At 35.2% G+C, this 57,671-nt stretch carries 47 protein-coding genes (1 of these 47 running past the window's edge); 27 read left to right on the forward strand and 20 right to left on the reverse strand.

Features of this window, described 5'->3' with window-relative positions; genetic code table 11:
* From WH188_RS24935 to WH188_RS24950, 4 genes are all read left to right on the forward strand, one after another.
* Window positions 1–244 (forward strand): DUF2089 family protein (locus WH188_RS24935; RefSeq protein ID WP_339424795.1); only part of this gene is annotated, 244 nt, incomplete at its 5' end.
* Between the two features lies 1 nt (window position 245).
* Window positions 246–737 (forward strand): hypothetical protein, encoded by a 492-nt coding sequence (locus WH188_RS24940; protein ID WP_168127887.1) that lies wholly within the window; start codon window positions 246–248, stop codon window positions 735–737.
* Between the two features lie 568 nt (window positions 738–1,305).
* Window positions 1,306–2,667 carry an alpha/beta hydrolase family protein gene (locus WH188_RS24945; RefSeq protein ID WP_168127886.1) on the forward strand — a complete coding sequence of 454 codons (1,362 nt, stop codon included), beginning with the start codon at window positions 1,306–1,308 and terminating at the stop codon, window positions 2,665–2,667.
* A 239-nt stretch (window positions 2,668–2,906) separates the two neighbouring features.
* Entirely contained in the window at window positions 2,907–5,114 is a 2,208-nt protein-coding gene (locus WH188_RS24950; RefSeq protein WP_168127885.1) for a glycoside hydrolase family 2 protein, read from the forward strand.
* 73 nt (window positions 5,115–5,187) lie between these two features.
* Here WH188_RS24950 and WH188_RS24955 read toward each other — a convergent pair whose 3' ends face one another.
* The 3 genes from WH188_RS24955 to WH188_RS24965 all read right to left on the reverse strand — a co-directional run bounded on the left by WH188_RS24955 (window position 5,188) and on the right by WH188_RS24965 (window position 7,232).
* A complete protein-coding gene (locus tag WH188_RS24955) occupies window positions 5,188–5,895 on the reverse strand; it encodes an SDR family NAD(P)-dependent oxidoreductase (protein WP_021191904.1) in 708 nt (235 codons plus the stop codon).
* Between the two features lie 10 nt (window positions 5,896–5,905).
* A complete protein-coding gene (locus tag WH188_RS24960; RefSeq protein WP_168127884.1) occupies window positions 5,906–6,817 on the reverse strand; it encodes a lysylphosphatidylglycerol synthase transmembrane domain-containing protein in 912 nt (303 codons plus the stop codon).
* Between the two features lie 82 nt (window positions 6,818–6,899).
* Window positions 6,900–7,232 carry a hypothetical protein gene (locus tag WH188_RS24965; protein WP_084825409.1) on the reverse strand — a complete coding sequence of 111 codons (333 nt, stop codon included), beginning with the start codon at window positions 7,230–7,232 and terminating at the stop codon, window positions 6,900–6,902.
* 56 nt (window positions 7,233–7,288) lie between these two features.
* On the opposite strand from WH188_RS24965, the gene WH188_RS24970 reads away from it, so the two are divergent.
* From WH188_RS24970 to WH188_RS24980, 3 genes are all read left to right on the forward strand, one after another.
* Window positions 7,289–7,840, forward strand: a complete 552-nt coding sequence (locus WH188_RS24970; RefSeq protein ID WP_168127883.1) for a lipocalin family protein — start codon at window positions 7,289–7,291, stop codon at window positions 7,838–7,840.
* A gap of 98 nt (window positions 7,841–7,938) precedes the next feature.
* Window positions 7,939–8,424 (forward strand): hypothetical protein, encoded by a 486-nt coding sequence (locus WH188_RS24975; RefSeq protein WP_168127882.1) that lies wholly within the window; start codon window positions 7,939–7,941, stop codon window positions 8,422–8,424.
* A gap of 163 nt (window positions 8,425–8,587) precedes the next feature.
* Window positions 8,588–9,514 (forward strand): hypothetical protein, encoded by a 927-nt coding sequence (locus WH188_RS24980; RefSeq protein ID WP_168127881.1) that lies wholly within the window; start codon window positions 8,588–8,590, stop codon window positions 9,512–9,514.
* A gap of 129 nt (window positions 9,515–9,643) precedes the next feature.
* Here WH188_RS24980 and WH188_RS24985 read toward each other — a convergent pair whose 3' ends face one another.
* From WH188_RS24985 to WH188_RS25005, 5 genes are all read right to left on the reverse strand, one after another.
* A complete protein-coding gene (locus WH188_RS24985) occupies window positions 9,644–13,387 on the reverse strand; it encodes a HAMP domain-containing sensor histidine kinase (protein WP_317166842.1) in 3,744 nt (1,247 codons plus the stop codon).
* 93 nt (window positions 13,388–13,480) lie between these two features.
* Window positions 13,481–14,254 carry a succinate dehydrogenase/fumarate reductase iron-sulfur subunit gene (locus tag WH188_RS24990; RefSeq protein WP_339424796.1) on the reverse strand — a complete coding sequence of 258 codons (774 nt, stop codon included), beginning with the start codon at window positions 14,252–14,254 and terminating at the stop codon, window positions 13,481–13,483.
* Window positions 14,255–14,305: 51 nt separating this feature from the next.
* Complete coding sequence (locus WH188_RS24995) at window positions 14,306–16,240, reverse strand: fumarate reductase/succinate dehydrogenase flavoprotein subunit (RefSeq protein WP_168127880.1); 1,935 nt, start codon at window positions 16,238–16,240, stop codon at window positions 14,306–14,308.
* Window positions 16,241–16,293: 53 nt separating this feature from the next.
* On the reverse strand, window positions 16,294–17,064 hold the full coding sequence (locus tag WH188_RS25000; protein WP_021191914.1) for a succinate dehydrogenase cytochrome b subunit: 771 nt from the start codon (window positions 17,062–17,064) through the stop codon (window positions 16,294–16,296).
* A 161-nt stretch (window positions 17,065–17,225) separates the two neighbouring features.
* On the reverse strand, window positions 17,226–17,819 hold the full coding sequence (locus WH188_RS25005) for a porin family protein (RefSeq protein WP_132843600.1): 594 nt from the start codon (window positions 17,817–17,819) through the stop codon (window positions 17,226–17,228).
* Between the two features lie 83 nt (window positions 17,820–17,902).
* Here WH188_RS25005 and WH188_RS25010 point away from each other — a divergent pair, with 83 nt between their 5' ends.
* From WH188_RS25010 to pruA, 6 genes are all read left to right on the forward strand, one after another.
* Window positions 17,903–18,118, forward strand: a complete 216-nt coding sequence (locus WH188_RS25010) for a hypothetical protein (RefSeq protein WP_168127879.1) — start codon at window positions 17,903–17,905, stop codon at window positions 18,116–18,118.
* Window positions 18,118–18,456, forward strand: coding sequence for a tRNA-binding protein (locus WH188_RS25015; protein WP_168127878.1), 339 nt, complete (start codon window positions 18,118–18,120; stop codon window positions 18,454–18,456). Before WH188_RS25010 ends, WH188_RS25015 begins: the two co-directional genes overlap by 1 nt.
* Before the next feature lies 1 nt (window position 18,457).
* Window positions 18,458–18,925 (forward strand): nucleoside deaminase, encoded by a 468-nt coding sequence (locus WH188_RS25020; protein ID WP_168127877.1) that lies wholly within the window; start codon window positions 18,458–18,460, stop codon window positions 18,923–18,925.
* Window positions 18,926–19,025: 100 nt separating this feature from the next.
* Complete coding sequence (locus WH188_RS25025; protein ID WP_339424797.1) at window positions 19,026–19,634, forward strand: superoxide dismutase; 609 nt, start codon at window positions 19,026–19,028, stop codon at window positions 19,632–19,634.
* A 76-nt stretch (window positions 19,635–19,710) separates the two neighbouring features.
* A complete protein-coding gene (gene msrA / locus WH188_RS25030; RefSeq protein ID WP_237682848.1) occupies window positions 19,711–20,370 on the forward strand; it encodes a peptide-methionine (S)-S-oxide reductase MsrA in 660 nt (219 codons plus the stop codon).
* 96 nt (window positions 20,371–20,466) lie between these two features.
* Window positions 20,467–22,104 (forward strand): L-glutamate gamma-semialdehyde dehydrogenase, encoded by a 1,638-nt coding sequence (gene pruA, locus WH188_RS25035; protein ID WP_168127875.1) that lies wholly within the window; start codon window positions 20,467–20,469, stop codon window positions 22,102–22,104.
* Between the two features lie 76 nt (window positions 22,105–22,180).
* Here the strand turns inward: pruA and WH188_RS25040 are convergent, their stop codons facing one another.
* The 6 genes from WH188_RS25040 to WH188_RS25065 all read right to left on the reverse strand — a co-directional run bounded on the left by WH188_RS25040 (window position 22,181) and on the right by WH188_RS25065 (window position 27,932).
* On the reverse strand, window positions 22,181–23,365 hold the full coding sequence (locus tag WH188_RS25040; RefSeq protein WP_168127874.1) for a metallophosphoesterase family protein: 1,185 nt from the start codon (window positions 23,363–23,365) through the stop codon (window positions 22,181–22,183).
* 6 nt (window positions 23,366–23,371) lie between these two features.
* The gene (locus WH188_RS25045; protein ID WP_168127873.1) at window positions 23,372–24,145 is read right to left on the reverse strand and encodes an endonuclease/exonuclease/phosphatase family protein; all 774 of its coding nucleotides are present in this window, start codon (window positions 24,143–24,145) and stop codon (window positions 23,372–23,374) included.
* Window positions 24,146–24,221: 76 nt separating this feature from the next.
* A complete protein-coding gene (gene recA / locus WH188_RS25050; RefSeq protein WP_021191922.1) occupies window positions 24,222–25,241 on the reverse strand; it encodes a recombinase RecA in 1,020 nt (339 codons plus the stop codon).
* An 82-nt stretch (window positions 25,242–25,323) separates the two neighbouring features.
* Entirely contained in the window at window positions 25,324–25,992 is a 669-nt protein-coding gene (nth, locus tag WH188_RS25055) for an endonuclease III (protein ID WP_168127872.1), read from the reverse strand.
* A 53-nt stretch (window positions 25,993–26,045) separates the two neighbouring features.
* Window positions 26,046–26,228, reverse strand: a complete 183-nt coding sequence (locus WH188_RS25060; RefSeq protein WP_132771512.1) for a hypothetical protein — start codon at window positions 26,226–26,228, stop codon at window positions 26,046–26,048.
* 72 nt (window positions 26,229–26,300) lie between these two features.
* A complete protein-coding gene (locus WH188_RS25065) occupies window positions 26,301–27,932 on the reverse strand; it encodes a S8 family serine peptidase (RefSeq protein ID WP_168127871.1) in 1,632 nt (543 codons plus the stop codon).
* Window positions 27,933–28,096: 164 nt separating this feature from the next.
* On the opposite strand from WH188_RS25065, the gene WH188_RS25070 reads away from it, so the two are divergent.
* Window positions 28,097–30,229 (forward strand): S9 family peptidase, encoded by a 2,133-nt coding sequence (locus WH188_RS25070; RefSeq protein ID WP_168127870.1) that lies wholly within the window; start codon window positions 28,097–28,099, stop codon window positions 30,227–30,229.
* A 36-nt stretch (window positions 30,230–30,265) separates the two neighbouring features.
* Here WH188_RS25070 and WH188_RS25075 read toward each other — a convergent pair whose 3' ends face one another.
* Window positions 30,266–30,457, reverse strand: a complete 192-nt coding sequence (locus tag WH188_RS25075; protein WP_021191926.1) for a hypothetical protein — start codon at window positions 30,455–30,457, stop codon at window positions 30,266–30,268.
* Between the two features lie 663 nt (window positions 30,458–31,120).
* Here WH188_RS25075 and WH188_RS25080 point away from each other — a divergent pair.
* The 3 genes from WH188_RS25080 (at window position 31,121) to argC (ending at window position 34,287) form a co-directional block, all read left to right on the forward strand.
* Complete coding sequence (locus tag WH188_RS25080) at window positions 31,121–31,837, forward strand: N-acetyltransferase (RefSeq protein ID WP_021191927.1); 717 nt, start codon at window positions 31,121–31,123, stop codon at window positions 31,835–31,837.
* Between the two features lie 60 nt (window positions 31,838–31,897).
* Entirely contained in the window at window positions 31,898–33,082 is a 1,185-nt protein-coding gene (argG, locus tag WH188_RS25085; RefSeq protein WP_168127869.1) for an argininosuccinate synthase, read from the forward strand.
* Window positions 33,083–33,273: 191 nt separating this feature from the next.
* The gene (gene argC / locus WH188_RS25090; protein WP_021191929.1) at window positions 33,274–34,287 is read left to right on the forward strand and encodes an N-acetyl-gamma-glutamyl-phosphate reductase; all 1,014 of its coding nucleotides are present in this window, start codon (window positions 33,274–33,276) and stop codon (window positions 34,285–34,287) included.
* A gap of 70 nt (window positions 34,288–34,357) precedes the next feature.
* On the opposite strand, the gene WH188_RS25095 is transcribed toward argC, so the two are convergent.
* The 5 genes from WH188_RS25095 to hemA all read right to left on the reverse strand — a co-directional run bounded on the left by WH188_RS25095 (window position 34,358) and on the right by hemA (window position 40,733).
* Complete coding sequence (locus WH188_RS25095) at window positions 34,358–35,179, reverse strand: hypothetical protein (protein WP_168127868.1); 822 nt, start codon at window positions 35,177–35,179, stop codon at window positions 34,358–34,360.
* Window positions 35,180–35,239: 60 nt separating this feature from the next.
* A complete protein-coding gene (hemL, locus tag WH188_RS25100; protein WP_168127867.1) occupies window positions 35,240–36,571 on the reverse strand; it encodes a glutamate-1-semialdehyde 2,1-aminomutase in 1,332 nt (443 codons plus the stop codon).
* Window positions 36,572–36,746: 175 nt separating this feature from the next.
* The gene (gene hemB / locus WH188_RS25105) at window positions 36,747–37,718 is read right to left on the reverse strand and encodes a porphobilinogen synthase (RefSeq protein ID WP_132771504.1); all 972 of its coding nucleotides are present in this window, start codon (window positions 37,716–37,718) and stop codon (window positions 36,747–36,749) included.
* A gap of 50 nt (window positions 37,719–37,768) precedes the next feature.
* Entirely contained in the window at window positions 37,769–39,361 is a 1,593-nt protein-coding gene (hemC, locus tag WH188_RS25110; RefSeq protein WP_132771503.1) for a hydroxymethylbilane synthase, read from the reverse strand.
* Between the two features lie 130 nt (window positions 39,362–39,491).
* The gene (hemA, locus tag WH188_RS25115; RefSeq protein ID WP_168127865.1) at window positions 39,492–40,733 is read right to left on the reverse strand and encodes a glutamyl-tRNA reductase; all 1,242 of its coding nucleotides are present in this window, start codon (window positions 40,731–40,733) and stop codon (window positions 39,492–39,494) included.
* Between the two features lie 1,114 nt (window positions 40,734–41,847).
* Between hemA and WH188_RS25120 the strand changes: the two genes are divergently transcribed.
* The 10 genes in view from WH188_RS25120 to WH188_RS25165 are tightly spaced (at most 35 nt apart) and all read left to right on the forward strand, a layout consistent with a single transcriptional unit that may run on beyond the window.
* Window positions 41,848–44,814, forward strand: a complete 2,967-nt coding sequence (locus WH188_RS25120; protein WP_168127864.1) for a SusC/RagA family TonB-linked outer membrane protein — start codon at window positions 41,848–41,850, stop codon at window positions 44,812–44,814.
* Between the two features lie 12 nt (window positions 44,815–44,826).
* The gene (locus WH188_RS25125; RefSeq protein WP_168127863.1) at window positions 44,827–46,428 is read left to right on the forward strand and encodes a RagB/SusD family nutrient uptake outer membrane protein; all 1,602 of its coding nucleotides are present in this window, start codon (window positions 44,827–44,829) and stop codon (window positions 46,426–46,428) included.
* A 20-nt stretch (window positions 46,429–46,448) separates the two neighbouring features.
* Window positions 46,449–47,138 (forward strand): fasciclin domain-containing protein, encoded by a 690-nt coding sequence (locus tag WH188_RS25130; protein WP_168127862.1) that lies wholly within the window; start codon window positions 46,449–46,451, stop codon window positions 47,136–47,138.
* Window positions 47,138–48,160, forward strand: a complete 1,023-nt coding sequence (locus WH188_RS25135; RefSeq protein WP_132843624.1) for a DUF5007 domain-containing protein — start codon at window positions 47,138–47,140, stop codon at window positions 48,158–48,160. Before WH188_RS25130 ends, WH188_RS25135 begins: the two co-directional genes overlap by 1 nt.
* A gap of 35 nt (window positions 48,161–48,195) precedes the next feature.
* The gene (locus WH188_RS25140) at window positions 48,196–51,369 is read left to right on the forward strand and encodes a SusC/RagA family TonB-linked outer membrane protein (RefSeq protein WP_165902452.1); all 3,174 of its coding nucleotides are present in this window, start codon (window positions 48,196–48,198) and stop codon (window positions 51,367–51,369) included.
* 11 nt (window positions 51,370–51,380) lie between these two features.
* Window positions 51,381–52,889, forward strand: a complete 1,509-nt coding sequence (locus WH188_RS25145; protein ID WP_168127861.1) for a RagB/SusD family nutrient uptake outer membrane protein — start codon at window positions 51,381–51,383, stop codon at window positions 52,887–52,889.
* 32 nt (window positions 52,890–52,921) lie between these two features.
* Complete coding sequence (locus tag WH188_RS25150) at window positions 52,922–53,608, forward strand: fasciclin domain-containing protein (protein WP_168127860.1); 687 nt, start codon at window positions 52,922–52,924, stop codon at window positions 53,606–53,608.
* Window positions 53,609–53,641: 33 nt separating this feature from the next.
* The gene (locus WH188_RS25155) at window positions 53,642–55,315 is read left to right on the forward strand and encodes a DUF5008 domain-containing protein (protein WP_168127859.1); all 1,674 of its coding nucleotides are present in this window, start codon (window positions 53,642–53,644) and stop codon (window positions 55,313–55,315) included.
* Window positions 55,316–55,333: 18 nt separating this feature from the next.
* Window positions 55,334–57,064, forward strand: a complete 1,731-nt coding sequence (locus WH188_RS25160; RefSeq protein WP_168127858.1) for a DUF4983 domain-containing protein — start codon at window positions 55,334–55,336, stop codon at window positions 57,062–57,064.
* Between the two features lie 3 nt (window positions 57,065–57,067).
* Window positions 57,068–57,671, forward strand: partial view of a M60 family metallopeptidase gene (locus WH188_RS25165; RefSeq protein WP_339424798.1) — the 5' portion only. It continues 1,328 nt past the right edge of the window; the window shows 604 of its 1,932 coding nt (coding positions 1–604); the start codon lies at window positions 57,068–57,070; its stop codon lies off the right edge, out of view.

Below are 57,671 nucleotides of genomic sequence, written 5' to 3' on the forward strand. Positions count from 1 at the left end.
TGATACAAAATTAGATGTCAGTAAATTAACTTGTTCTTCATGCAATACTGAGGTTAGCGGTAAATTTATGTTGCCAATTTGGACGCAATTAACTCTTGAGGAACAGGATTTTGTACTTGAGTTTTTATTAAAATCAGGAAGTCTGAAAGAGATGGCAAATCAATTAGGCAAGAGTTATCCTACCGTAAGAAATAAGTTAGATGATCTTATTGATAAGTTGTTGGGTTTAAAAAATAATGATTAGTATGGTTTTTAAAGAGAAACAGTCTTTTTGGAGTTGGTGGATGGTGATTTTGATCGTCTTTTTATTATTATCGACTTTAAATTATGAATGGAATGATATAAAAGATGGTAATTTCAAAGAATTAAGTGTAAATCCTGGGTTTTGGATTATTGCTGCTATTATTATTATATTTTCGTTCATTAAATTAAAAACAACAATAAACTCTCAAGGAATTATGATTCACTTCTTTCCCTTTCTATTGAAAAGTAAATTTATTCCTTGGTCAGAAGTAGCACAGGTTTCTGTAAAGGATTATAATCCTATATACGACTATGGAGGTTGGGGGTATCGCATTGGAAGAAAAGGTAAAGCCTATAATACCAAAGGATCACATGGGTTGGAATTGATCTTTAAAAGCGGGTCTAGACTTTTGATAGGTACCCAAAAGAAATGCGAACTCAATACGATCATTTCTAAGGTTAATCAAGAAATTTTAAATAAGGACTATGAATAAAATACTTTTAAATCCATTTGATAATCTTTCGGAGACAAAACTCTTATCTATTGGTCTTATTTCGTTTATAATCGGTGCTTTTGTAGCTTGTTTTTAGGAGATTCCTTTCCTGGGATGATGAGTTTTAAATCCAACAAGGCTAGCTTTTTACAATTATTATATCACAATATCTTAACAACATCTTTATTATCAATCATTATATTTCTAGTTTGAAAAATATTGAATTCGAGTCTGAGATTTATAGATATGCTAATAACCGTATTGGTTGCAAGGTCTGTCATTTATTGTATGGCTTTATTAAATACAACTAAATGGCTAAACCCGATAGTAGATTTAATTTCCAGAATGTAGTAAATCCACTGGGTAACCAAAATGTTGATAAAGCAGATTGAATTATCCCTTTTTTGGTGTTATTCTCAGCCTTTGCTTGCTGATCTATTTCTTCTATTTACTTATTTAAAGGATTTCCTACTGTTATAAATAGAAAAAAATTATAATGGCTTGATTTTGGTACTTGTTGTAATGTTAATGGAAGCTTTATCTTCTTTATTCTCTTTTATTACATATAATGATTAAAAAAATAGTTGGTACATTTCTCCTGTTGTTTATAACAATAACTGCTTTTTCCCAAACTTTCGTAGGGGACTGGAAAGGTAATTTGCAAGTAGGACATTCCAGTTTGGTTTTTATAATTCATTTATCTCAGGAAAATGGTGTATGGAAGGCAACAGCGGATAGTCCAGATCAGGGAGCCTTTGGCATTCCCGCGAAGGCAAACGTTAATGGTAACGGAATCGAAGTACTGATTGAAGGAGGAATTAGTTATATCGGGAAAATGGAACGGGATGATTTAATAGGTGGTGAGTTTCAACAAGGGACATTTCGAGCCAAGTTAGATCTTATGAAAATAAAGGTAACCCCTAATAATATCAAGACAATAAGATCTCAACGTGTTTTTCCTCCTTATTCATACGATACAGTAGATGTCAATTTTAGAAATAAATATGATGATGTCCTATTAAGTGGCACCTTAACCACACCTAGACAAAAAGGTAAATTCCCTGCAGTAGTTTTAGTGACAGGAAGCGGTCCCCAGGATCGCAATGAAACATTAATGGGACATGAACCTTTTCGAATATTATCAGATTTTTTAACAAAAAATAATATTGTTGTTCTTCGCTACGACGATCGGGGGGTCGGACTTTCAAAAGGAAGTTTTATAAATGCCTCAATTGAGAATTTCAGTAAAGACGCAATGGCAGCAATAGATTTTCTAAAAGAAAGACCAAATGTAGATCCCGGCAAAATTGGTATTATCGGGCATAGTGAGGGTGGTTTAATCGCAGAATTGTTGGCTGGACAAAAATTTCCGGCGCTTTCTTTTATTGTTTCTTTGGCAGGTCCAGCCATTCCTATCGACTCTCTAATGGTATCACAGCTATATCGCATTGGTAAAGTAGCAGGCATGTCAGAACTAGCATTATCACATGCCAAAGAGATTAATAAAAGGAATTTTGAGGTTGTTAAAAGTAATAGGCCGCATATGGAGGCTATGGCAATGATTCTTGATAATATGAAAATAGATCCAGCAAAATTGAATTCATCGAGTAAATTGGAATTAGAGACACTCTTGTTGCCATCTTATAGATATTTCATGCGGATTGATCCCATTCCTTTTATTAAAAAAATTACAGTGCCGGTTTATGCCGCATTTGGGAGTTTAGATGTTCAGGTTCCTGCTGACCAAAATCTAAAAAGTTTAAAGAATAATCTACCATATAATCCAAAAACAGTTCTAAAGAAATATGAAGGATTGAATCACTTATTTCAAAAATCGACAACTGGGGCTGTTTCAGAGTATGAGCATATTAGTGAAACCATGAATAGTGAAGTCTTGAATGATGTAGTTAAATGGATAAAAAGCTTATAATAGTAACCTGTAGTTAGTATTATTTAAGTGACATCATCTCTATTTTAGTAAAAGTACGATAACGTTGTAAATTGGTTTTCTGTGATGCTACAGCATTTTTTTGCTCAATATTAACTTCTATGTAGTTTTCTAGTAAAGTCAATTCTTCTTTGTAATACAATTAGGTTTATATCTTTGTTTTACACTCCATCATCGTGTTTATGATGGATACTATTGAACAAAACCTTTATTTTATTATTATGAATTTCAAGGCAATCGTCACCTTATTTTTCTTAACAATTTTAACCTCAGTTTCCTTTTCTAGAGAAGTTATTTCTTTCAATCAAGATTGGGCTTTCAAAAAGGGCCCCTTTACTACAGATCTCTTACAGTATGGGAATGTTTTTTCTGGAACATGGCAATCTATAGCTGTTCCCCATACATGGAACTCAAAAGATATGCAAGTACGTAATGATCGATTTACATCTAATGAAAAATTTTATGTAGGAGATGCCTATTATCGTAAAACTTTTATTCCCGAATCTTCTTGGAATGGTAAGCGCATTTTTGTAAAATTTGAAGGTGTAAATACAAACACAGAAGTTTACATTAATAATTCACCGTTGCCTGCGAAGAAGGAAAAGGGAAATGTAGTTTATGATGCGTCAGCTATAAATGGTAATTATCAGATTGTGGGAAGACATCAAGGGGGCTATTCGGCATTCGTGTTGGAATTGACTAATATGTTGAAATTTGGAGTTGAAAATGAGATTCTTGTAAAAGTTAACAATGAAGCAACTCCACAAGTAATACCAGTCAATCATACGCTATTCCCTATGTATGGTGGTATTTATCGTCCGGTTGAACTTATTGTGACGGATAAGATTAATATTGCAGTATCCGATTATGCTTCTTCAGGAGTATATATAAGTCAAAAGGACGTTAATAAAAAAAGTGCATCAATAAATTTAAAAGTGAAACTTGAAAATAAAAATCATGACGCAAGAGATTTACAGGTGGTGTCAACGATTTTTGAACAAAACGGCGCTGTGAAAGCCAAGAATATAAAAAAATATCGTTTACTTCCGCAGGGTAGACAAGAAGTAATGCAAGACTTTAATTTAACAAATCCACATTTATGGCAAGGTCTGGAGGACCCATATCTATATAAAGTAGTTACACAGCTTGTTGATGGAAATACTGTACTAGATGAAGTGATTCAGCCTCTAGGTTTACGAAAATTTGAATTAAGAACAGGAGAGGGATTCTTTTTGAATGATATTAAGTATCCAATGTATGGAGTAACAAGACATCAGGATCGATGGGGAAAGGGCTCCGCTTTATCAAATGCTGATCATGATGAAGATTTGGCTATCATCAAGGAAATTGGAGCAACTACGATTCGATTAGCTCATTATCAACAATCTGCATACTTCTATGAAAAATGCGATAGTATTGGATTTATTGTTTGGGCAGAAATCCCATTTGTTAATCGTGTAACGACCTTAGAGGAAGCAAATGCAAAACAGCAATTGACAGAACTTATAAGACAAAACTATAATCATCCTTCTATTTATACATGGGGTCTCCATAATGAGGTTTATACGCCTAATGCGTACACAATCGAGTTAACGACAAAATTAAATGATTTAGCTAAGACCGAAGATCCATATCGCTATACGGTGCAAGTGAGCGGCTATAATGTCATCAACCATGCTGTAAATAATAATGCAGATATACAGGGAATCAATCATTATTTCGGATGGTATAATGGCGTTATTCGTGATGTTGATAAGTGGGCAGATCAAATCTCAAAAGATTTTAAAGATTATAAAATTATTTTTTCAGAGTATGGAGCCGAGGCTAATCCTAGTCATCAACAAGAGGTTGTTGGAGATGTAGGTAATCAATGGGTGAATCCAGCATTTTTTCCTGAAGAATTTTCAACAAAGTTCCATGAAATACATTGGGGAACGATAAAAAGACATCCGATCTTTTTGGCCTCTTATCTTTGGAATACATTTGACTTTGCTACTCCGATTACAGCACTCAATGTTGAACCAAGGAATTACAAAGGATTGGTTACGTTTGATAGAAAACTCAAGAAAGATCCTTTTTATTGGTATAAAGCTAACTGGAGTAAAGAACCTGTATTATATCTGACACAAAGACGTGTTATTGAGAGAGTAAACGAGATTACTCCGGTGACAGTTTATTCTAATTTAGGAACACCTACTTTGTTGGTCAATGGTGTTGAGGAAAAGAACTTTGTTATCGGAGAAACTGATGTCCATTATATTTTTCAAAATGTTAAATTGAAAGAAGGAGATAATATTATCCAGGTAAAAGCATCAAGTAAAGGTCAACAATTTGAAGATAAGATTACTTGGCATTACTTGAAAGATAACCCAAAGGCAATCAGTAAAGATGGACCGAAATCCAATAAAAATGAACATATTGGTTTATAAAAAAGCATCTTTGTGCAATGCCCCCGAAAAGTTTAACACTTTCTGGGGGCACGCTACTTTTGAGACTTTTTTATTAAGGAGTTGTTAATGCTACAGGTAGAATTTTACCATTATAATATTGATGTCCATTTTGGGCAAATTCTGCAATATATCTTCCCATCTCAAAAGCGAGTTTACCAGCTTCTATTCCTGGAAAAGCTGCTTCAAACATTTCAGTTTGTGCAGATCCAAGAGCAAGACAATTTACGCGGATACCTTTACCCTTAAATTCTTCAGCCAAGCACTCTGTTAATACTGCCAACGCTGCTTTACTAGAAGAATAAGCCGCTAAGCCACTAAACTTGGAAGAGCCTTGAAAACCGCCCATACTTCCTATATTGAGAATATGAGATCCTTCGGGCATTAAAGGGACGATATGTTGAATCATATTAGCATGTGCCAATACATTGGTTTGAAACATCGATGCAATTTCTTCCAATGAACTATCCATAAAAGGTTTATTGATAAGCACCCCTGCATTATTGATCAGGATATCTACCTGTTCAAATTTTGATTTGATAAATGGTAATAAGGTTTGATAATCATCATAAACAATATCAAACTGAGCTGGATATAAATTACCCCCGTCGAAATTCAAATCCTTAGCAATTTCGTGAAGGCGCTTTAGTTTATCTGCAGATCGAGCAAGTGCGATAACATTATTTTCTTTTTTTGCCGTGAGATCCAATACAGCTTCAAACCCAATTCCACTGCTTGCTCCTGTTATTATAATATTTGCCATGTTTATTTATTTAATCTTCCGTCTGAGATTCTTCTATTTCTTTAACAGATGGTAATTTTTCGGTCCCTAAAGCAGAGGGATGAAATATGTAGTACGAACCAGTAAAGGCCATGAATGCCGATATAATATAAAATAGTAGACTAATCAAGACAGCTAAATGTGAATCAAGGTGAAAAAAATTAGCTCCCCACATATAAACTAGCTCTCGCATACCCAATCCTCCAACGGAAAATGGAATTATTGCCACTAATGAAGAAGCGAGAAAGAGAAAGAGATAAGGAGAAAATTTTCCATCAAAGCCTAGGGCGTATAATATCATAATAGCAGCAATTACTTGCATTGACTGTACACCTATTGCTTTTAGATGTGTTTTGATGAAATTTGCCTTAAAATCATTGAAAAATTTGCCTACCAAAAAATAATAAAGCGTTGTACCCAAGATAAATCCTAAAATTGTTAAGTAATTAGGAATTCCAAGTTGAGGCATAAAAATGATTAATGCCGCAATTATTAAACATAACGCCCACAGACCACTTAATCGGTCAAAGAATAATGCTCCAAGTAACTTTCGACCTTTAATACTATACTTTTTTCGAAGAAAATATATTTTATATCCATCACCTCCAACACCTCCAGGCAAGAAAAGATTATAAAACAAGCCAAGTTGATAAAGTTTAAAATTATATCTCTCAGAAACATGAAGTCCGATTGCAGTTAAGAAGCTAAGTAAGCGAGATGATGATATTAGTATTGAGATGGCATATGCTAAAAATGCGAATAAAAGGAACAGCGGATTTGATTTTAATAGAGCATCTTTTAGATCTTGGATAGAAACCTTACTAAATACCCAATAAAGAGCAGCAACAGTAACAACTACTTTCAGTATATTCTTAACAATTTTCCAAATTAGTTTTTTATTCATTAGATATTTAAGTCTATGTTTTGACTTTATTCATTAATTCTCAAAGATATTAATTTGATTAATGATATTGTATTTATTTGGATTATGCTATTAGGGGATATATACGGGAGTATAATAGAATTAAGTAGATCAATAGGAAAATCGTGCATAATGAGAATTGCCAATTAATATCGACTCTTAAATATTTGTTTTTTAACATGACAATCAGTAAAACTACAAAAATGATAAAGAGCAATGCAGGAGCAACTACTGCCATTTCATTTGGAAATGCAACGTGTTTAGCATCTAAATTAGACTGGGTTCCCTTATTCGATAGTATAGGAACAGAAGCTAGTGCTAAAAGTAAAACGAAAAGACGCAATAGTGATTTTGCTACAATCTTACTAATGGTATGATTTTTGGATGTCTCAATCATGATTTGTTGTTATATTTACAGCAAAAATACAATAAGTAACTATAAAATTAATGAATATGAATCGAGTTCTTTTATCTATCACAACTCTCATGTTGAGTTTGTTTCTTTTTTCGGCTTGTAGCATGCAACCAAAAGGAACAGCATCTAGTTCTTCATCTACTGCGATGTCTACAGGGCCTAGTGCCTCTGACTGGAAAGGAGCTGTAAAAGGAACTTGGGTTTTAAACACTATTGATCGCGAGAATTTACCCGCATCTTATACCATTAAAAGTGTATTTGAAGAAGCACCTGCTGAATGCTTTATCGGAAGTACTTGGACATTGCCTGGTAATGGTAAAGGAAACATCTCATTTTCAGCAGACGGTAAATTATGTGCCCCTGGTGCTTCCAGAGATATTATATGGTCTATATTCAATCCAGGAAAGAATAACGGACAACCACAGTTTCAGTTTAAAAAGATTTATGCGGGCGATAAAGCTAAAAATGTTACTACAGGCTACCGTTTAGATTTATCATACTCAGACGCTAGTAAATTAGTTATGCGTATGCCGGTAACCATTACAAATGGCGAAGCATATTTAGTATTCACTTTTTCAAGAGTAAATTAAGATATCCTTTTTGAAGATAGATAAAGCTATAGGAAACTATAGCTTTACTTGTTTAAAATTTTTTATTTAACAAATTTTCTAATTTTAGAAACAGTACTTTGATCGAAAAAAATATTGTACAAAAAATTATAAGGGAGGTGGTTCTTATCGCTCTTGGTCTAGAAAATAGAATATATATCAAGGACTTATCTGCTCATTTATATTGGATGGAAAAATCTCAATTTAATTTTGGGGAGGAATATATAGCCAAAGATATTACCATACGTGATTTGATAAGAATGAGCTTTGCCGAATTGGGGGTAGAAATAGAATTCTGTGGAAGAGGAGAATTAGAGAAGGGTGTAATTATTGATATTGATGAGGAACGATTGGACCTGTTGAAGATAGACAAAGAATATATAAAATTTGGACAAACTGTCGTTAAAATTGAAGATCGATCCTCTGTTTCAATTGATGTGAATCGAACAATAGAAAAACATTTAGTACAGCAATATATTGGTCATTTCGAAACAGAGATTCATTTTGATAACCTTATTAAGGAAGTGATTATGAGTAATTTAATGATTGTGAAAAAACAGTCCTAATTAAGCTTTGAGACGCTTTAACCTTGAAATGTTCAAAAGCAGTCCTTAAGACTTAAGATATTATTTTTTTAATATTGTTAAAATTTAAATTTGGAATAATATTTGTTGTACACATGTATCTACTATGACTTAATAAGTCAAATATAAATGGAATTCAAGGGTAATGGAAACTGAATTAGTAAAAGGTAATAAGCAGGAAGAGATTAAGAAAAATACATCAAAAGTTTATTTTTTTATCATAGCAATCGCGGCGCTTGTTGTCACAAATGTTTATTTTTATGTTAAATTTAAGTCTTCAGGAGAGAAGGTGTATGCACTAACGGTTGAAAAAGAGAACCTTGAAGTGGAGATCGATCGTATTGAAGCAGAGCTCGATAAAATGAAAATTGAAAATATTCAATTATCTCCTCCTTTAATCGAGAAAGAACAAAATGCAAGAAAAAAAATCATAGATTTACGAACTAAATTAGCACAGAAACAATTGTCACAGAGTGATATTGATCATGCTCAGTCGACAATTACTTCGTTGAAAAGTGAAGTTGCATATTTTAGTTTGGATGTTAATAGACTTATTCAGGAAAATAAAATTCTAGCGGAGAAGAATAGCTTATTACAAAAAGAAGTCTCAGCTTCCTCCACTAAGATTAGTAATTTGGAAAGCTCAAATACAAATTTAGCTTCAAAGGTAAATGTCGCTGCAGCTATCAAAGTTTCTAATATTGCGGTTTATGGACTACAGGAAAAAAGAAACGATAAAGTTGAAGTAGAGGAAAGGGCAAAGAGAGTTGATAAATTAAGTATAAATTTTAATATTGCAGATAATACCCTTGCAAAAGTGGGGAAAAAGGATATTTTTGTACGTATTATTGATCCGCAAGGTAATCTTATTATCAATCAGGATGACAATACTTTTTATGCACATAGTGAAAAACTTCAATATACTTTTAAAAGCACAATAGAGTTTACCAATCATGGTGAAGAATATTCATTATATTGGAAAGATGATAAGAAGTTCACTAAGGGAGCTTATACTGTTCTTTTGTATGCCGACAATGCTATCATGGGAAGATCAACGGTTGTATTGAAATAGTACTATATACGTTATTTATTACGAGTCATACGGTAAAAAAATAAGGAGTTCAATTTGAACTCCTTATTTTTTTCCACGCATTTCGTATATTGGTCATCTAAATTCCGCCCTATGATGACGAATATTTTGCTATGAACCTCTGTATTTCGGTACAGTAATTTGAAATGTCGTTCCCTGATCCTCTATAGAATCGAATTTTACAGTTCCACCCATGGCTTCAATTGTTTTCTTAACAAAAACTAACCCAAGTCCCGTTCCGGAGCTTTTAGTCGTAAAGTTAATTTCAAAGATTTTTGCCCGCATTTCTTGTGGAATACCTAGTCCGTTATCCTTTATTTTAATAATGTATGTATCATGTTCTCCATTTGAAATGCTGATATCAATTTTTATTTTCCTTTTTCCAAAACCTGCTTCAATAGCATTTTTCAGTAAGTTATTAAACGTTCTTAATAATTGATCCCGGTCAGCTTCTACAAATATAGGAGCCTGATTTGTTTGATTCATTAATTGAATCTGAGCATGCGGATTTTGACTATATACTGCAATTGATTTATTAATTTTTTCCACCAAATTGACCTTTTCATATTTAGTATCTGGCAATTTTGCAAAGGCTGAGAATTCTTTAGCTATATGGGTTAAACTATTGATTTGTTCAATAAAAGATGCGGTGATACGTTTAAAACGCTCCTCAAATTTTGCATCGTTATCATAATAAGATTTTGTCAATTGTTGGATCCCAAGTTTCATTGGTGTCAGTGGATTTTTGATCTCATGAGCAACTTGCTGTGCCATTTCTCGCCAGGTAGACTCCCTTTCATTATCCTTTATTTTATTTGCATAGTCCTCAAGTTTTAATATCATTAAATTGTATTCTTTAATAAGACCCCCAATCTCATCATTGCGTTGCCAAAATAAAGGTTCATTTTGTTGTCCAAGATTTGTTTGGGCTATTTTTTTACTGATCAAATTTAAAGGTTCTGTGATTTTATTCGCAACAAAAGCAGCGTAAAAACCAAATCCAATTATTATTAGAGAATAGATATTAATTAATGTATTTAAAAGTAGATTTTTATTTAAGTTATCATCTTTCTGTGCATTAAAATTCGGTATACCCAGATACGCTATAGTAGCATAGTTTTCATCTCTAATAGTTGCATAACTGGATTCGTACTTAAAATCACCAACAACCTCCTCTTCAATAGTCTCTGATTTTTTAAGAAGGGAGAGTTTTCTAAATGCACTCGGGTTAATAAACGTTGATAAAATATTTAAATCATAAATCTTGGGTTGTGAACTGAATAATAGACGACCCGATTTTGAATAGAGTGAAAAATCTTTTGAAAGCGATTCTGATAATAATTTCAGATAATAGATCAGTCTTTCTTCTTTTTCTTCAGCAGTAGACGCTGTACTGACTATACTTTCAAGTCTTTTACTAATATCTGTTACAGTCTTTTCTCTTTCCAAAGTATTATTATACGAAAGTTGCATACTTATACTTACGAAAGATATAATTCCAGAGATCAAAATTGCCAGCACGATGGAAGATATAAACAATGTTTGTATTCTGGAACTGTATTGTATACTATTTACTAAAAAAAGGAAATGGTACTTTATGCTTCTGATTTTGAATGATTTATTCTTTAAAATTTTAAAGCCATATCTAACACTGGAAGAGATAGAAAAAAAGATAAAAATAACCAGAAATAAAAATGATGCGGTAGCTAAATATTCCCATGGTGTCTCTTTTGGATAACTAACTAAAAAAGTAGTATAGTTATTAGGCCTGTACATGATATGAAAATAATCATCCCTACTATCCAAATTAATATATTCTCCCAATTTCTTCGGATAACCATTGTCATGACTTGGGTAGTTATATTTTCCATATTGGGTCACTAAATTCCCATCTTTAAACAATGCGATGGAACTATTATTAAATGACTGTGCCTCCATTTTATTTAATCTGGAATCAACTAGTATGTCCGGATAAGGCAGGCTGTAATTGAATGATCTATTCTTTAGATTAAGGTATAGTGAGACAGTGTTTTGTTTATCAATTTGAATATTGATAATAGAAAAATACTCATGAGTTCCCAGTTCGCTGTTTAATCTGTAGAAATTATTACTAATCTTTAACGAGTTTTTAATAACTTTTTCTCTGTACTCATCTACTTTATTGTTTTTGTAAGGAGCAAGTTCCTTATTGTTATTGTAGTAAAATCCCAAAAATTCATATCTAGAAAGATACCCACTAAGATATTTTTTTTCAATGTATTCACTTATGGTTTGTGTACTGGTGTTTGGTAAACTTATTTTAAATAAATGTTTGAGTTGCTCGTCATTTAAAATATCTTTTTCAATTTCAGTATATAATGAAATAGCATTAATGTCATCTTCTGCTTCTAAATTGCTGATAAAAAGCTTCATGTTCTCCAGTTTTTTCATTTTGAAGAAATGTCCATGGTAAATGGAAAAGATTGTAGATAAAAGAATGATAACGATGATATGTGTAGCTAGTCTGAACTTCTTTTTTAGAAACGAATTGAATGATCTTATTAATATTATAAGTGCTAGTAGGATATTAACGAGCCCATTATTTTCACTTAATGAAGTCCCTATCAAAATAAATAAGATGAGACAACTCAAGTGTATATTAATTAATACCGTATCTGATATCTGTAATTTTTTTATATTAGAAATAACCAGATCGATATATAATATTAATGTGACGAGACTTACGCACATAATAAAAAGGTCGATCCATGTAAATATATTTAGCTCAACAAGTTTTGTGAAGTCTACCACAGTTGTAGTGGAGTGTGTAATGAGTGTACCTAAAGTTCTGTAAAGAATAGTAAAGAAGAAATAGACACTTAGGATGGAAAGAACTGCAAAGATTATTTTTGAGCCTTTCTTTTTCAGATACTTCTCAATTGAAAATGAGTCTTTGATATTATATAGAAATAATATGAAAAGAAATATGAAAAAGACTGTAATAAGTAGTCCCCAGATATTTGGAAAAAGGTAGTTATAGGCATAATTTTTAGGATTAAATATGCCCAAATTAGCATGGATATTCAACCAATTAGAATTAAGGTCTAGATAACGTAAAACAATTAATGCTGTAAGATAGAGTAAAATTCCAGGTATTATTTTTTCCTTATTTACGAGTAGTTTCGCGAGATTATGTATTAAAGTGATAAAACATGTTGCAGCGAGTATCCAGCAGAGTGTTTGAAGGATACTAAAAATATTTTGTACCTGACCAGATTTTAGTTTAATAGAAAATAAGTAAGTTTTGTCTTTGCTGTAAATATTTTTGATGCTTACATTATCATCATAATCAGCAATTTCGATGTTTGTACTCTTTGTTATTAAAGGCGAAAATGCTTTAGTGAAATATTCGTTATTAATGTTGAAATACTTTTTAACCATAACATAGGCTAAAACTGTCGTATTTCCGATCTCCTTTTTTTTAACAACAAATGAGCGATCATTAGTCGCGATATAGTTGACCGGATTTTTGAGTCCAGCATCAGTTAGGGGTACAAATAGGTTTGTACTCCAGAGTAGAAGTTCATGGTTTTTAAAAATAAAAAGTGCGATTCCCTCATCTTTATTATACTTTTCAAGTATATGATATGACTGCTCAGGATATTTTTCTGCATTTTTGAATGTTTTTAAAATAATTGGATCCGCAAATAATTCATCAATTACTTCTTCTTTTTCATGAATTTTAGATTCTAGATTGGCGGTTTCAAAATTTAAGATATCTTTACTAGTAATAGACTTTTGTAAAGTAATAGCAGTAACGATAAAGCTTAGCGTCAGCAGTATAAGTAAAATTCTTATTTTGGAGGATATCGGCACTATATTATCTATTTATTGAGATTGAATATATAAATATATAAAAAAAGTCCTTACAAAAAGATTGTAAGGACTTATCTATAAAGTGATATTCTTTTATCCGTGGATATCCTCTTCTCTAAAAAGCTTAGCACCTAGGTACTCGCGATTCATTCGAGCGATATTAGTCAATTTGATACCTTTAGGACATTCCGCTTCGCAAGCGCCAGTATTAGTACAGTTACCAAATCCTTCTGCATCCATTTGATCAACCATCGCCTGAACACGCTCATAACGTTCTGTTTGACCTTGAGGTAATAACGCGAATTGAGATATTTTAGCAGAAACAAAAAGCATTGCTGAAGCATTTTTACAAGCTGCAACACAAGCCCCACAACCGATACATGTCGCAGACTCGAAAGCCTCATCCGCAATACGTTTTGGAATCAAAATGTTATTTGCATCTTGTGCACCACCCGTATTTACGTTTGTATAACCACCCGCTTGTTGGATACGGTCAAATGATGTACGATCTACCGCTAAATCTTTTAAAACTGGAAAAGCAGCTGCTCTCCAAGGCTCAATAACAATTGTTTGTCCATCGTGGAATGAACGCATGTGTAATTGACAAGTAGTGATACCATATTTTGGTCCGTGTGGACGTCCGTTGATCACTAATGAACACATTCCGCAAATACCTTCGCGACAGTCATGATCAAAGTAAATAGGATCCTCTCCTTTGCGAGTCAATTCATCATTTACGATATCAAGCATTTCTAAGAATGACATATCATCGGCGATATCATTTGCTTGTACAGTTACGAATTGACCTTTAGATTTATCGTTTTTTTGACGCCAAACTTTTAGCGTTAAATTCATATGTGCACTCATAATAATAATATTGAGTCATCAATTGACTACTAATAAAGTAGTCAATTGATATTATTTATAACTTCTTTGTGTTAATTTAACGTTTTCGAAAACTAACTCTTCTTTATGAAGAACTTCTGGTTGATTTTCACCTTTGAATTCCCAAGCAGATACGTAAGTAAACTCTTCGTCAATACGTAAAGCTTCACCTTCTTCAGTTTGAGACTCTAAGCGGAAGTGACCACCACAAGATTCTCTGCGATTCAATGCATCATCAACCATTAATTCACCCAATTCGATGAAATCAGCAACACGGCCAGCTTTTTCAAGAGACATGTTTAACTCTTCATTTTCACCTAATACCTTGGCATTTGACCAGAATTCTTTTTTCAAGTTTTGGATCAATCCTTTAGCTTTAGTTAATCCTTCAGCTGTACGGGCCATACCACAGTATTCCCACATGATCAAACCTAACTCTTTATGAAGATCATCCACAGTTTTAGTACCATTCAACGCTAATAGCGCATTGATTCTAGTTTCAACCTCTTTACGAGTTTCTTCGAAAGCAGGATGATTTTTATCAATAGGGGCAAAAGAACCTAAGTTTGCTAAGTAATCTCCAACAGTATAAGGAATTACAAAGTAACCATCCGATAATCCTTGCATCAAAGCAGAAGCTCCTAAACGGTTTGCTCCGTGATCAGAGAAATTACATTCTCCTAACGCATATAATCCAGGGACAGTTGTCATTAAGTTATAATCAACCCATACACCACCCATAGTGTAGTGAACAGCAGGGTAGATACGCATAGGTTGTTTGTACGGGTTTTCGTCCGTAATCTGGTAATACATATCGAATAAGTTACCATATTTTTCACGTACAGTATCTTCTCCCAAACGACCGATTGCTTCTGCAAAATCTAAGAATACAGCAACACCTGTTTTACCAACACCACGGCCTTCATCCACTGCTTCTTTAGCATTACGAGAAGCCACATCACGAGGTACTAAGTTACCAAAAGATGGGTACTTACGCTCTAGGAAATAATCTCTATCTTCCTCTTTGATATCAACAGCTTTCAGTTCTCCTTTTTGAAGTTTTTGTGCCAATTCAACTGTTCTCGGAACCCATACACGACCATCATTACGCAATGATTCTGACATCAAAGTTAATTTTGATTGATGATCACCAGTAACAGGAATACAAGTTGGGTGAATTTGAGTATAACAAGGATTTGCAAATAAAGCACCACGTTTGTGAGCTCTCCAAGCAGCAGTTACATTACATCCCATTGCATTAGTCGAAAGGAAGAAAACGTTACCGTATCCACCAGTACACAATAATACAGCATGACCTTCATGTGATTCGATTTTACCCGTTACTAGGTCACGAGTGATGATACCGCGAGCTTGTCCATCAACTTTAACAAGGTCAAGCATTTCATGACGAGTGTATGATTTTACTTTACCTTTATGAATTTGACGGTTTAAAGCCGAGTATGCACCTAATAATAATTGTTGTCCTGTTTGACCACGCGCATAGAATGTACGTGATACCTGCGCACCACCGAATGAGCGGTTATCTAATAAACCACCATATTCGCGAGCAAAAGGAACACCTTGAGCCACACATTGATCGATGATGTTAGTCGATACTTCTGCTAAACGATAAACGTTTGCCTCACGAGCACGGTAATCACCACCTTTAATAGTATCATAAAATAAGCGGAAAACAGAGTCACCGTCATTTTGATAATCTTTTGCAGCATTAATACCACCTTGTGCCGCGATTGAGTGCGCACGACGAGGTGAATCTTGATAACAGAAAGTCTTTACATTGTAACCTAACTCTGCTAAAGAAGCAGCTGCAGAAGCTCCTGCCAATCCTGTCCCAACAACGATAATTGTAAATTTACGTTTGTTAGCAGGGTTAACCAGCTTCATTTCAAATTTATGTTTTGACCATTTTTGGGCCAATGGCCCCGCAGGTACTTTTGAATCTAACATATCTTATATTTTATTTATTAGATCGTGCCTTATAGCACCATCCTAAAATATTGTTAACGGAAATAGAAATATAATGGCATCGCTGCAAAAAGAATTGGAATAACTACTCCAAATACCCATACTCCAATAAATTGAACCAATCCAATGTATCTTTTGTGATTGAATCCAACTGTTTGGAAAGCAGATTGAAAACCGTGAATCAAGTGGAATGCTAAAGCAGCCATTGCAATTACGTATAATGCTACTAAAGCAACGTTTTTAAATGCAAAGTCTACCTGCTTATACAAGTCACGTGCTTTTACGATTTCAACGCCATTTTCAACAACGACTGAGTAATCATGAAAATCTGACGCTTGGATCTCTTGATGAGTCGTTACACCATTCGACAGATCGGTACGATATTCGATATAAGGTGTTTGATCATTATGGTATTTCCACCAAAAGTTTGACATGTGCGTCGCCAAGAATACTAAGATAACAGTACCTAAAATACCCATATTACGTGAGTTCCATTTGCTGTTTGCGCTTCCATCATAAGATGCATATCCAATAGGACGAGCAGCCTTATTTTTTAATGAAATCACGATTGCATAGATCACGTGAATAATCACCGAAGCATACAATAAATAAGACACAACCTTGATAGGTGTAAAATGCGTCATGAAATAGGCGTACTTGTTGAACGCTAAACCCGCGTCATCTTTAAATAACTGCAAGTTTCCAATCAAGTGAACAATTAGGAACGTACATAAGAAAAGTCCCGTTAAGCTCATGATTAGCTTCTTCCCGATTGAAGAACTTAAAACTGGCTTTGATTTACTCATTATTCTTTGTAATTTAATTTAATTAGGCAAATTTACTATTTGATATTAAATATGATACAATTTTGACAAGAAAAAGAAGTAATTTAGAACTATTCTAAACCGCTATTGAAAAAGGCTCGCTATTTTTGATAACGAGCCTTTTATAATTTGATTGAAAAGTACTATAAACTAAATAAACGATAGCCTAATCCTATACTCCACATGTTAATTTTTGGATTTGCTTGGCTACTGTTGTTGATTTTGCTTAGTCCCATTTCATAACGTAGATCAACACGAAGACTTGAAACATCAGCACCGACACCAAATGCCCAAGATGTACCATTCTTTTTGTAGCTATTTGGATCTAAACTAGGAATTATCTTATCTTGTTTATCATCTACTTTAAAAGAAAATATTGGTCCAGTTTGGATTCTTGCTCCAATTGGTCCTAAACCAAAACGTTTTCCTAATAATACTGGGATGTCTATTGTGGTTAATTTTACATCCGTTGTTTCTCCTCCTTCAGCTTTAATCGTAGTATTTTTGCCTGTAATGTAAATCTCCGGTTGCACATGAAAACCTAATACACCAACACGCCCATACAAACCTGCTTGATATCCTGCTTTGTTGTCTGAATTGAAATACTTACCATCACTTTTAAATTTAGAAAAGTTTAAGGCACCCTTTAAACCAATTTCTACTCCTGGTAACAATTGTGCATTTGCAGTAGCAACACTACCACAAATTAATAGTAATGCAGGTAAAATTTTCTTCATAACTTTTATTTTCTATATAAATTGTATCTTTAACTAAACTTTGAACAAGTTTCAAAAATAACAGCAAATTTTATACCTAAAAAATGATGGGACTTAAAATAACAACATTTGATTGGATTACAGCAAAAGAAAAAATAAAAAGAAAATATAATCATCTAAGTGATGAAGATTTAGTTTTCGAAGAAAATCAAGAAGAAAAATTGATTAACCATTTGATGGCAAAATTACACCGCAATCGAGAATATGTTTTATTTACACTGGCCAAGTCACTAAGTAGTATCGAAAGTAATCGTTTGTAATGGAAGAAATATCTTGGACTGATTTTGAAAAAGTGGATATGCGAGTGGGTACTATACTAAATGTGGCCGATTTTCCAAAAGCAAGAAAACCAGCTTATCAGTTAACGATTGATTTTGGTGATGAATTGGGAATAAAGCAAAGTAGTGCTCAGATCACAGTGCATTACAGTAAAGAAGAATTACTAGGTAAGCAAATTGTTGCTATTGTTAATTTCCCCAAGAAGCAGATCGCAAATTTTTTCTCGGAATGTTTAGTTACCGGTTTTGCTGATGACAACGGGGATATCATTTTAACAACTGTAGAAAAAAAAGTGCCTAATGGTGCAAAATTAATGTAAAATGCGGTATATCGATTTTGAAGGAACATCTGTAGACAATGCTGACGATTTTTTTATGCAGCAAGCATTGAAGGAAGCAAAATTAGCATTAGCCGCAGGGGAGGTGCCCATAGGGGCGGTAATTGTGCATAAAGGTAATATTATCGGTAGGGGGCACAATCTGACACAGCGTCTAAATGATGTAACAGCCCATGCCGAGATGCAAGCCTTTACGGCTGCTGCAAATCATTTGGGAGGTAAATATTTGGTCGACTGCACACTTTATGTGACTGTAGAACCATGCGTAATGTGTGCAGGTGCGGCTTATTGGACACATATCAGCCGAATTGTATATGGAGCTCAAGATGAAAAAAGAGGATATTCTCTATTTCATGATAAAATTTTACATCCCAAAACAATTGTAGAGCATGGTAAGTTGGGGGAAGAATGTGCTGAACTTGTTAAATCATTTTTTCGTCAAAAACGTTAAAAGCTTAGTGATTATTTAATCGCAAAACGAAACATAAAGGTATATTAAACGTTATATTTGCATAGAAACAATCTTTAAATAAACATAAAAAATAATAATTATGGCATTTGTATTAGAAGCGCTACCTTACGCGTCAGACGCATTAGAACCACATATTGATAAAGCTACTATGGAAATCCACCATGATAGACATCATCAAGCATATGTAGATAATTTAAATAAGGCAATTGCTGGAACAGAAGCTGAGAACTTATCTTTAGAAGATATCGTTAAAAATATCAGTAAATATCCTGCAGCAGTACGTAATAATGGTGGTGGTCACTATAACCACAAATTATTTTGGACAGTATTAGGTCCAAATGCTGGTGGTGAGCCAACTGGTGAATTGGCAACGGAAATCAATGAAACATTTGGTTCTTTTGCAGAATTGAAAACACAATTGCAAAATGCAGGAGCTACACGTTTTGGTTCTGGCTGGTCTTGGTTAATTGTAAATGCAGAAGGTAAATTACAAGTAACATCGACACCTAATCAAGATAATCCATTGATGGATGTGGCTGAAGTTAAAGGTACACCTATTTTAGGTATTGATGTTTGGGAACATGCATATTACTTAAAATTTCAAAATAAACGTCCTGCATATTTAGAAGAGATCTTCAATGTCATCAACTGGGATACAGTAGCGAAAAATTATGCTGCCGCTAAATAGTTTTTAATTTTAGTAGCGAAACAAAAGCGGTAGAATGATAACATTTTACCGCTTTTTTAATTTAAGGGTTATAGAGATGGTACATAAATATATCGCTATGCTTGTACTTTTGGTAACAAGCAATGCATTGTTATCCTGTCAATCTAATATTGCTAAAAAGGAACCGGAATCATTTGAACAGTTGCCAGATCATCAGAATGGTCTTGTAGATACGGCAACATTTGCAGCAGGTTGTTTTTGGTGTGTTGAAGCTCAATTTAAAACACTTGATGGTGTACAGCAAGTTATTTCAGGCTATGCTGGAGGAGAAACGAAGAATCCATCATATAGCCAAGTCAGTACAGGGAGTACAGGACATGCTGAAGTGATCAATGTTTTGTATGACCCCAAGAAAATATCATTCGATACCTTGTTAGAAGCTTTTTTTATCGCACATGATCCTACACAATTGAATAGGCAAGGTAATGATATCGGTACGCAATACCGCTCTGCAATTTTTGTTCATGATCAAGAACAATTAGAAAAAGTTAATTTTTATCTAAAAAAAATGAAAGAAGAACGGTTGTATGACCGTCCTATCGTGACAGAAATTAATCCATTTACTACTTTCTATAAAGCTGAAGATTATCATCAAAATTACTACGCTAATAATAAGGAAGATCGATATTGTCAATACGTGATTAAACCAAAATTGGAAAAGTTTAAACATATTTTTACCAGTACTGTTAAAGACTAATCCAATAATTGGAACACGGATTAAAATCTTGTAAATTTATGTTGAATTCTATGAATTCATTGAAATTCAGCTTTTTGAAAATATAAAATTATTACTATGATAAAAGGATTTTTTAATGTACCGACACCTACAAATGAGCCAGTGTACTCATATGCTGTTGGAACAAAAGAACGCAAATTATTAAAAGCGGCGATTGATGAAGCTCGTGCTAAGCAAGTTGACGTACCTATGTATATAGGCGGAAAGGAAGTCCGTACAGATAGTAAAGTATCTATCAATCCTCCACATGATCACCAACATGTTTTGGGACAATATAGTCAAGGTTCTAAAAGTCATGTCACTGATGCCATTAATGCCGCCTTGGCTGCTAAAAGTGATTGGGAGAATTTGCCATGGGAAGACCGTGCAGCAATCTTTTTGAAAGCAGCAGAACTAGCATCGACCAAATATCGTTATAAGTTGAATGCTGCTACCATGTTAGCGCAGTCAAAAAACCCTTATCAGGCAGAAATTGATGCAGCTTGTGAGTTTACAGATTTCTTACGTTTCAACGTACAGTACATGACAGAAATCTATGCACAGCAACCACCAGTATCAGGAAAAGGTGTATGGAATCGCGTAGAGCAACGTCCTTTGGAAGGTTTTGTATTCGCTTTGACACCATTCAATTTTACAGCTATTGCGGGTAATTTACCATCATGTGTTGCTATGATGGGAAATGTTGTCGTATGGAAGCCATCTAATGCTCAGATTTATTCTGCGCAAGTGTTAATGGAGATTTTTATTGAAGCAGGTTTGCCGGCAGGTGTTATTAACTTAGTATATGTATCTGGACCTGACGCAGGTGATGTAATTTTCAAACATCCTGATTTTGCTGGTATCCACTTCACAGGTTCTACAGGAGTTTTCCAAGATATTTGGAAAACAATCGGTGAGAATATCCATCTTTACAAGACATATCCAAGAATAGTTGGTGAAACTGGAGGTAAAGATTTTATTTTAGTTCATCCAACAGCAGATTTGCAAGTAACTAATACAGCATTAGTTCGCGGTGCATTTGAATATCAAGGACAAAAATGTTCAGCTGCTTCACGTGCTTATGTTCCTGCATCGATGTGGCCAGCATTGAAAGATGCAATGACTACAGATGTGAATTCATTCAAAATTGGAGGAACAGAAGATTTTACAAATTTCATCAATGCAGTTATTGATGAGAAATCATTTGACAAGATTTCAAAATATATTGATCGTGCAAAAGAATCTGCTGATGCTGAAGTTGTGATCGGTGGGACATACGATAAATCTAAAGGTTACTTCATTTCTCCAACTGTTATTGTGGCTAAAAAATCAGATTATGAAACAATGTCAGAAGAATTGTTCGGGCCAGTTTTGACAATTTTTGTTTATGAAGATGAGAAATGGGAAGAAACATTAGAAATCGTTGATAAAACTTCTATTTATGCTTTAACAGGTTCAGTTATCGCTAAAGATCGCTATGCAATCGCGCAGGCAACACATGCATTGCGTAATGCAGCAGGTAATTTCTATGTTAATGATAAGTGTACTGGTGCCGTAGTAGGGCAACAGCCATTCGGTGGTGCACGTGGTTCTGGTACAAATGATAAAGCCGGATCAATGATCAACTTATTGCGTTGGGTATCTCCACGTACGATTAAAGAAACCTTTAATCCAGATACAAACTATAAATATCCTTTCTTAGAAGAAGGTGAATAGTCAGATCGATTATTAATTTTATAAAAAAGGCGTTTACTATGTAAGCGCCTTTTTTACGTGCAATAATTAGTAATAATTATGCCTTTTTAAGATGACCTAATACATCTCCATTATCTTTGATCATTTTTATATCTAACGATTTCTTATCACCGTTCACATCTATTATTGTACGTTCTCCAACCTTTGGACCGCCACCGATGAAGATCGTATAATTATGATCTTTATCAGGCGGATAATACCCATATTTGTGTGTATGTCCTGTAATCATCGCATCAATTTTATACTTCTGAAATAATGGATGAAAGCTTGAGCGGTTATGTAATGTTCCGTGCCAGTCATCAGAGTGAAAAATAGGAATGTGGCTGACAACAACGGTATGCTGAGAGGCCTTTCTTTCTTTCGATTGCAAAACTTTCTCTAACCAAATAGCCTGTTCTTTACGGTAATTGTCATAATCTACAGTTCCTCCATACACCTCATGTGTATCTGGTTTATCCTCCCCACTGTCTAGTAGAATCCAGTAAATAGGGCCCAATTTGAAGGATTGATAGAATTTATTTTCAGGATAGCCAAATAACTTTTTGAAAAGACGAGAAAATGAACCCCTTGTTTCATGATTACCGCGATTCATGATAAAAGGCCTGCTGGTTTCAAAAAATGAAAAGGGTTGAAGCAGTTTTTCTGTTATATCTTTTTGGTTTGTAACATAATGAAAAGAATCGCCATTTAGAATAGAAAAATCATATGCTTCTATATTATGACTTGGAACTAGATCCTTATACGTGTCTTTCGCTTCGTGTACATCATTATATATCAAACATCTAATTTTGTCCTGATCTTTTTCAGCTAATTTGGCAGAAAAAATGTTGGTTTTAATTTCCTCTCCGTAAACAATTTTATAAGCTTCAAATTTAAGAACTTCTTTAGCTACTATTCTATATTTAAAGACTCTAGGCGCTTCCTGTATAGTAAATTTAAATAAGTCAGTATTAGCCTCTAACATACCATCTTCGCTTTGATATATCTTGTCAATTACCTGATTGTTATCGTCCAAGATCTCCAACCATGCAAATGCAGGTTTGCTTAAAATGGAAAAGATACTTATACTCTTATTGATTTGATTTTGCAAATATGCTGGTACGATAAAATCAAATTTTTCGTTGTCACTAAGTTCTTTTTTTTCCTCAGCCAAACCGATGCTTGGTAATGTTATGCCCGCTAAGGTTAAGGCCTCTATAAATTTTCTTCTATTGATACTCATGAGCTATTATTGGGCATTAATTTCAACATATACAGGTCTATGATCACTTGCATAAGTTTCAGATAAAACGTGATGATTTTTAAATTTAAACTGACTTCCTTTATTTATCATGATAAAATCAATTTCACGATCAGGATTTACTTCAGGTATTGTAAATCCATTTTTGATTTGACTGCGTGTAAATATTTGCTCTAAATTACGGATTGGTTGTTCTGCAGGTGTTGCATTTAGATCACCGACTAGAATAATAAGGTTTTTATCATTCTTAAATTTGTCAATGATAAAAGCCGTTTGTGCAAGCCTATTTTCATTTTTCAAATCAAGGTGCGTATTAGCAAACTTGACTACTTTTCCTTTTATATTTATATGGATTATGCCTAAACTTCTCTTTTCACTTTCAATTGGTGATGGAAGTTCGAAACGTTCACTTTTAACAATCGGGTATTTCGAAAGGATCACAGTCCCATACTCACCCGCATCTAGATTAATTCCTTTAGAAAAGAAGTAGTGCATACCTGTGAGTTGAGCTAATTTCTTTGCCTGATCAATATTTTGGGATCGATCTAAGTTAACATCAATTTCTTGTAGACCAACTAGATCTGCATTTGTTTTTTTGATAATGGATGCGATCGTATCTAGATTGATAACGTCGGCATTTTCACTAGGAGGGTTAGCATGATGGATATTGTATGTTAATATCTTTAATTGTTGTGCCGAAAGTAGAAGCGAGCTGCAACATAAAATTGAAAGAATAAAATAAGAAAGAATATACTTTTTCATTAGCATAGGTTTTAGTAAATAAATATAGCCATTCTTTTGGAATGGCTATATTAAAAATCTATATGTAACGAAAAAATTAACCTTCTTCTAAAACGAGATTTGGATCTACGCCAGCAACTTCAGCTCTGATTTTTGCTTCTAGTTCATCCGCCAAATCCGGGTTGTCAAGTAATAATGATTTTACAGCATCACGACCTTGTCCCAATTTTGTCTCTCCATAGCTAAACCATGAACCAGCTTTCTTAATGATATTGTATTCAACACCTAAGTCGATGATTTCACCAACTTTTGAAATACCCTCTCCGAACATGATATCAAATTCGGCGATTCGGAATGGAGGAGCTACTTTATTCTTAACAATTTTTACTTTTATGCGGTTACCAGATACTTCATCAGAATCTTTGATCTGAGAAGTACGACGGATATCAAGACGTACAGATGCATAGAATTTTAATGCATTACCACCTGTCGTTGTTTCAGGGTTACCAAACATAACACCGATTTTTTCACGGAGCTGGTTGATGAAAATACAACAGCAGTTTGTTTTGGAAATTGTACCTGTTAATTTACGTAAAGCTTGAGACATTAAACGTGCTTGAAGTCCCATTTTGGAATCCCCCATCTCACCTTCAATTTCTGCTTTAGGTACTAAAGCAGCGACGGAGTCAATAACAATAATATCAATAGCTCCAGAGCGGATCAGATTATCGGCAATTTCTAAAGCCTGTTCGCCATTATCGGGTTGTGCAATTAATAAGTTCTCAACATCAACACCTAATTTCTGCGCGTAGTATTTGTCAAAAGCATGTTCAGCATCAATAAAAGCAGCTATACCGCCTGATTTTTGAGCCTCAGCAATGATATGTGTTGCAAGGGTTGTTTTACCAGAAGACTCAGGACCGTAAATCTCAATGATACGACCTTTAGGAACGCCTCCGATACCTAATGCGATATCAAGACCTAAAGAACCTGTAGAGATTGATTCAATGGGATCAACAGTAGTATCTCCTAATTTCATAATGGCGCCTTTGCCATATGATTTCTCTAATTTATCTAATGTAAGCTGTAATGCTTTTAATTTATCTGGGTTGCTCATATTCTTAGTATTGTTAAGTCAAAAGTAAGGAATAGTTTTTAATTTGCAAAATATTTTTACTAAAAAAATTAGTCTACTGTTTTTAACTAACTTTTTCTTTGATTTCTTTCACTTGGTGCGTTTTTTCAAAATATTTACACATGTAAGTAATGGCACATTTGTCACATTGAGGTTTTCGGGCTAAGCAAATGTAGCGACCATGTAATATAAGCCAATGATGTGCAATAGCAATAGTTTCAACAGGCAGATATTTGACCAGTTGTTTTTCCACAGCAAGTGGAGTTGTAGCTTTACTCGTGAGGCCAAGCCGGTTACTAACGCGAAATACATGGGTATCAACAGCCATTGCAGGTTGATTGTAAACCACTGAAGAGATGACGTTTGCCGTTTTCCTGCCGACACCGGGTAGTTTTATCAAATCTTCTATTTTTTCAGGAACTGTAGAATCAAATACATCAACGAGCATTTTGGCCATTCCAACCAAATGTTTCGCTTTATTATTCGGATAGCTTACTGAACGGATATACGTGAATATTTCCTCAGCACTACTATTCGCCAAAGTTTCGACAGTTGGAAATTGTTGGAAAAGTTTAGGGGTCACCAGATTGATTCGTTTATCTGTGCATTGTGCAGACAATATTACAGCGACCAATAATTCATAAGGATTACTATAATTTAATTCTGTTTGTGCATCTGGGCTATTTTTAGAAAAATATTCTACAAAAGCTTTATATCTATCTTTTTTCAACATATCTATCAAAGATAGTTAAGTTTTTAAAATATAGAAAAGGCTTAATCTCCCGACTAAGCCTTTTTGTTGACTACAGATTTTGAGTAATTCAAAATTCTATCAATACAGGAATCACTTGGATTCATCATGATTTTTGGTAGCTGAAGTTTTAATTGTTGTTCCACATCCTCATCAGAGATTTTTACTTCTGTTTCGATGTTTTTAACTTCATTTTCTGTTGTAAAGTTTTCGACCATACGCAATCTTTGTTGTTACTGTTAAATTTATTAGTAAAACGTAAAACAAGATGCAAATATTATGTCAATATTTTATTTTTTCTTTTTAATGAGATATTCATTTGCTTTTTGCACAGCCATGTAAGCATTAACTATACCGCCTGAAATAGAAATATCAGCTAATTTGACTGTCTTGTAAGAACCATCTTCCAGTTTAATTCGAACCGAATCATCTAACTTTGTAACAGAATTCATGATAATCTCTTTTGTCTCAAGAGCTGATAACTGCGGGTAGTAAGAGCGTAACATACCAGCAAGACCGGCAACTACAGGTGCAGCCATACTTGTACCCTGCTCTTCTTTGTATTCAGAGTGTGGAGCAGTTGAATTGATATATAATCCTGGAGCAAATACATCCACGGAAGCTTTACCATAGTTTGAAAAACTTGCCAGCAGCTCATCATCTTTCCGAGGCCCTGTCGCACCAACAGTAATCCATGCATCTGCAACGCCTGTTATAGCACCTAAGCTATCTGTATAAAATTTATTCGGATAATTAGGTGAAATATCATTATCCTCACTGTCGTTACCTGCAGCATGAACAAGTAAAACATCTTTTGACATAGCATATTTTACTGCCTCATCTACCGTATTTTTATTATAAGCGTATCCTTTTCCGAAACTCATGTTAATAACCTTAGCGCCATTATCAACAGCATAGCGGATGCCATTTGCGACATCTTTGTCACGCTCATCTCCATCTGGCACTAGGCGAACTGAAAGTATTTTTACATCGTTAGCGACCCCTTTAATGCCAATATTATTTTTACGATCAGCTGCAATGATACCGGCTACGTGTGTTCCGTGAAGTGCATCAGGACCTGTAACATCCGAGTTTCCGTAATGATATTCACGTGCATCATCGTAGTTATCACCAACAATAGAACGTGAATCATATTCTTTATTAAGATGATAGGCGACTTGATTTCCGAAGTAATTTGCACCTTCAGTTAAATCATCATAAAACTTTTCAAATCCGCCAGCTTTCTCAATTTCTTCTTTCGCAATTCTAATCGCAATCTTTTGACGGTTGCCCGGAGGATTGAGACTATCTAGATCTGCTGTTGTTATCGCAGACTTATCCTTATTGATGCTTTTGACAAGATTATCTATGTTCTCTTTCAATGCAACATAATTTAGTGCACCATATTTTGCTTCATCCAATTTCTCATTATAGGCATCGACCATTTTTAAATAAGCATTGTAAGCACGTTTTTCTTGGTCGGTCATAACGGTCGAAGCCGTTACTCCATCATATTTTGGAGCATGTTTACGGATCAGTCTTGTTAATTCCAAATTATCAAAATGCACGTTTTCACCAGTTGCGTTACCAATGAAATTCCAGCCATATTTATCATTAATGAACCCATTTTTGTCGTTATCAACTCCATTCGAGATACTGTCTTTCGGATTAATCCAGACTATGTTTTTTAAATCCTCATGATTGACATCAACACCCCCATCCAGAACGGCTACAATAATGGGTGTAGATTTTTTACCTTTTAGTAAACTCTCGTAAGTTCTTTCTGTACTTATACCCAGTACACCATCTTTTTCATAATCCAGATTAAACCAGTTTTCAGGTACACTTTTATTCTCCTGAGCGTAGCCAAAAATGGGAGTTAATCCAATAGCAAATACATACAGTAATCTTTTTAAATTCATCTTTTGATATTTTGATGTGGTTACGATCTGCAAATATAATGCTAGTATAATGCTTAAAATGTTAATTTTTACTAAATAATACTGATACATCCGTATTTTTACCTTTACATAATTCTGAATTCTTTGGTTAATTCAGTCTTTTGATCATTACGAAAATTAGAAATATGATTATTTTAAGCGCTATAATAGGAACAGCACGAGCAGAGCAATATACTTCAGAACAATTAAATACAAAAGGTATTCAAGCTCCCTTAGCAGTGATTAAACCACATAAGAGAGACATTCACAACGACCAAGTGATCGATGATTATTATTGGATGAATGATTTCTTTAAGGAGGGGCCTGACGCTGAATTGGTAATTGATTATTTAAAAAAAGAAAATGATTATACGAATGCTGTGCTAAAGCCAACGGAAAAATTGCAGGAGCAATTGTTTCAGGAAATGAAAGCACGGATTAGAGAAAAAGATGAATCTGTTCCTTATCTTAAAAATGGATATTATTACTATACCCGTACAGAAGATGGGCAGCAGTATTTTAAGTTTTGTAGAAAAAAGGATGAGCTTAATGCGAGCGAAGAGATTCTGCTCGATATTGATGCCATGGCAGCAGGTTATGCGTATTACGCTGCTACAGGGTTTTCGATAAGCCCCGATAACAACTTAATGTCTTTTGGTGTCGACACCGTATCACGAAGAGAATATACCATTTTCATTAAAAATCTACTTACGGGTGAAATCTATAAAGACGAAATACCAAAAACATCAGGAAACTCTACTTGGGCTAAGGATAATAAAACGCTTTACTATACGGCAAAAAATCCAGTTACATTATTAAGTGAAAAAATTAATAGACATACATTAGGAACACTTGTAGATGATGATGTAACCGTTTATGAAGAAATTGATAATACCAATTACATCGGTGTCGGAAAATCAAAGAATGGTGAATACATATTTATTGAATCAGAAGGAACGCTTTCATCAGAAGTTTTTTATCTGAAATCTGATGACCCAGCTGGAAATTTTCAGGTGTTTCAACCAAGAATGAAAAATGTGCTGTACCATGTTACAGCTTTGGAAGATCGCTTTCTCATTGTAACAAATGACGAAGCAAAAAATTTCAAGGTTATGCAGTGTCAGCTTGGTATGACTAGTAGAGAACATTGGAGAGCATTTATTCCACATCGAGAAGATGTATTAGTAAGTGAGGTAGATGAATTCAAAGACTATTTGGTCGTTACCGAAAGGAAAAATGGATTGTCTCAAATAGCTATACACAACTTACAAAATGAAGAACAGTATTATCTTGATTTTGGAGAAGTAGCTTATACAGTTTATCCCAGTACTAATGTTGAATACGATACACAAAAATTACGTTTCGGCTATACCTCGCTTGTAACACCTTTATCGACTTATGAGTACGATATGGTGACTAGGGAAAAAATCTTATTGAAGCAACAAGAGGTTGTTGGGGGCTATGATACGCATGCATATAGTACGGAACGCATTTTTGCAAAAGCAAGTGATGGTACTGCTATTCCCATTTCTCTTGTCTATAAAAATGGTATTAAGAAAGATGGTTCGGCACCTTTGCTATTATATGCATATGGTTCGTATGGATACGCGATAGATCCTACATTTAATAGTGCTCGATTGAGTTTGTTAGATCGCGGTTTTGTATATGCAATAGCACATATCCGAGGAGGTGAGGAGATGGGGAGACAATGGTATGAAGAAGGTAAAATGATGAATAAGATCAATACATTTACAGATTTTATTTCTTGTGGTCATTATTTAATTGATCAGAAATTTACAAGCTTGGGACATCTTTATGCACAAGGAGGAAGTGCAGGTGGACTTTTAATGGGAGCGATAGCCAATATGGAACCAAATCTATGGAATGGTATTATTGCACAAGTTCCTTTTGTGGATGTCGTGAATACGATGTTGGACGAAGGCATTCCATTAACAACCAATGAATATGACGAATGGGGAAATCCTAATGAAAAGGAAGCTTACTATTATATGAAGAGCTATTCCCCATATGAAAATATAGAAGGAAAGGAATATCCAAATATATTAGTCACAACAGGATTGCACGATAGTCAGGTTCAATATTTTGAGCCGGCAAAGTGGGTCGCGAAATTAAGAAAGATGAAAACTGATCATCATGTGTTACTGCTTAAAACGGATATGGAGTACGGTCATGGTGGGGCATCCGGACGATTTGACTATCTCAAAGATATTGCTTTAAACTATGCATTTCTATTTGCTTTAGAGCATATAGAGAAGTAAATCATAAATAATAAAAGCGCCTTTCAGGCGCTTTTATTATTTATGATTTAAACTATCGACTTTTTCATCATGTTCGATTTGTCTAGAATCAATTTGATGTTGTTGATAATTATCCATCGCAACCTTGCTCGCCTTTTGCGAAACATATATTGCGAGAACAGCAATTACTGTGATAAGTGCAATTCCCCAAGCATATTTTTGTTTATCTTGTTTAACTAACCAATACATAAAAATAAAGTAAGGGATCCCGAAAATGCAATAAAAAATGATACTAGGAGTGTCCATATGCTGTTGTGTACTAATGGCGAACTTTATAAGATCACCGATGAAGCACAAAATTATCTAATTTTAATGAGAATACTAAAAGTTTCTATTTCTTTATTTTTTTTAGTATTGATAGCAAGTTATTAATGATTCTAGACATTTGTTACCAGATTGGTTTTTTTATTCATCAGTTATTCATTACAATAAAATGATTTAAGTGATTGATTTATAAGTTGTAAGTTGAGTGGTTTTAAGTTTTTGTAGTTTTTTGTCATTTTATAAAAAATGCGTACTATTATTGCAGAAAAGAAAAAAATTATTTTATACATTTGCAACGTCCTTTAAGAAGACGATAACTAGAAATGAAGAATAACAATACATTAAAATTCTCTTTGCTACATGCTTTTAAAAAGTTTGTTGGTAAGAGGTATTGTTCTTTTATTTTTAGGCAGATTCCAGTTCTTCGCTTTCGACGACCCATACTACCTCGGGCTTGATATGAGGTAGTGATCTTTCTTTTCAGTAATATCATCAGGTCCGATGATGGCGCTCCACGATTTTATTAATTGTTTTTTCATAACAAAACGCAATTTCGGTTGTTAGTTTTATTATTTGGGTCGTAAGTCAATGACTATTTCAGAATTTTTAATTATTCCCGCAAAACCTGAGCATGTTGCATATGCTGAGCAGATTTGCAATGAAATGTTCGAGTCTGCAAAAGCTCGAGGTACTGGTATTGCACGTCGCAAGCCAGAATATGTTGCTAATAAAATGATTGAGGGTAAAGCCGTTATTGCTTTACACAAGGATGGAAGATGGGCTGGGTTTGTCTATATTGAAACCTGGGGACATGGTGATTATGTTGCCAATTCTGGTTTAATTGTCAATCCTGAATTTCGTAAAGTAGGTTTAGCCAAAGCAATTAAAAAAAGAGTCTTCGATTTATCTCGCGAAAAGTATCCACATGCAAAGATTTTTGGTTTAACGACAGGTTTGGCGGTTATGAAAATTAATTCAGAACTAGGTTATGAACCTGTGACCTATTCCGAGCTCACACAAGATGAAGAATTTTGGAAAGGATGCCAAAGTTGTGTGAATTACGATATCCTATTAAGTAAGGATCGTAAAAACTGTATGTGTACAGCTATGCTTTGGGACCCTGTTGATAAGGAACGCGAATTGAAAGAAAAAATTCAGCGAAAAGCAGAAGCAAAAGAAAGATTAGAGCGTATTACGCAGAAACAATCGTTGTTGAAACGTATAGAAGCAAAATTATGGAAATCAGCAAAGAAGTTTGTTGCAGCTAATTTCCATAAGAGTAAAAAAGTAGTTAAGGAGTTTTAAGTTTTTTATATTTTTGTTTAAGTCTCATTCCGAGGTTTATCAATGAATTAATCCAAAAAGATGAAAAAAGTAGTTTTAGCATTCAGTGGTGGGTTAGATACATCATTTTGTTGTATTTATCTAACACAAGATTTAGGTTTAGAAGTTCACTCAGTAGTAGTTAACACAGGAGGTTTTTCCGATGAGGAATTAAAACAGATTGAAGAGCGAGCTTATGCTTTAGGCGTAAAGTCGCATACAGCTATTGATGAAACAGAAGACTATTACCGCGAAACTATTAAATATTTGATTTTTGGTAATGTATTGAAAAATGCAACTTATCCATTATCAGTATCCGCTGAGCGAGTTTGTCAAGCGACCGCTATTGCCAATTATGCTAAGAAAATTGGAGCAGAATGTGTAGCGCATGGATCTACAGGTGCAGGCAATGATCAGGTACGTTTTGATATGATTTTTCATACCTTAATTCCAGGAGTGGAAATTATTACGCCAATCCGTGATTTGCAATTATCACGCGAAGATGAAATAGAATATTTAAATAAACATGGTGTTGAATATTCAGCTGAGAAAGCTAAATACTCGATTAATAAAGGTCTTTGGGGTACTTCAGTAGGAGGAGCAGAGACATTAACATCCAATCAGTATTTACCAGATTCCGCTTGGCCAACACCAGTAACTTCTACAGAACCTCAGCAGATTACGATTGATTTTGTAAAAGGTGAACCAACAGCATTGAATGGAAAAGCATTAGATGCGGTACGTGTAATTCAAGAATTACAAGCATTGGCACAACCTTATGGTATCGGTCGTGATATCCACGTAGGAGATACCATTATTGGTATTAAAGGCCGTGTAGGATTTGAGGCAGCTGCATCCGTTATTTTGATAAAAGCACACCATGCTTTAGAAAAACATACGTTGACTAAATGGCAATTATCTTGGAAGGATCAGATTGCAGGGTTTTATGGCAATTATATGCACGAAGGACAAATGCACGACCCTGTAATGCGTGATATCGAGGCATTTTTACAATCTACTCAGGAAACTGTAACAGGAAAAGTGATTATCGAGTTACACCCTTACCGCTTTGTCGTTATTGGTATCGAATCGGAATATGATTTAATGTCTAATAAATTTGGAACATACGGTGAAATGAACGCTGGATATACAGGTGACGATGTAAAAGGATTCTCTAAAATATTTGGTAATCAAACCATTATTTGGCATAAAGTTAACGGAAAGTAAGCATTATTGTAATTCGTTTAATTCGAATTCGGCACTTATTTCTTTGTTAAAATACAATGGATCCCATGCTCACCATTTGAGATAGGGATCCATTTTTTACATACATTGGACCGATAGATGTGTCCTTGGATATGTTAAATTAGTAGCCCATCCATCGCATCGTAGGACAATTAAAATCTAAATACTAAAAAATGATAAAAGTAGGAATAGTAGGGTCAGCAGGGTACACTGGAGGAGAATTATTACGCGTGTTGATTTATCATCCGGAAGTTGAAATTGTATTTGCCAATAGTGCCTCCAATGCAGGCAATAAAATCTATGAAGTACACAATGATCTATTTGGTGATACGGAATTAACATTCTCTTCAGATTTTCATTCAGATATAGATGTATTATTCTTATGTGTAGGTCACGGAGATGCTCGTAAGTTTTTGGATGAAAATCCAATTGATCCTTCTGTGAAGATAATTGATCTATCACAAGATTACCGTTTGAAAGCGAATACGGCGTACAACGGTAAGAATTTTGTATATGGTTTACCTGAACTGAATAGAGATAAAATTAAAACAGCTCACTATATTGCAAACCCGGGTTGCTTTGCAACAAATATCCAATTGGCTCTTTTGCCATTGGCAGATAAGGGTTTATTACCGAGTCAGATTCACGTGAATGCAACAACAGGATCTACAGGAGCAGGACAGAAACCAGGCGCGACTACACACTTCTCGTGGCGCAATAATAACCTATCCGCTTATAAATCTTTTGAACACCAGCACTTGCAGGAAATATCGGAATCTTTAGCACAATTGCAGGATGGATTCCTTCCTCAGTCAGATCAATCCTTACTAGAAAGAGCTGCCGAGAGAATCAATTTTGTTCCGCAACGAGGTGATTTTGCAAGAGGGATATTTTCAGTTATATACGTCGATTCAGATTTATCTGAAGAACAGGCTTATGAACTTTACGAAGCTTATTATGAAGGACATCCCTTTACCCATGTGAGTCGTAAAAATATTGATTTAAAACAAGTTGTTAATACAAATAAAAGTATTATTCATATAGAAAAACACGGTAACAAATTATTAATCTTGAATGCAACAGATAATTTGTTGAAAGGCGCATCAGGACAAGCCGTACAAAATATGAATTTAATGTTTGGTCTAGATGAAAGAGCAGGGTTAAATTTGAAGAGTGTAGGGTTTTAAACATAATATATTGTTCATAAAAAAGGCTTCAAGATTATTCTTGAAGCCTTTTTTATAATGCTATTAGCTTTTATTGTGCTAATAATTTGATATCTCTTTCTACAGAAACATTGTCACCAGTGATGGCATTACCATCCTTATCCACTAGTGTCAATTTTACCTTCACATCCCCTAAAGGTAAGCCCTTTATTTCATATGGGCCCCATTTATCCAATGTGAATTGTTTCCCATTCACATCCGCTAATACTTTATTGCCGTCAGCGGCTAAAGTTGTGTTGACCAAGAAAAAGTCTAACAATAATACTTTCGTATCTTCACCCTTATATTCACCTTTTGGACGGCTATAGAATAATGATGGAGCTGTAACTGCTGCATCTTGAACTACTTTTCCATCCTTGTCAATCTTAAATTTAACCAATTTAGAAGCCTCAGTTGTCTTAATTGATTCATGGTAGGAGCGAGATAAGAATGACATCAGATAATGCTCCGAATTCAGCGCTAAAGTAACCGTGTTTTCTGGTTTATATAGAGCTGCATAAGGTTTATTGTCTAATATAAAGTGAATGTGTTGACCATCATGAGAATTTGCCATATGATGCTCATGAGCAGTTTGTTCAGTAAGTTTAAAATTACTAACAGCATACTTTACAGTTACTTTTGCCGAATCCGTTCCAACCTTTTCAGATGTAATAGAGGCAATTTTCAAGTCAGCACCAGGAAATGCTTTCGAGTCCGAGACTGGTGTTACGGTTATTTCAGTACCAGCAACTGTATCAGTAGAAACAGTAGAATCCTGTCCCGTTGTTGTTTTAGTTGCGGTATTTTGACAAGAAGCTAATGTTCCTGTGATAGCCAAAACAGCAGCAACAGACTTTAAGATATTTTTTTTCATAATTATTATTGATTGATCATTCAATAAATATAAACAGATTATTTATGAAAAAGTTCACGATTACCCGAAAACTAAATCCAATGCCGCGAAAATATGTCTTTTAGCCGTAATTAAATCTTCATCTGTATGCGCATGCGAGATAAAGCCGACCTCATAACCAGAAGGGCCAAAGTATATACCACGATTCAGCAATTCACGATGCATCAATTTATATAATTCCATCGAATTTGGATCAATTTCGCTCGCTTTCAAAATCGCCTCTTGATCTGTAAAAGCAAACCAGAAGATCGAAGCAATCGTAAAGATTTTTACTTCATAATTCTTTTCTTCAATATAGTTTCGTATTTCAGAAACGAATGACTCCGTTTTTGCATTCAGGTTTTTATAGAAATCGGGCTGTGTTAAGACTTTACATGTGGCGATTCCGGCAGCCATTGCAACTGGATTACCTGATAATGTTCCCGCTTGGTAAACAGAACCATCAGGAGAAATACAGCTCATCAATTCTTTAGATGCCCCGTAAGCTCCAACCGGCATACCACCTCCGATAATTTTTCCATAGGTAATGATATCAGGTTGCACATCATAATAAGCGGCAGCACCTTCAAAACCTAATCGGAAACCAGTGATCACCTCATCAAAGATAAGTAAGGCTCCATTTTGTGTTGTTATCTCTCTTAAATAATGAATGTATTCTTTGGTCTGGAGTAAAAGACCATTATTGGCAGGAACACCTTCAATAATAACAGCAGCAATCTGATCTTTAAATTGATCAAAAACTGCGGCCAACGCCTCTTTATCATTTAATGCAATGACAATGGTTTCATCAGCAAATGCTTTAGGAACGCCAGCAGAAGAAGTTTCACCAAAAGTAACCAATCCAGATCCAGCCTTTACCAAAAGAGAATCCGAATGTCCATGATAGCAACCCTCAAACTTAACAATCTTATCACGTTTCGTGTACCCTCTAGCCAAGCGGATAGACGACATGACAGCTTCAGTACCTGAGCTTACAAAACGGATTTTTTCAATAAATCGATTGTTAGAAATAATCAATTCAGCCAGCTCATTTTCGAGAGCAGTAGGTGCTCCAAAACTTAAACCTTTGCTTAATTGTGCCATTACTGCCTCACGAATCTGATCGTTGTTATGACCTAAAATAAGTGGACCCCAAGAACAACAAAAATCGATAAACTCATTTTCATCCGCATCCCAGATATGAGCTTTATCTCCTCTTTCAATAAATAAAGGGGTGCCATAAACAGATTTAAAGGCACGTACTGGTGAATTTACGCCACCAGGAAAATATTGTTTCGCTTTTTCAAAAAGTTGTGCCGACTTCTCCCTAGAAATATCAGCAGTTTTCGTGTGAGCGCTATTTTGTTGTGTCATATTGATTATAATTTACAGGACAAAAGTATCCAATTATTTACTAAAATCTCTCATTTCAGTGTAAGGAATAGCATTATACAAAACACCATCTAGATGTTATCACGATGAGGACTTAGCTATAACAGATGAAGCCCAAGGATTATCCTTGGGCTTCATCTGTTATTTAATAAGTTGTTTATTTAATCCAACCTTTTTCTATAGCTTCTTTAGCATGGTACGTTAAGATTGCAGTAGCACCTGCACGACGGAAACTCATTAGAGTCTCCAATATAGCGGTTTCTTGTAACCAACCATTACCAATAGCAGCTTTGATCATAGCATATTCGCCGGAGACATTGTACGCAGCAATAGGCAAATCAAAATTATCATGTAATGATTTAATGATGTCCAAATAAGGAAGACCCGGTTTTACCATTAAAAAATCAGCACCTTCTTCCAGATCTAATTGCGCTTCGATTAATGCCTCTCTGCTGTTAGCATAACTCATTTGATAACTCTTTTTGTCACCTTTTTTAGGAGCAGAACCTAAAGCATCACGAAAAGGACCATAGAATGAAGAAGCATATTTTGCCGTGTAGGACATCAATGACACATTGGTGAAACCATTTTCATCTAGAATATTACGGATAAAACCAATACGGCCATCCATCATATCCGAAGGAGCGATAATATCCGCACCAGCATGCGCATGTGCTAAAGCCATTTTACCCAGAACAACTAAAGTCTCATCATTTAGGATTTCTCCATTCTCTACAATACCATCATGTCCATCCGAACTATAAGGGTCCATAGCAACATCAGTAATGACACAAGCTTCAGGGAAATTTTTCTTGACCTCTTCGATTGCTTGAAGATATAGCGTACCTTTTCTGTAGCTTTCAGTTGCGAATTTATCTTTCAAAGATTCTTCGACAGCAGGAAATAAATCAAATGAATTTAATCCAAGTTTTAAACAGCTTTCAATTTCACGCAATAAGTTGTCAATCGAATAACGAAAGATACCTGGCATAGATGAAATTTCAGTTTTTTGATTTTGACCTTCTACAATAAAGAGTGGAAAGATCAAATTAGCGGTACTTAAGCGGTTTTCTTGAATCATATCGCGAATCACAGCAGATTTACGATTTCTTCTCGGACGTTGTAACATGTTATATGTATTAAAAAAGATTGGAAGAATGTTAAATCCTTCCAATCGTATTATGATTTATAGTCTAATCCAAAAATGGCCTCAGCTAAGCCAATTTCATCTGGTGAATAAGGCAGCGTATAGGAAAGACCCATTTCATCAAAAATAGCAGCCGTAGAGCGTCCAATACAGATCACCTGTTGCTCAGGTTCAATTAAGTTATTCACAAAATAAGCCTCAGCATTGCTCGGGCTTGTAAATATTAAGACCTCAGCACTTGTTGCATTGACATTATCCTCAAGCACAGTTTCATATACAGGCATATTGATCACCTTGGTTTCTGGACTAAGCGCTTTTTGAATTGTTTCCAAAGAACCTTTTGCTCGAGGAATTAAAACCGTACCACCATTTGCCAGTGCTGCAAAGTTAGCCCCGATTTCTTCCATGTTAATTCCGGACTGCTCGCCAGAAAAATCAGCAACACGGTCAAATTTGCGCAAAGTCTCCTCAGATCCACGTCCAACTACTGCAATTTTAGTCTTTTTACTTAGTCGTGGCTCCAAGCTAAAGAAATGTTCAATTCCATTTTTACTGCCGAAGAAAATCCAGTCCACATGCTTTAAAATAAACGGATCCAATTTATTTATTATTGGAAATATTTTGATTAAAGAGCGTGCATCAGCTTGAATATTATGCTTTGCAAAGAAGCGGGATAAATAAGAATGTTCATCCAGATCCCGGCTTATAAAGACAGATTTTGGTAATACCCGATCTTTCGCATACTTAGAGAAAATTATTTCAGGTAATAGTGCCGGATCAGTTCCTTTCACATAAAAACGGTCAGGAAAATCATCACTGGTATCTGCGATAGAAGTCCATGCTTCGTACGTATCACCCACTTTACGGCAATAAGCACCAAGAGGAGCATGACAGCCAGCGTCAAATAGATTCAATACTTTACGTTCAACGGCGATGGTCTTCTGTACCTCCTCATTATTAATTGGCTGAAGAGCTTGAAATAATTCTGTGTCAATTTCGCGGATCTGAATAGCCAGTACACCTTGAGCAGGAGCAGGAACTAGTTCAACAGGAGGAATTTCCTCAATATGGAAATCCGAGATGTCCATATCGATTCTCGAAATACCAGCCTTTGCTAACATGATGGCATCATACTGCTCATCACGAAGTTTCTGCATACGGGTCTGTAAATTACCCCGTAAATCTGTAAATTCAAGATCAGGTCTTATAGAAGAAAGTTGTGCTTTACGTCTGTTAGATGATGTACCCACAGTGGCATTATGTTTTAAAGAAAGACGTTTCTTAATATCTACACAATCTTTATGAATAATTAATAGTTCTGCAGGGTTTTCACGTTCAGATACTGCGGCAATGATTAATCCAGGAGGATTCACAGTAGGTAAATCTTTATGAGAGTGAACAGCTAGATCAATGGTTCCCAAAAGTAATTCTTCTTCCAATTCTTTGGTAAAAAAACCTTTTCCTTCGAGTTTATCTAAACGGAGATGTTGAATGATATCACCTTGAGTTTTGATGATTTTTAATTCAGATTCAATGCCAATTTCAGCCAGCCGATCTTTGATGAAGTTTGCTTGCCATAACGCAAGTGCACTTCCACGAGTACCAATGATAAGTTTTCTATTCACAATCTATATACTTTACCTTATTTTAATAATTAAGATAGGCAAAAATAAATAAATAGTATTGATTTGTTGACACGTTACTGTCAGAATAAATCCAAATGCAGTGTGAAAAAGAGTTTTAAGTCGCTCTTAATTAATTAACACCATTTTCGTTTACTTTGACTAAAATCTCTTTAGCCATTACCATAGGAACTTTGATGTATTTTTTTTCCATGTAATTAATAATCTTTTCCAATACATCACGCGCTTCCGGATCTAAGGCCTGAACCTCCGACGCAAAAACTTCATTTAATGCAAAAGATTTGATTTCTTTAATTTTTTGTGGAACCTGACGCATTGCAACTTCAACACGTCGTTGTTTAATGATAGGTAAAAATTCTTGAATATTGTCTGAAATAATCTTTTCAGCATTAGACAGTTCACTATAACGTTCTTCAATATTTTTGTTGGCAATCGCTTGTAGGGAACTAACCTCAATATAGTGCACCGCATTATTGGCTAAAACTTCAGCATCAATATCATTTGGAATGGCAAGATCAATAATGATTTTCTTATCCATTTCTCCATTTAATAAAGATTGATATAGGGAATTATCAATGATGGCCGTTGTAGCACCTGTACAGGTAATGAGAATATCAAATCCACCTTTATAGTTGATCAATTCCGATAAAGGATAGGCTTCAGCATTGAGTTCAGTAGCTAATTTCTGCGCATTTTCAACCGTACGGTTAAAAATTACAAAATTGCTGGATTGTTTTTTCTGAAAATACTTTGCTAAATTTTGATTGGTTTCCCCAGATCCGATAATCAGAATTCTTGGATTCTCAACAGATTTAATTTCTTTTAATTTGCGGTATGCTAAAGAAACAACAGAAATTGGGTTTCTGGATATTTTAGTGTGGGTGTAGACCTCTTTTGCTGTTTTTACCAGACGGTCCATTAGCATGCGTAGGAAGTCACCGGTAAATCCAGCCTCTCGACATCTTTCGTATGCCCGACGGACCTGTGCTAAGATCTCCTTCTCACCAACAACTAAACTTTCAAGAGAACATGACATACGAAGAAGATGATCTAACGCATCCATACCCTCATATTTGTTCACCTGACCTAAATAACATTGCAATCTTTCCTGAGGGACACAGAAATTGAGTTTCTCCATAAATTGCGCAATGAATTCATTCGTTAAGTCATGAGCACCATAAAACACAAATTCAACACGGTTACAAGTTCCAATATAGAATACTTCAGGAATATCCATGTTATGTTTTAGATTCATTAGTCTACTTTCTAACTCCTCATTACAAATAACTAGATTACCTAAATCTTTAAGTTCTACGTGTTTATGTGTGAATGCTAATACCTTAAGATTCTTCAAAGCAATACCCTCGATTAATTTTAACTCTGCAAATGTAGTTTAAAAGCTTTTGCTATATGTCAAAAATCTGTCAAACAGATGAATTTAGAATGATTACAAATAGTGTTAAATTAATGTTAAATTGGTGATTTGCATAGTGTTGGGAATCAACTGAATAAATTATGTGAGCTGTATTATTATTTCTCATTTACGAATGTGAACGATATCAAAATAAATAACTTATAAACTTTAAGAATTGAAAAATCCACAGATAGATGCTGCAAATATTTTATTTATACCCTAATAACTGAGTGATGATATTTTGTTGATTTTTTTTGTTCTAATGAACCATATAAAAGATAATAAGAATTCTGGTAGTAAACTTAGCGGTATATTTTCTTGGAAAAGTGAAAAATATCATTTCATTCCTAGATTCTCTCTTGATATTTTTAAAATAGTTTACAAAACCATCCATACAGCATTAATATGTTTGACCATTAAATCGTAGCTTCAAAATTGTAATTAACTAAATCTAGTGCTAAAAACGTTTTAGTAATGAATACATGGTAGATTTTGCTTTTTTTAGCTAAAACACTGATTATAAAATGAAAGGATATTTATTATATTTTTAATTATGTTACACATAAAGAGGGTGGTGAAAAATGCAATCGATTGCTCATTTTACGCAAACGGTTTCGTTCATAAGGAATATGGAATAACAATATTATTATTATATTATTGTTACATACTAACAATTATTAGCTGCCAAAACGGACGCATATTTATCATTAACCGATTTATAAAAATCATAATAATACCAATTTTTAAATTTTAAAAAAACCAAATGAAATCAAATGAAAAGAGTACCTAAATTTATTAATTCGTAAAAATTTAGCAAAAGTTAAGAAGTCTCTATCGTAATTGACTTTATGACTGTAAATAATCAATTGCCCGTATAATTTAATTAATAGTGTTATGTTTAGCATTTATAGGTGATTTTATTTTTAGTTATATATTTTTAGGTAAAAAACATCCGTTTTTCTTCCTGGCTTTTCTATGCATTTTATCTTGAGGAATTCATCTTGAGAACGATTTATGTTGAATAATTTTATCAAAACTTAAATTAAATTAAATAATGGTTAAAAATTACACAAGCGTTTCTTTTGCTTTGTTTTTAGCTGTTGTTGGATCACAATCTTTACATGCTAACCAAAAATACTTGAAATTACCGACCAATAAGTCCAGTGTTTTAAGAGATACAAGTAAAGGTGAGTTTTCCAGCAATAATTTTGAAACAGATACGATTGGCCAGATGATGAAGGCCATGCAGAAATTTAAGACGATTCGGGATACCATTAACATCCGATCGGTCATTCCTGTTCCTAACCTTTCATTACAACAGATCGTCAAAGGAAATCTTCTTGGTGTCTATGTTCAAGAACCAAATGGTGAGCCAGGCACGGAGCAGAGTATGATTGTACAAGGTGCTTCTGGTGTCCTGTTTTCTAAAAGGGATGTCTATGCTTTGCAACCTGCCATATATCTCAATGGGGTGCCCATGGTACAAGAAAACCCCTTTGCATTTGACGTACAAAAATACGATTACAACCGCATCGGTCCTGCTACTAATTTATTTTCGCAAATTGATATTAGTAATATTGAATCCATTGCAGTTATTAAGGATCCTTTTGAACTTGCTAAATTGGGTCCAAATGCAGTAAATGGGGCTATTTATGTCACGACTAAAAAAGCAAAGTCAGGCTTAAGAGAAATTAGCTTAAATTCTTATTTTGGATATGTTACTGCACCCAAAGTGTATACTGTAAATGGTGTTTATGAGAATAATTTTAGAAAACCATTTTACGAAAAATATGGCAACCAAGAGCGGTATGATAATTATGCCAGCTATTTAAGAGATTCAACTAATACAGCTTATTTTGGTCCCTCAAACTGGAATGACAAATATTATAAAAATACCCCGACCTACTCTGCTGATTTAGGGATTACAGGAGGAAACGATCGTGCAAGTTTCCGATTTTTTGGTTCGGGAACAAAAAATGCCGGTAATGCTGACGAAACCAACTTGAACCGATACAATATATCTTTCGGAATTAATATGGCTCCTTTCAGTTGGTTAACGATGTCGAGTAATGTCAATACTTCACGTTTGGATCGAACCCGTAATAAAAGTTTAAGAGATCGATTCGCCGAAACGCGTTATATCCCAGATTTATCAAGTCCTTTGTCGCCCAATGCCGATGTGTTTGGCGCTTTTTTGGAAGAGAATGAAAAAAATGTTGATAACAATAGAGTAACGACTCTAAATGGTAATGTGACTTTGACTGCCCATGTCAATAAGCTACAGATTCAGTCGAGTTTAATGTTTGACTATAATGAAGGATCGCGCGATTTCTTCACACCGTCGACGCTTATGGATGGTGTGAGCTACATCTCCAACTATTTTGGCTACAGCCAGCGGATGATCCTCAATAACTCCGCTTCATATAAATTTGATTTCGCAGAACATCATGAATTGAATTTAGAAGTCGGTCAGACCTATCAGGGGGATACCTTCAAGTACAACTATGCGAGAGCTTATAATGGACCTAATGATTATGTCAAGTTGAGCTTTGTAGAGGGAGATAAAAATAAATCTGAATATTTAAACTCTCCTAATTTCTATGTGTTTCGCTATATCGACAAAGAAGTCAATAATCTGATGTCCTTTTACGGATCTGCCCAATATAAATACAAAAATTTATTAGCTGTGAACGCAATTGTCCGCAGGGATGGTTCTTCCAATGGACAACCTGATAGTAGATGGGTGACAACACCTTCCTTTAATGTTAATTACAGTTTAAAAGAGCAGTTTTTAAAAGACAACACTTTTTTCAATGCATTGAATATATCAGGAGGCTGGGGTAGAACGGTTCGTACTTTCTTAGATGACCGTTATGCGGCAGGACCTCAGTACCGATCGGAAAGCGGATGGTTTGAAGAACCAACTATTCCCGGTTATGGACCTGTAATGGGAATAAATAGACCTTATGAGAGTGGCTTTATAGGTTATGGAATCAAAATGCCTGTAGCCGAGAGAACGAATTTGACACTTGATGGTACATTCTTAAATAACAGATTGAATGCGGCAATCTCAGCATACAATCGAAATGATAAAGATCAGTTAATTGGTGTTCCTGTTGCACAGGAGACGGGCTATAGCGTAAATTATAAAACCGGTTTAGAAGTTAATAATAAAGGCTTAGAACTGATGTTGAATGGTGCAGTAGTTGAAAATAAAAATGGATTCAATTGGAATTCCGCGATCAATGTTAATTATAATAAAAACAAAGTTACTGCGCTTCCAGACGGCCATCAAGAATTGATTATTGGAGACAACAAATTAGAGGTTGGTAAATCTGTAGGAAGCTATTGGGTATATTCCAATACAGGTATTTATAATACAGACGCAGATGTTCCTGTTGATTTAACTTTTAATGGTATTCCTGTGAAGGGGGGTGATCCTATCTGGAAAGATTATAACAATGATAATCGTGTCGATAACAAAGATAAAGTTTTGACAGGAGATCGTATCCCAAGTTTTGTCGGAGGCTGGAACAACACTTTTGCCTATAAAAACTTTGATCTTAATTTCAATTTTATTTTTGCTGCTGGGCATAAAGCACTTAATCAATACGAAGCCACTAAGTATGGCTTTATCAATCGTGAAGCTGGCAATGATATCAATTCCATCAAAGAAGTGTCTTCTTGGCAGAAAATTGAGAATGAAAAAGATTATCCAATTTATAACCCATGGAGTGATATCAATCCGTATCGCGTCGATCAAGATCTATTCTTGGATAATGCTTCCTATTTAAAGTTAAGGTCGGTTACTATTGGATATGACCTGAGTAAGGCTAAATTCTTTAATGCCTCAAAAGTGGGTATCCGCAGATTCTACGTCTATGCAACAGGTATGAACCTCTTGACAGTAACCAATTTTACTGGTGTAGATCCTGAATTAATCAATTTCAACGGGTATTATGACGGCGCAAACCTCTCCATTCCAAAAACTTTTGTAATAGGATTTAAACTGGATTTGTAAAAATAATTAGAGATGAACAGTATAAACAATAGAAGAAAATTAACAGGGCGTAAACTGGCAGTCAGCATTTTGACTGCAGTGATTAGTTTGAGTACTTTTTCTTGTAATAAAATAGATAATGTTTCTTCAACTCGATTGTCGACAGAAGAAACTAATTGGAAGTCATTCGAAGATGCAAAGGCCAATTTGATGTCCGTTTATGGATTGATGCGATCTGCTACCGTAGCAGATAATGGTCATTGGGTGATGGGAGATCTGAGACAGGGAGATTTTACAATTAATAATCGTGCGGATCTAAAGGCCGTTGTCAACGGACAGTTAAATGCATCATATCCAGTAATTAATCGTATTACAAACTGGAGAAGATTTTATGCTGCTGTTAATGCTGCCAGTCTTTTCATTGAAAGATCAAAAGAAATTGTAGCAGTAGATCCCCGCTATACCAAATTAAATAATGATGTAGATATTGCCCAAGCTAGAATACTACGTGCATTTGCTTATTATTATATGGCTCGGATCTGGGGAGATATCCCTTTATTGACATCATCACATGATGGTGATTTTGTACAATTACCGAGAACTTCGCAACAAAAGGTATTGGGCTTTGCAACTTCAGAATTGTTAGCAGCAGCTAAGGTCGTTCCTTTCCGTTACGGTGGAACAGATCCTATTTTCCCAGGACTTTATTACGGTGAGGGTTGGGCTTCTTGGAACGGAAACGTATTTACACGCTTATCGGCCTATATTATTCTTGCACATATAGCCGCTTGGCAAGGGAATTATACAGACGCAGCCAACTATGCTAAATTTGTATTAGATAATCAGTCATCTCAATATTATGTCGACGGAGCCAATCCATTGGATTATATCGATATGAATGCGCTAACGGAGAATCAAAATAATATGAGCCCATTTGCTTATAAAAGAGCAACTGTAATGGTCGGTTTTCCTTTTGAGTCTGGTAATGGATTAGCGACAGCGAATGGTCATATTGAACAATTAACTTTAGCTGCTCCTTTCATTCCAAAAAATCGTCCGGAAATGTTTGTTTCTAAAGATACAATTATAAATGTCTTTAATAACCCTTTTGATTTACGTTTCAGTGTCGATAGACTGACCGGATTATACCGCACGAATTATTTCTATAATTTCGAATCCGAAATGCCAATTTTTAATAAGATCAAAGTGCTCTCCCCTTCTAATACTTCAGGTAATTTTATGTTATTCAGTTCGTCAATGGTCTTCAGCAGGATGGAAGAAATTACGTTGTTGAGGGCTGAGGCATTAGCAGTTATAGGTGATACGGAAGGTGCATATACCGCTCTAAATAGAGCTTGTGCCTTGAGGGGTATCAATTATACGACTATCAACTCTCCAGATATTTTTAAAGCAATTTTTGAAGAACGTAGAAAAGAGTTAATGGGCGAGGGATGGAGATGGTACGATCAAGTGAGATATAACCGAATCAAGAAATCAAATGCAATTTATGCAACAAAAAATGGAAAGGGTATGACCTTTAAACAATTTGAAGATGCAGGGGGTATTTACTGGCCAATTTCTCAGGATGTCATAAGTGCAAATCCATCTATTATTCAGAATCCATATTGGCAATAGTAATTTCAAAACGTAAATGTATGAAGATTTTAAATAATAATTTTTTTGTATTAGCCATCATCGGAATTGTCTCCCTTTGGCTATGCTCATGTAATAAAAGTGAATCACCTTATTACGATTATGAGAATAAAGTGCAGACCTATAATGGAAATGCACTAGACTATCTACAAGCACAACCTGATGGAACTTTTGATTCCTTGCTTTTGGTTTTGAAAAGATTTCCAAATCTGGAAGATTCGCTTAGGAATCAAGAATTGACTCTGTTTGCGCCGGTCAATAAAAATTTTGCATCAGCTCTTAAATATTTAAATAATATGCGTAGAAGCTTTGGTTTACCAAATGTGTATTTATCAGATGCTAACAAGGCACAGCTGGATACCATGATCTGTAAATACATTGTGAGAGGTAAAAAAACTACCGATGCTTATATGGAGGATACAGATGGTGTTTTGGTCAAATCAATTGTATTTGATTACCCGATGCATGTCAGATATGCAAAAATGAGTTCTTCCGGATTTGTTGAAGGTGGAGCGAGCATTCTAAATTTTAGTGAAACTTTTGGTTCAACCTTTAAGAAAGACTGGGTAACTACTAAAGCCAATACAGTAAATATCAGAACAAATAATGCGACAATCAATATTTTAGACCCGATTCACAATTTTGGGTTTGATGAATTTACGCGCAGATTAGTTTTAAATGAAGAGAAATAATGAAAAGAATTCTAAATATATTCAAGATTGGTTTACCTGTAATGGTCTTTGGATTGTTTTTTTCGGCTTGTAAAAAGAATTTACCTGACGAAAGGCTATCAATAGCCAATGATTCGAAATATGTAACCACGCTATTTCAACCGGTACTTGGCCGGAATACCTTATTTACCAATATCTTTCAATACGGAAATTCAAGTCGTCCTTTGGATTTTAAAATTGTGAATATGCGCAAGTTTAATGGAGATCCAGCGCCTGAATTAACACAATTATATCCAGTGACAGTATGGAAACAGATTTATGATGGTACAGAAAAATCTTTAGCTGAAATTGAAGCGAAGCGAACCATTGAAAATCATCCATTATTTGAAATTAGACCACACGCTGGTGATTTTGTGATGTGGTCTTCGGCTAATTCTAATATGGTGAGTGCACAACCAGATTCTGGCTATGTCTTCGATGTCGAGATGTCCAATTCTGGAGGTCGTAAGTATTTTCAAAATATGCGCCTCATGCCCTTCAGGGAACGTCCTTATGAACCTTCAAATTTAGATCCCATCACTGGACAGGCAACAAGTGTTTCCGTTAGCCCATCAGGGGTCTTCATCATGGGTGAACGCGGACAGTACATGAGTAGTTTTTTTGATGTGCAGGTCCTGTTTAGGAAAACAGGAAATGGAAATAGCTTGACTTTCAAATTTGCAGATTCCTTATCCAATCCGATAGATCCGAATAAATTCGATGAAACGAATTGGGCAGGCTTAGTACATGGTTTTAATATGACGAAGGATGCAACAAAAGTACGTTATGATGTCGCTTATCCGATTCCATTAAGTGCTTATCCAACTCCTTACACAACATTAAGTGGTGGACAGGCTAGCATTTCATTTAAGTTTAGTCGCATTGGCTTTGGTAATATACTTGAAAAAAACTACCTCAACTTTAATTTTAACATTTTTCAAAAGGGTGATTGGGAGCTGACCTTTTGGTTTAGAAGAGACAAACCAAAATTTGATAATGATTAATGAATCAATATAAACTTAAATTAAATACATTTCAAATGAAGCATATATATACGCTAGTTATATTGTTGTTTTTTGGAACGCAACAAGTTGCTTTTGCACAACAGCAGATAAAAGTAACGGGGGTTGTCATAGACGGTGCCTCGAGTTCTCAAGAAGCAATTTCCGGTGTGAGTATCAGTACCGGAGGTAAAGCAATAGGAAGTACGGACAGGTCGGGTAAATTTACGATCACGGTTCCAAATAATGCTTCCATCATTTTTAGATCGATTGGTCATAAATCTGTTACCGTAAAAGTTGACAATAAAACGTACCTCTCCGTGACCATGTCACCTACAAGTGAGATGTTGGGGGAGGTCAAAGTAACCAGTGGTTATCAGCAGAAAACAAGAGCTACGAATACAGGCTCTATTGTTACCATTTCAGGTAAAGATATACAGGGACAGCCTGCAGGTGATGTGATGTCATTATTGCAAGGTCGTGTCGCGGGTTTAAATATTCAAAATAATACAGGTGCACCAGGATTTAGAGGAAGTGTCACGATTCGTGGTATTTCCAACATCAATGTCTCTGGAAGTGGAGACGCGGCATTCTTGACACCAACTTCTCCTTTATATGTCATCGATGGTGTTCCGGTAGACGATAATGCAAATTTTTCTTACGGTTTCCAACAAGCAGGACCTGGTGTATCACCAGCATCACAGATTCCACCGGAAGATATTGAAGATATTCAGGTACTTAAAGATGCTGCTGCAACATCTTTATACGGATCGCGTGGCGCTTATGGTGTTATTTTAATTACAACAAAAAGAGGTAATTCAAAAGTTCCAGTAGTGCGCTATAATGGTGCGGCCTTTATGTCGGCAGTACCACAATTAAAAGCTGTTATTGGCGGTAAAGATGAGCGATTATTAAGGATCGCACAGATTATGCGCTTTGATACCTCTTGGAATCATGCCTTAGATTTGGTAAACCAAACCCCATTTTTATCAGACAGTTTAAATCCTTATTATAATAACTCTACCGATTGGCAGTCCTATTTTTATAAGCCAACCTATAACCAGACTCATAATCTCAATGTATCCGGTGGTGATGTGAAGTTTAATTATAAGGTTGCAATGGGTATTTACGATGAAAAAGGTATTCAGGAAAATACAGGTTACTCGCGTTATAACTTGAATATGAATATGATCTATAATCCGACTTATAAATTCAAATTATTAGCGCAATTGAATAACTCCATCCAGAATCAAAGGATGGGTAGCGGGAATGGATTGATGAATTCTGGTATTGCAGACGGAGGAAATTCATCTTCTTTATTACCAGCACCATCCTTATATTCATCGGTCAATTCGGTTTTAGGAGCATTGAATACGGATGATGATAATAAAGTTTTGACAACATCTGCGATTGTCAATGTAGCTTACGATTTCTTTAAGAATTTTAAAGTGGAGACCACGTTAAATTATACCGGAACATCCAGTACAAAAGATAACTTCTCACCAGCCGCATTAAATGCAAATCAGGCACAGTATTACACTTATAACGATAGAGCAACTACATTGTATAATCGTAACCAGATGTCCTATGTGTTTTCATTGAAAGAAGATGGAGAAGACGCGCATAATTTTAACTTTTTCGCATTTAACGAGATAAGATCATCATTCTTTAAAGCAGATGCAATGTTGAATGATCGTGTTGTCAATGATCAGTTGAGAGGGCCGATCGTAAAGCAGACAAGTTATTTAAGTTCCAAAGGTGGTACAATCGGCTATACGGATACACGGGCAGTGGCATTTTCAGGCAATTTTGCATACGATTATAAGCAGAAATATGTCATCAATTTCTCTTACCGTGCTGACGGTCTGTCGACCAATGGTCCAGATGCAGGTTATGTTAAAAACCCTGCGATTTCTGCAAAATGGAATTTTGAAAAAGAAAATTTCATGAAAGATAAGGAATGGTTGGATTATGGATCCTTCCGTCTGAGTTATGGTTCTAATATTACACCTAATGGAAGTATTTATCAATCTTATGGAAAATATTATGGCGGAGATAATTATAATAATCAGAAAACTGTTGTTACAGATTTAAAATTTTTACCGAATCGGTCGTTGGAGCCTACTCGCGCGACTACTTTAAATGCGGGTTTTGATATTTCAGTATTCAATAATAGGTTAACCTTAAATATTGATAGCTACTACAAGCAAAATGATAATGTTTTTAGAGAGAAAGCGATTTCATCTTCAAATTCATTCGAGAATATTGCTTCTACAGAAATCAGTAATGTAAATTATGGTTGGGAGTTTCAAGCAACTGCTCGTCCATTAAGTGCAACAAGCCCCTTCAAATGGACAATGTCAGGTTCGTTTGCAATCAACCGTGAAGTATTGGCAGCATTGCCGGATGGTTTAAGAGAAATGATCTATTATGATCCAGGAAACCAACAGGATATCTATTATAGATTAGGTATCAATTCTTTGTCTAACTATCTATTTAATACAAAAGGTGTTTATAGTACCAATGCTCAAGTCCCTGTAGATCCAGCAACTGGTCTACCTTATCGTGTGGGTAGCAATGATATCTTAAATTACTTTAAAGCAGGTGATCCTATTTTCACCGATTTAGATGGAAACTATGTTTTAGATAACTATGATCGCGTAATTGCCGGTAATTCTCAACCGCAGATTACCGGTGGTTTTACTTCGCTATTACAGTACAAGAGCTGGAGTTTTGAAGTCAATACATCATTCACATTGAAACGTGATATTATGAATAATACCTTGGCTAGCCAGTTCGGTGCATTTACAGATCCTGCTATACAATATGATCCGTGGAAATTGGTTGCATTACCGCCTATTTCACAATTGGATTATTGGAAAGCAGTTGGCGATCAGGCAACTTATGGAAACCCATTGGATTTTGTACGCGCACGTCGCTTAAATCCTTTCAGGGGTAATCAGACTTTATTCCAAGAAGATGGATCTTATTTCAAATTAAATGCAGTAAAAGTGTATTATAATTTTGATCAGAACTGGTCAAGAAGATATGGGATGAACCGTGTAAGTATTAATGGTACAGTTTCCAATTTGTTTTATATCACCCGCTATACAGGAGCTAATCCGGAAAACGTGAGTGCATTAGGTAAAGATTCTGGAGGTAATTATCCACTTCCTAAGCAATTTGCTTTAGGATTGAATATTGAGTTTTAATTGTTGATATCATGAAAATTAAAAAATTAGCATATATACTTGCCGTTACAGCACTTGTATTATCTACATCAAGCTGTGATAAATTTTTGAATGTGACCCCTATTGACGCTTTATCGGGGAATAATTTTTGGGAAACCAAAAAAGATGTAGAAGGCTATACAAATGGGATATACCTGAGGTTAAAAACTAAAATAGGAAATACCGCATTATTACCCAGTTTGGAAATTAGAGGTAATTGGATTGGTTCGTCAAGCGGTCCAATAACTTATATAAATTTAATTTATAATAACTTGAAAGGAATTATAGGTGGGGGAGATGATTTTGATGGTGTTATAAGAGAGAATATGAGCTGGAAGGGATGGTATGATGTGATTGCCGCCAGCAATATTCTTCATGCCGAAGTCGGAAATATGCCTGAGTCTATTATATCAGCTTCAGAAAAAAAGCGTTATCAGGCGGAAGCGGTTTTTACGCGTAATCTGAGTTATATGTACATCTGTAAGATGTTTGGCGATGCCATTTATTATACAGATGCCTATAACAGTAAACCATTACCACGATTACCACAACTTGAAGTATTGAAAAAATGTATTGCAGATATGAATTCAGCCAAGGATAATCTTCCTGTTAAATATCCTGAAGCATCACTATTAGGTCTTAGACCGACACGTGCCTCTGCTGTAGCGTTATTGATGCATTTAAATATGTGGGCAGCAGCTTGGGATACAGCAGATAAATCAGTATACTATAAAGCAGTGACTGCTTTAGGAGAAGAATTAAAGACATATACAGACTATCGCCTTTTGCCGATTACAGTTGAAAATACCAAACGTATCTTTAAAGGCCGTTCATCCGAAAATCTATTTAGTATCTTACAAGATTATAATTATGGCGAGACCTTTGCAGATTATGCTAATTCCTCCTACTTTTTTTCACATTATCCTTACAGAGGAACTGTAACGACAACTACAAGCCGAATGGCTTATCAAGGAAATTATCTTGAAAAACTATATCCAGCGGGTATTGCTGATCAAAGACGTGCCCTTTGGTTTGATAATGTTAGTGACAATTCTCTGACTTTCCAGTTTAAAAAATTTATCAATACCTACGCTAGAGGTTCGGGTTCTGGTGTCACGATGGTTAGTGATGACAGCGCTATTATTTTTAGATTGTCCGATGCAATTTTATTAGTTGCTGAAGCACATGCCGAGCTCGGACAGGAAACAGAAGCTAAAGCTTTTTTGAACCAAATTAGATTAAATGCAGGTGCTTCGGAGATCACTACAGGGGGTGAAACCTTGAAAGATGATATTTTTAAAGAAAGATGTCGGGAACTAATAGGTGAAGGACAGTATTATTTTGATCTGGTTAGAACAAAGCGTGTTGTCAATTCGGAATTTGCTAATTCGCCAATGAGTGTTGGTAATTTTAATAATGGCGCATGGACTTGGCCATTGATCATCACTGCCGAAGAGCGTAATGCTAACCCAGGTTTAATCGGAAACAATTTTTGGAATTAATCATTATGAATTTAAAAAATAGAATCTTTTATATGATCATAGCACTGGCTGTGCTATTTTCTACCAGTTGTAAAAAATATTATTATGATTCGGGTGTTCACGATCCCAAATTTGAAGGATCGACATTAGCTTATATGAAGGCAAAACAACCATTTTTTGATTCGACCCTTACGATTATCAATTTAGCGGGATTGGATGATGTCTTGGATAAAGAAAATGTAACTTTTTTTGCTCCCCCTAGTGGATCTGTGAATAAAGCAATTATACAGCTCAATAGATACCTTAGATTTGAAGGACGTGATACCGTATCAAAACTTACGCAAATCAAACCCGCAGTATGGAAGAACACACTTTTGCAATATATATTCAAAAGTTCTTCTTTAATGAAAGATTATCCACAGCGTGATACCCTTTCGTATATTGCCTTTCCAGGTCAAAATTATACCAGTTATTCAGGACGTATCATGAATATTGGGGTAATTTTTAATAATGCAGGAGGTGTACAATATGCCGGATACCGTCAATTATTTTTGGCCTACATTCCAGATCTATCAAATCCACAGGTTGCTTTGCAAAATAACCCTGTAGCAACTTCCGATATCCAGACAAATAATGGGGTGTTGCATGTGCTCACGCGTATCAAACACACATTTGGATTTAATACGTTAAAGTTTATCGATGAAGCGATTGCGGCGGGTATTACACCTGCAACACCATAATTAATTATTTCAATTTAATAAATGATTCGAAAGATGTTACGTAATATAAAATATAGAACAAGATTGCTTATCATGCTAGTAGTGGGACTTTCCTTTGTGGTAGGGGCCTGTTCAAAAAGCAAGGGATTAGCAGACGATCCATATGCTGGAGGGAAAGAGGTGTTGGATATCGGTTTTGTTTCCAAAACAACAGATCCTGATATTGTAGAAGCGGGTAGTACCTTAGATTTGAAAGTCAGAGGTCTAATGAAGTATAAGGATGTATTTAAGTTATTTGTCAATGAGATCGAAGCTGAAGTACTCAATTATACAGATACAACCATTCAATTTGTTGTACCCTTAACAGCAAGTACTGGAAGTGTGTGGATCACTGCAAACGATCAGTCATTTTTTGGCCCGATTGTCAAAATTGGTGGAAAAGTTTCACTTGACCCAAGCTTCAAAGTAATCAATGGAGCATCGACTATAGGTGAAGGTTTTGGTTCTGGGATATTTAGTACTGCGTTATTGCCGAATGGTAATATTTGGTTAACTGGATATTTCAATAATTTCGAACAGCAGGGAACCGAAAAGACACCAAATGGTGGAATAGCCCAGATTGGTGCTGAAGGAAACTATTCAACCGAAGGTGTTAACTTCGGCATAGGTGTCGTAGGAGGTTTAAAAGCGATCACGTCAATCAATCGCATCACTTCTGGTTCGCAAAATGGAAAATACATCATTGCGGGTAGTTTTAATGCTTATAATAGTCGTAGAGAAAATCGCCGTACCATTGGAAGCATAACAAAATTAAATTCAAATGGCTCTTTAGATACGGTCCGAACTACCGAAATTGTCAATCCAAAGCCCGAAATAACATGGAAAAATGCCGATACAATTCCATCATTTAATGGCGGAGTATTGGGATTTATTAGAAAAACTTTTGTTTTTGGTGAGCAGGTTTATGCGATAGGAGGTTTTACAGCCTATCTACGCATGTTTCTTCCCAATTCAAGCTACGATGAAAAGATTTATGATATTACCCGTATGTCACAATTGGTACGCATGAACTTAGACGGCTCAATGGATTCAACGTTTCATTTTAATCGTGAGGCACGTCAGAGCCCCGTTGGCGCAAATGGTGGAATTGCCGATGCAATAATGCAAACAGACGGAAAGTTAATTCTGGTTGGGAGCTTCACAACCTTTAATAATGAACAAGCAAACCATATCGTAAGATTAAACTTGGATGGTTCTATTGACAAATCATTCCAATCAGGAGCGGCAGCTAATGGGGATATTTATTCAATTCGCTTTAATGCTAAAACAAATAAAATAATTGTGACCGGTAATTTTACGACCTATAACGGAAAGCCTTCATCAACGCTGGCGGTATTAAATGCGGATGGATCTGTTGATGCTACATTTAATGGCGAATTGATTAGTGGCGGAGGTGCTACTTTTGCAGCGCAATTAAATAGTGGAAAAATATTAGTGACTGGAAGCTTTAATAAGTATGGAACCTATTTACGTCAAGGTTTTATGATTTTAGAACCAGATGGAAAATTAGCTGTTGGTTATAATAATACAGGTGGTTTTCAGGGAAGAGTATATGATATGATCGAAACAGAAAATGCAAAAGAATCAAAAGTAATTCTGGTCGGTGAGATCAGCAGGTTCAATGCATCCATCTTACATAATATCGTAAGAATTAGCATTTCTAAATAAGTCCCAATTTATTTAAATATGAAAAGAGAAATAAAATCAAAGATAGGTATGAAAATGTTGGGTGTTGCAGCTTTTGTCGCTACAATCCTAGTCAGTTCATCTTGTAATAAAGAGTTTGTGAATACACTTCCAGATTCTTTTAAAAATGATACCTTAGGAGTAAGTGATGGTTCAAGGAGAGTTCTGTATCTTATTTTAGACGGAGTTAAAGGATCTGTCGTAGAGAGCCTAGGACCTAAAAACATTAGTTTAATTACAAAAAGATCCATGTTTACTTATGATGGATTAGCTGATTTTCAGCGCAATAACTTAACAGACGCTGGGGCATGGACAACGATGTTGACAGGAGTCGATTATACAAAACATCAAGTTCAATCAAATGATTTCAGTGGATTTGATAATCAAAAAACACCTACAGTTTTTACTCGATTGAAAGCTGAAATTAAAAATGTGAGAACAGTTTCATTTGCTTCTGCAACAGGATTAAACAGTACTCTGGCAAAAGATGCAACAGAAAAGAAAGATTTGGCAAATGATGCCGCTGTAAAAGATGCGGTTATTGCGGAGTTATCTACGCAAGACCCATCGTTATTGGTCGCCCAGTTTAAAGGTGCTAAAGAAGCTGCTGGGAATGACTACTCGGAGGATAATACCGCGTATACAGCTGCTATTGGCAAGCTCGATGATTATGTAGGAGAGATTATGACCGCGTTACAAGCTAGAAAAACATACAATGGTGAAAACTGGTTGGTGATTATTGCTTCCAATAAAGGGGGAGGAGCTTCTGGGGGTGAGCCGGGATCAAATATTTATGAAGATGAATCGCGAAATACATTTGTTACTTTTTACAACCCTAAATTCACTTCTGCCAATTATGTGAAACCTAACGTCGATGCATTACCTTATGCAGGAGTTGGACCTCGATTCGCTTCTAATAATGGAAGTACGAATGGGGTTGCATTTTTAAATAGTAATACTTCCATTGGTAATTTTGGAACCACAGGAGAATACACCCTAATGTTTAAAGTTCGTAATGATATTGGTAGAGAAGTCAATTACCCGATGTTCGTGGGTAAAAGAGATCCTGCTAGTACGGGAGTAAACGAAGGGGGATGGGGATTTTTAATGGGTGGTAATTCATTTCAGATTGATTGGGCATTGTATAATCGCCCTAGTGGTAAAATTAATCAGATTGATGGGGTTTGGCATACAATGGGATTTACGATCGCTCCAAGCGGAAGTGCACGTAATCTTAAAGTATTTGCAGATGGAGCTTTGCAAAACACTTCAAATATTGCTGGAAGAAATGCAGACAATAACTATCCACTAAGAATAGGCACCGATGCCTCATCTAATTCAAATATCTTAGTTAGGGATTTGGTAATTCTGAATAAAGCACTTACAGATGCAGAAATGGGGACATATATGAGGAAAGAATTTGGAATCGATAATCCATACTTTGCAAATGCAATTGGATTTTGGCCAGGAAATGAAGAATCTGGCGACAAGATGTTCGACCGTTCAGGAAAAGGTAATAATTTTGATTTTAGTGAGTCGATCCAATTTGCAAACTTTATGGATATTTCTCCGAATATTTCTCCAAATATATCTCAATCAGCATTTTTAGCGGTACCAAATGGTGTCGATATTCCAGTCATGATTTATAATTGGATGAACATATCTATTCCAAAAACTTGGGGATTAATGGGTAAATTTTATAACCCTACTATTAACTTACCAAAAGACTAACTTATGAAACTTAATCAATTTACGGCAATATTTAGTATGACGATGTTGTTAGCCGTAACATCGTGTTCTAAGTATGGTTATAATATCCCGGACGGTTATCCGGATGACTCAAAAAATGAAGCTGGTGGAGTTATTGATACCAATCTCAAGCTTATAGATAAATCCATGTATGCTAAAGCCAGAGTTTTTCCCGGTTTAGTAGATATTGCAGAACCACGTGTGGTCGACGCAAAATTTACGTTGGATTTGAATTTTACAAAGCAAACAACGCTTAACCTTAGAATATCGGTTGCCCCGGAGCCACAGTTTAGTACAGGATATTATGCCGCGCCAGGAGAACTCATTAAGATTGTGGTACCACAGGGAATTGAAGGACTTTCCGTGCAGATTGGTGGACATACCGATAATTTAACAGGAAAATTACCACTCTTGCGCGATCCGATTATTTACATGCGTCAGCAACTTTATCCTGGAAATAATTTTGTTCGCAATTTATATGGAGGTACGGTCTATATCCGTCCAGATCGGGCGTATCCAAATCCGGTCGAATTTACGATCACCAATGCATGTGTTTCGCCCGACTTTGTGCTAGGACAGTCTAACAATG

It is taken from the genome of Sphingobacterium sp. MYb388, assembly GCF_037479535.1.
In the GTDB taxonomy this organism is placed as follows: Bacteria; Bacteroidota; Bacteroidia; order Sphingobacteriales; family Sphingobacteriaceae; genus Sphingobacterium; species Sphingobacterium anhuiense.

What these genes read in the sequence shown, in the direction of transcription:
- WH188_RS25005 (WP_132843600.1), bottom strand. Translation starts at nt 17,819, where the DNA reads ATGAAGAAAATTTTACCTGCATTACTATTAATTTGTGGTAGTGTTGCT.
- WH188_RS25080 (WP_021191927.1), top strand. Translation starts at nt 31,121, where the DNA reads ATGACTATTTCAGAATTTTTAATTATTCCCGCAAAACCTGAGCATGTT.
- WH188_RS25150 (WP_168127860.1), top strand. Translation starts at nt 52,922, where the DNA reads ATGATCATAGCACTGGCTGTGCTATTTTCTACCAGTTGTAAAAAATAT.
- WH188_RS25125 (WP_168127863.1), top strand. Translation starts at nt 44,827, where the DNA reads ATGAACAGTATAAACAATAGAAGAAAATTAACAGGGCGTAAACTGGCA.
- WH188_RS25040 (WP_168127874.1), bottom strand. Translation starts at nt 23,365, where the DNA reads ATGAGTATCAATAGAAGAAAATTTATAGAGGCCTTAACCTTAGCGGGC.
- WH188_RS25095 (WP_168127868.1), bottom strand. Translation starts at nt 35,179, where the DNA reads ATGAAAAAAAATATCTTAAAGTCTGTTGCTGCTGTTTTGGCTATCACA.
- WH188_RS24970 (WP_168127883.1), top strand. Translation starts at nt 7,289, where the DNA reads ATGAATCGAGTTCTTTTATCTATCACAACTCTCATGTTGAGTTTGTTT.
- WH188_RS24995 (WP_168127880.1), bottom strand. Translation starts at nt 16,240, where the DNA reads ATGTTAGATTCAAAAGTACCTGCGGGGCCATTGGCCCAAAAATGGTCA.
- WH188_RS25060 (WP_132771512.1), bottom strand. Translation starts at nt 26,228, where the DNA reads ATGGTCGAAAACTTTACAACAGAAAATGAAGTTAAAAACATCGAAACA.
- WH188_RS25015 (WP_168127878.1), top strand. Translation starts at nt 18,118, where the DNA reads ATGGAAGAAATATCTTGGACTGATTTTGAAAAAGTGGATATGCGAGTG.
- WH188_RS24960 (WP_168127884.1), bottom strand. Translation starts at nt 6,817, where the DNA reads ATGAATAAAAAACTAATTTGGAAAATTGTTAAGAATATACTGAAAGTA.
- WH188_RS24945 (WP_168127886.1), top strand. Translation starts at nt 1,306, where the DNA reads ATGATTAAAAAAATAGTTGGTACATTTCTCCTGTTGTTTATAACAATA.
- hemB (WP_132771504.1), bottom strand. Translation starts at nt 37,718, where the DNA reads ATGTTACAACGTCCGAGAAGAAATCGTAAATCTGCTGTGATTCGCGAT.
- hemL (WP_168127867.1), bottom strand. Translation starts at nt 36,571, where the DNA reads ATGACACAACAAAATAGCGCTCACACGAAAACTGCTGATATTTCTAGG.
- WH188_RS25130 (WP_168127862.1), top strand. Translation starts at nt 46,449, where the DNA reads ATGAAGATTTTAAATAATAATTTTTTTGTATTAGCCATCATCGGAATT.
- WH188_RS25010 (WP_168127879.1), top strand. Translation starts at nt 17,903, where the DNA reads ATGATGGGACTTAAAATAACAACATTTGATTGGATTACAGCAAAAGAA.
- WH188_RS25120 (WP_168127864.1), top strand. Translation starts at nt 41,848, where the DNA reads ATGGTTAAAAATTACACAAGCGTTTCTTTTGCTTTGTTTTTAGCTGTT.
- WH188_RS24950 (WP_168127885.1), top strand. Translation starts at nt 2,907, where the DNA reads ATGAATTTCAAGGCAATCGTCACCTTATTTTTCTTAACAATTTTAACC.
- WH188_RS24940 (WP_168127887.1), top strand. Translation starts at nt 246, where the DNA reads ATGGTTTTTAAAGAGAAACAGTCTTTTTGGAGTTGGTGGATGGTGATT.
- WH188_RS25000 (WP_021191914.1), bottom strand. Translation starts at nt 17,064, where the DNA reads ATGAGTAAATCAAAGCCAGTTTTAAGTTCTTCAATCGGGAAGAAGCTA.
- pruA (WP_168127875.1), top strand. Translation starts at nt 20,467, where the DNA reads ATGATAAAAGGATTTTTTAATGTACCGACACCTACAAATGAGCCAGTG.
- WH188_RS25155 (WP_168127859.1), top strand. Translation starts at nt 53,642, where the DNA reads ATGTTACGTAATATAAAATATAGAACAAGATTGCTTATCATGCTAGTA.
- WH188_RS25020 (WP_168127877.1), top strand. Translation starts at nt 18,458, where the DNA reads ATGCGGTATATCGATTTTGAAGGAACATCTGTAGACAATGCTGACGAT.
- nth (WP_168127872.1), bottom strand. Translation starts at nt 25,992, where the DNA reads ATGTTGAAAAAAGATAGATATAAAGCTTTTGTAGAATATTTTTCTAAA.
- WH188_RS25135 (WP_132843624.1), top strand. Translation starts at nt 47,138, where the DNA reads ATGAAAAGAATTCTAAATATATTCAAGATTGGTTTACCTGTAATGGTC.
- WH188_RS25045 (WP_168127873.1), bottom strand. Translation starts at nt 24,145, where the DNA reads ATGAAAAAGTATATTCTTTCTTATTTTATTCTTTCAATTTTATGTTGC.
- recA (WP_021191922.1), bottom strand. Translation starts at nt 25,241, where the DNA reads ATGAGCAACCCAGATAAATTAAAAGCATTACAGCTTACATTAGATAAA.
- WH188_RS24965 (WP_084825409.1), bottom strand. Translation starts at nt 7,232, where the DNA reads ATGATTGAGACATCCAAAAATCATACCATTAGTAAGATTGTAGCAAAA.
- WH188_RS24990 (WP_339424796.1), bottom strand. Translation starts at nt 14,254, where the DNA reads ATGAGTGCACATATGAATTTAACGCTAAAAGTTTGGCGTCAAAAAAAC.
- WH188_RS25070 (WP_168127870.1), top strand. Translation starts at nt 28,097, where the DNA reads ATGATTATTTTAAGCGCTATAATAGGAACAGCACGAGCAGAGCAATAT.
- WH188_RS24955 (WP_021191904.1), bottom strand. Translation starts at nt 5,895, where the DNA reads ATGGCAAATATTATAATAACAGGAGCAAGCAGTGGAATTGGGTTTGAA.
- WH188_RS24980 (WP_168127881.1), top strand. Translation starts at nt 8,588, where the DNA reads ATGGAAACTGAATTAGTAAAAGGTAATAAGCAGGAAGAGATTAAGAAA.
- WH188_RS25075 (WP_021191926.1), bottom strand. Translation starts at nt 30,457, where the DNA reads ATGTATTGGTTAGTTAAACAAGATAAACAAAAATATGCTTGGGGAATT.
- argG (WP_168127869.1), top strand. Translation starts at nt 31,898, where the DNA reads ATGAAAAAAGTAGTTTTAGCATTCAGTGGTGGGTTAGATACATCATTT.
- WH188_RS25065 (WP_168127871.1), bottom strand. Translation starts at nt 27,932, where the DNA reads ATGAATTTAAAAAGATTACTGTATGTATTTGCTATTGGATTAACTCCC.
- WH188_RS25160 (WP_168127858.1), top strand. Translation starts at nt 55,334, where the DNA reads ATGAAAAGAGAAATAAAATCAAAGATAGGTATGAAAATGTTGGGTGTT.
- msrA (WP_237682848.1), top strand. Translation starts at nt 19,711, where the DNA reads ATGGTACATAAATATATCGCTATGCTTGTACTTTTGGTAACAAGCAAT.
- WH188_RS25140 (WP_165902452.1), top strand. Translation starts at nt 48,196, where the DNA reads ATGAAGCATATATATACGCTAGTTATATTGTTGTTTTTTGGAACGCAA.
- WH188_RS25025 (WP_339424797.1), top strand. Translation starts at nt 19,026, where the DNA reads ATGGCATTTGTATTAGAAGCGCTACCTTACGCGTCAGACGCATTAGAA.
- argC (WP_021191929.1), top strand. Translation starts at nt 33,274, where the DNA reads ATGATAAAAGTAGGAATAGTAGGGTCAGCAGGGTACACTGGAGGAGAA.
- WH188_RS25145 (WP_168127861.1), top strand. Translation starts at nt 51,381, where the DNA reads ATGAAAATTAAAAAATTAGCATATATACTTGCCGTTACAGCACTTGTA.